The sequence below is a fragment of the Stenotrophomonas sp. CFBP 13724 genome (assembly GCF_014841975.1).
GTDB classification, from domain to species: Bacteria; Pseudomonadota; Gammaproteobacteria; order Xanthomonadales; family Xanthomonadaceae; genus Stenotrophomonas; species Stenotrophomonas lacuserhaii.
Genome location: NZ_JACYUW010000001.1, coordinates 1,488,389 through 1,544,440 on the forward strand (window position 1 = coordinate 1,488,389; position 56,052 = coordinate 1,544,440).

Here is a 56,052-nt window from a genome sequence, read left to right on the forward strand (position 1 = left end):
CCCCGAACGGCCGTTCTCGCAGCGGCAGCTGGTGCAGTGCCTGCGGGAGGGCGCGCAGCGCTTCGGCTGGGACAAGCGGTCCGCCGCGCCGGCCCAACGCCGCGACGGCCGTTGGCTGGTCGGCATGGGCGTGGCCGCCGGCTTCCGCAACAACCTGGTGATGAAGTCCGGGGCGCGGGTGCGGCTGGACGCCAAGGGCCATGTCACCGTGGAAACCGACATGACCGACATCGGTACCGGCAGCTACACCATCCTCGGCCAGACCGCTGCGGAAATGCTCGGCGTGAGCCTGGACCAGGTCACGGTAAAGCTGGGCGATTCCAGCTTCCCGGCCTCGGCCGGCTCCGGCGGCCAGTGGGGCGCCAACAGTGCCACCGCCGGCGTGTTCGCGGCCTGCACCAAGCTGCGCGCAGCCATTGCCGGCAAGCTCGGCTACGACGCGGACAGCGCCACCTTCGCCGACGGCAAGGTCGGCGATGGCAACCGCTCGGCGCCGCTGGGCAAGGCCGCCGCCGATGGTGAACTGGTGGTCGAAGACAGCATCGAGTTCGCCACGCTGGAAGAGAAGTACCAGCAGTCCACCTTCGCTGCACATTTCGTGGAAGTCGGCGTGGACGTGGCCACCGGCGAAAGCCGCATCCGCCGCATGCTCGCCGTCTGCGCCGCCGGCCGCATCCTCAATCCGAAGACCGCGCGCAGCCAGGTGATCGGTGCAATGACGATGGGCATCGGCGCGGCGCTGTCCGAAGAACTGGCCGTCGATACCCGACTGGGCTTCTTCGTCAACCACGACCTGGCCGGCTACGAAGTACCGGTGCATGCCGATGTCCCGCACCAGGAGGTCGTGTTCCTGGACGAAGCCGATGCGATCTCTTCGCCGATGAAGGCCAAGGGCGTGGGGGAGCTGGGCCTGTGCGGTGTCAGCGCGGCGGTCGCCAACGCGATCTACAACGCGACCGGCGTGCGCGTGCGCAGCTATCCGATCACACTGGACAAGCTGCTCGGTGGGCTGCCGGACATCGCATGACCCGGCTGCCTGCCATCCCGGTAGTGGACGTGCCCGATGCCGGGATGGCACGGGTGGTGGAGGCAGCGGCCGCTGCGTGCGCTGGCCAGCCGGTGACGCTGGCGGTGGTGCTGGAGACCGAAGGCTCCACCTACGCGCGGCCCGGTACCTTGGTGCTGTTCGGCGAACGCACGCACGTCGGTTGGCTCAGCGGCGGCTGCCTGGAGCCGGAGATCGAGCGCGTGGCACGGGAGTGCGCCACGAGCGCTCGCATCGGCTGGATGGAGATCGATACCCGCGACGATTCCGCGCTGTTCTCCGGTAATGCGGTCGGCTGCCGCGGCTGCCAGCGCGTGCTGCTGTTGCCGTTGTCCGCGCTGCCCGGGGTCGCCGCGGTGCTGCAGGGATGGTTGCGCGGCGAGGGTCCGTTGCGGCTGGACGTGGATGCCGGCGGCGGCGTGCGCATTGGCTGTGCAGGCTTCGCGGTGGATCAGCGCCTTCCCTTCGATTCCTGTGGTTTCCACGCCACGCAGAGGTTGTGGTCGCTGCGCTGGATGCCGCCGCCGCGCGCCCTCCTGCTCGGCGCCGGTCCCGAAGTAGCGGCGCTGTGGCCAACGCTGCGGGGGCTCGGCTGGCAGGTCCGGGTGGCGGACCCACGCGCGTCGTGGCGCGCGCGCAGCCAGGTCGAGGTGGAGCCGCTGGCTGCCACGACCGCGCTGGCCGATGCCTCCGTCGTGCCCGACGTCGTGCTGGTGATGCATCACAATTTCGAACTCGACCTGCAGGCACTGGAGGCGCTGGCGCCCTGCGCCGTGCCCTTCATCGGCCTGCTGGGCCCAACCCGGCGCCGCGATGACCTGTTCTCGTTGCTGCCCGACGCCGCCCGGTTCGCCTTGCAGCCACGCCTGCATTCGCCGGTCGGGCTGGACCTGGGGGGACGCGGCCCCGACGCGATCGCATTGAGTATTGCCGCCCAGCTGCAGTCGTGGCGCCACGCCGCCACGGCGTCCGTGTGAGCGAGCGCGCCGGGCATGCCGTGGTGCTGCTCGCCGCCGGCAGCAGCACCCGGCTGGGCCAGCCCAAACAGCTGCTGCGCCGCGATGGCGAAACCCTGTTGCGCCGTGCGGCACGTAGTGCGCTGGAGACCGGCCCGGAGGTCCTCCTCGTCGTCCTGGGCAGCAATCGGTCCGTGTACCAGGCCGCACTCCAGGACCTGCCGTACGAGACGGTCATCAATGAAAACGCCGCCAGCGGCATGGCCAGCAGCCTGCAGGCTGCTGCATCGCACGTGGTCGGCCATGCCCAGGTGCTGGTGCTGGTGTCGGACCAGCCGGCGCTTTCGACCGCGCACCTGCAGTGCCTACTGGAGGGTGCACGCCGGTCACGCTCCGGCTGCGCGGCTACCCGCCTGCAGGGGCTGGCCGGCGTGCCGGCGGTGGTGCCTGGTGACTGGTTCGACGCGTTGCCGCAACACGCAGCCAATGCCGGCTTCCGTGCCCGGCTGCGCGCGCTCGCCGATGACGCGCTGCTGCTGTTGCCGGCAGGCGGGCTGGAGCTTGATATCGACACCCCGCAGGACCTGGCGCATGCGCGCGCCTTGGGACTGCTGGACCCCTGATCCCGAAACCGTTCTGCGTCGGCGATGACGGGCGGGGCCGGACGCTGGGGCTGTGCGGGGGACGGCAAAAGCCGCTCCTGCGGGCCTCGTTTCGCGCCATCCATGGCGCTCAACGCCCCCGCCCAGCCCCACCGCCCGCCCCCTCTGACAGGGTCCGGGCGCCGCCACCCGCGTAATAAAAATAAAAAGCGGTAGGCCGACCCATGGTCGGCGAGCGCAGCGGGCCGTTGGAGGGGGCGTTCCGCCGACCAACAGCTCGGCGCTACCAGGACACAGTACGCCGGTTACTGCTGAAACGCGGGGGACATCGAATACGGCCGTTCGGCATCCTTTTCTGCGTCGGCGATGACGGGCGGGGCCGGACGCTGGGGCTGGGCGGGGGACGGCAAAAGCCGCTCCTGCGGGCCTCGTTTCGCGCCATCCATGGCGCTCAACGCCCCCGCCCAGCCCCACCGCCCGCCCCCTCTGACAGGGTCCGGGCGCCGCCACCCGCGTAATAAAAATAAAAAGCGGTAGCGCCGACCCATGGTCGGCGAGCGCAGCGGGCCGTTGGAGGGGGCGTTCCGCCGACCAACAGGTCGGCGCTACCCGGACACAGTACGCCGGTTACTGCTGCAACGCGGGGGACATCGAATACGGCCGTTCGGCGTCCTTTCCGGGCCATGCGGTGTTGGGTTCGGCCTGCATCACGAATCGCAGCTCGCCCCCGGCGATGATCTCGTCGTGGCGCAGGAACGCACGCTGCAGCGGCTTGCCGTTGAGCGTGGCCGAGGCGATGTAGCCATGTCCCGCCGTCAGGCCTTCGGCGACGATGGTGAAGACCTTGCCATTGGGCAGGTTCAAGGTCGCCTTGGGCAGGAACGGCCGGCCGATGATGTACTCGCCACTGCCCGGTGCCACCGGATAGAAACCCAGCGCGGTGAACAGATACCACGCCGACATCTGGCCGAGGTCGTCATTGCCTGCCAGGCCGTCGGGGCGATCGGCGTACTGGGTGTCCATGATCTGCTTCAGGCGGGCCTGGGTGCGCCACGGCTGGCCTGCATGGGCGTACAGGTAGGCTACGTGGTGGCTGGGCTCGTTGCCGTGCGCATACCAGCCGATCAGCCCGGTGATGTCTTCCATGTGCTCGAACACGGCCGGGTCGACCTTGGCCTCGAACACCTGGTCCAACCGCTTCAACAGCGCGTCGCTGCCGCCGTGTGCATCGGCCAGGCCCTGCACGTCCTGCGGCACGTACCAGGAATACTGCCAGGCGTTGCCTTCGGTGTAATCAGTGCCATAGCCGCTGGCCGACGGATCGAACGGGGTGCGGAAACTACCGTCGCGCTTGCGCGCGCGCATGAAGCCGGTCTCCTTGTCGAACGCATGACGCCAGTTGCCCGCGCGCTTGCCGAACTCGGCGGCGACTTCGGTGCGGCCCATCGCCTGAGCCATGCGCGCGATGGTCCAGTCGTCAAAGGCATACTCCAGCGTCTTGCTGGCCGCCTCGCCTTCCTCGTCGATCGGCACCCAGCCCAGCTCGCGATACTGCGCGATGCCGTCGTAAGGACCGTAATTGGCGGTGGCGACCATCGCCTCCAGCGCCTTGTCAGCATCGAAGCCGCGGATGCCCTTCAGGTAGGCATCGGCGATCACCGGCACGGCGTGGTAGCCGATCATGCACCAGGTTTCCTGGCCATGGAACGACCACACCGGCAGCATGCCGTAGGGGCTGTGCGCCTGGTGGGCGATCAGCGAATTGATGAAATCACTGTTGCGCTGCTCCGGCTGCACCAGGGTCAGCAGCGGATGCAGCGCGCGATAGGTATCCCACAGCGAGAACGTGGAATGGTGGCGGAACCCTTCGGCACGGTGCACCGCATTGTCCGGACCACGGTACTGCCCATCCACGTCCATCGACAGGGTCGGCCCGAGCAGCGAGTGGTACAGCGCGGTGTAAGCGCTGCGGCGGTCCGGCAACGGCGCTTCGATGTCCACCACCGCAAGCGCCTCCATCCACTTCTTTTTCGCATCGGCGCGTATGCGGTCGAAGTCGAACGCTGGCACCTCGGCATCCAGGTTGGCGATGGCACCTGCCTCGCTCACCGAGGAAATGGCCACCTTCGCCACCAGCGGACCGTCGAGCCTTCCGAAATCAAAGGTCGCCACCAGCTGGCGGCCTTCCACCTGTGCCCGCTGCAATGGTGAGCCGTGTCCCGGCGGCGGGAAGCCCTTGTAGGCGATGTCGGTTTCGGTGTTGTGCAGCGCATGCCCGGTGAGCGGGCGCGAGAAGCGCATCGCGAAGTACAACTGGCGCCCCGGTGCCCAGCCCCTGGTTTCGCGGAAGCCGGTGACCGTGCCGTCTTCATGCACGCGCAGGCGCGACCACAGGATCTTGCCGGGGTAGTCGTACAGGCTGGTGCGCAGGTCCAGCAGCACCTTGGCCTGCTCCCCTGCCGGGAAACGATAGCGGTGCACGCCGACGCGCTCGCTCGCGGTCAGCTCGGCGCGTACGCGGTAATCGTCCAGGGTCACTGCGTAATAGCCCGGCTCGGCGCGCTCGTCCTTGTGGCTGAAGCGCGACGCATAACCACTGCGCGGCTTGTCCGGATCACCGCGTTCCAGACCGGGCTCGCCGGTGTAGGGCATCAGCAGGACATCGCCGAGGTCGGAATGGCCAGAGCCTGAAAAATGAGTGTGCGAGAAGCCCACGATGCTGCTGTCGTCGTGGCGGTAACCGGCGGCCCAGTCATAGGCCTTTTCGCGTGGCTGGATGCGCGTGTCCGGACTGAGCTGCACCATGCCGAACGGGACGGTCGCACCGGGGTAGGTATGCCCCTCGCCCGCCGTGCCGATGAACGGATCGACGGCAGCGAAAGCGCGCTCACCCACGCTGGCAGCACCGGCCGCGGTTGCCGCCGAGCCCAGCAGCATTGCGGCAGCAAGAAGTATCCATCGACGCTTCGCACGGTTTGGCATGGGCGGAATTTAGATCGATTCAGGGAACCCGATCCTAGCATCGGCGCGCGCGCCGTTCATGCTGCATTGCGTTGTTGCTAGACCGCCATCGCATTCTGCAGCGGCGCGAGGTCGTGCTCGCGCAAAGGCCGGACCACCCGCGCCACCTCCTGCCCGTCACGCAGCAGGATCAGCGTGGGCCACAGCTTGACCGCAAACGAGCGCCCCAGCGGGCGCCCCTTGCCATCCTCCACCCACAGGTGGTCAAGCGCATGACCCTGCACGAACGCCTGCACCACCGGCCTGGCGGCCTGGCAGTGACCGCACCATGTCGCTCCGAACTCAAGCAGAAGCCAGCCCTCGCTGGCATCTACAGCCGATCGCAGTGGCTCCGGTCGCGGCGTTCCTGCAGGCATTGTCATGACTCAGCCCAGTGCGCGCTGGATGTCTTCCAGCGGTGCGTTGGTGAAATCCTTGGCCAGGTCACGCACCAGCCGCGATTGCACTTCTTTGTGCAACTGCGGACGGATCCGGCCAAGTGTCTGCGGATCGGCCACCAGCACCAGGTGGGTGTAGCGGTTGTTCAGGGCATCATCGTTCAACTGCTCGGCCAGCTGCTTGGCGAACGTCGCCTCGTTGAGCTGGGCGATGCTCATGTCCTTGGGCACCGCACCGGAAGGCCCCTGTCCGGAGACGCCGGCTTGGCTGACATCGCGCAGCACCAGTTCGTCCTGCTGCTTGAGCTTGAGCTCGGTCTTGCTGCCGACGTTGGTGAAAACGCGGGCCGAGCCGCCGTCGGCGACAACAATCAACGTGCCTTCGGGGATGGGAGCGTGCTCGGTCATGGTCTTTCCTCTGTGTGGTGCGCTACGGCGTGAAACCCCACCGTAGAGGCTGCCATGTAAGCGTCCTGCAATGCCGGCGTGTGCGTGCCGTGCATCCTTGCGCAGAAGCAGGCGCAGCGCCGCGCCCGGCCGAGGCGTTCAGCTCACCCCAAGCACGGCGGGCAGGTCACTGAGCTTTTCAACCTGCCAGGTCGGCACGGCCTCTCCGGTGAGCGCAACAGCGTCCGGATTGAACCAGCAGCTGTGGATCCCGAAGCGGTTGGCACCCAGGATGTCCGCTTCCAGCCGGTCACCGATGATGATCGTGCGCTGCGGTTGGAAAGCACGGGCCATGGCGGTGGCGTAGGCGAAGAAACGCACGTCCGGCTTGGCGTGGCCGCAGGCTTCGGACGTCGCCACGAAGCTGATCAGGTCGGCCAGCCCGGATACCGCGATGCGCCGGTTCTGCACCTGCTCGATGCCGTTGGTGATGATGCCGATCTCGCCGATCGCCGCCAACGCTTCGCAGGCGGCGCGTGCACCGTCCACCAGCACCACCGTCTGCGGCAACCACTCAAGGTAGACCTGGCCGGCGCGCGCCGGATCGGCGTCGATGGCACGCGCGGCGAACAGGCGCCGGAAGCGCTCGACCTTCAGAAAATCCTTGTCCACCCTTCCCTGCTCCAGCGCCTCCCACAGCGCACGGTTGCACTGCTGGTAGGTGGCATACAGCGGGTCCACCGCCGCTTCGACACCGAGGCTGGACAGCGTACGGGCGAAGGAGAGCCGTTCGGATGCGCGGAAATCCAGCAGGGTATCGTCCAGGTCGAACAGATAAAGCCGGTGATCCATGGGCGGGGAGCGTTGCGGGGGGAGTAAAGGCTAGCATTGCCCGGCCGAGCATCGCTGCCCGCTGGCCAACGAAAACACCCCGCCGTTGCCGGCAGGGTGTCGCGCGTTGGGTGACCACGTGCGCTTGCGTGGATCAGGCGGCTTTGAGCACCTGATGATAATCGTCGTTATTGGCGATTATGGTTGTTGCGCCGATGACGTCGGTCGCCTCCCGGGCTGTCCACGCCGAATGCTCGCCACGTCGAAACCAATACAGCCCCTTCAGCTGGGAATTGGCCCCCCAATACCCAGGTGGTGGAGCTGGCGGGACTCGAACCCGCGTCCGCAACGCCTCCTCTTTGCTTCATACAGCCATACCCCGTTGCCAACGACTGCGTTCCGGGAACGCCCCGTGGCGGCGGCGCAGGGGCATTTGAGCAAGACAGGCGATGCGGCGCTTCAAGATTTCGCGCATCAGGGAATCAGGCCGTCCCGGCATGCACCAGGCGCGCAAGCGCGCGGGCGATCCCTGCCGGCGTAGCCGGCTTCTGCAGGCGCACGAAGCGACCCGCGTCGAGCGAGGCAGCCCCTCCGTCATAACCGGTGACCACCACGAACGGCAGCCCTGCTCGTTGCAGGGCAGCGACGACTCCGGTCTCGGCACCCTGTCCGAGGTTGATATCGATCACCGCCGCATCCACCTCGCCGCCATCCAGCCGTTGCAGCGCGGCCTGCACGGTCGCACACGGCCCCTGCACCACGGCGCCGGCGCTGCGCAGCGCAGTGGCGGTGTCATGGGCGAGATAGAAATCATCCTCCACCACCAGGACGCGATGGCCGGCGAGCAGCCCGGCATCTCCCAGGTCGACCGAACCGCCGGCAATGGCGGTGCCCTGCGGCGCATCCGTCTGCAGGATGCTGTCACGATGCCGCAACGGGAAGGAAATGCGTGCCTGGGTCCCCTCGGCAGCCACCTGCAGATGGCCCTCGCCTTCCAGCTCATACGGAATCCGGTCTTCGATCAGCGAGGTGCCGAAGCCGCGGCGGGCCGGCGGTTCCCAACCAGCCCGTGCAGCATGGGTTTCAATCCAGTGCAGGTCGACCCAACGCTGCTGCTGCGGGTCCTCGCGCACCTGCCAGCTGACCTCCAGCCTCCCGTTCGGATCGCGCAGGGCGCCGTGCCGGAGCGCATTGGTAGCCAGTTCGTGGACGGCCAGCGACATCACCTCGGCAGCCTTGGGCGGCACCATCACGGTCGGTCCGTCCAGCACGAACCGCTGCGCGCCGTAGGACGACGAAGACAGCTCGTCGTTGAGCAGGCCACACAGATCGATGCCGACGTTGCCGGCGCGGGTCAGCAGGGCCTGCGTGCGTGCCAGTGACATCACCCGGCCGGACAGGCGTTGCGCATAGTCTTCCACGCTGGTTGCCGATTCGCGGGTGCGCAGGGTGATCGAGCCTATGGTGGCCATGATGTTGCGTACCCGGTGCTGCAGTTCTGCCACCAGCACGGACTGATGTTCGGCCCAGCGTCGTTCCTCGGTGACATCGCGGGCGATGCCGGCGATCCGGCTGACCCGTCCCTGCTGGTCGAACAGGGGAAAAACGGTGTCACGGACCCAGCGAAACCGGCTGTCGTCCTCGCGCTGCACGCGGAACTCGTGGACGCGCGGCAGGCCATCGCGCACTCCGGTTACCGCATCGATGGCGGCCTGGCGATCATCGGGCACCACCCGCGCCGCCCAGCAGCGCAGCGCGCCTGACGCCTGCCCGGGGGGCAGCCCGTACACCGCGTCGAAGGCAGTGCTCAGCAGCTCGGTGTCCAGACTGTCGGCATCTCGGATCCACAGCGCGTCGGAAGAGGCGGCGGCGAACTGGCGGAACCGTTCCTCGTTGGCCTGCAACGAAGCGTTCGTGCGGCGCAGCTCACGTTCGGTGCGCTCGCGCTCCACCCGCGCCACGCGCTCGGCGGTGGTGTCGAACATGGTCACCAGCACGCCACCGATCGAGCCATCGCAGTCGCGCACCGGGCTGTAGGTGATGGTGAACCACACGTCCTGCAACCGTCCGTGCCTGTGCAGGGGATAGCATTTGTCGGAAAATGTCAGGGTCTTGCCCTGCCACACCTGTTCGTAGAGCGGTTCATTGATGTACCAGACTTCCGGCCAGCACTCCGACGTCGGCTGGCCCAGCCCGGCCGGGTGCTTATCCGCCATGATTTCAGCATACCCATCATTGTAGATCTGCAGCAGCTCGGGGCCCCACAGCACGATCATCGGAAAGCCGTGGGCAGTCATCAGGTCCACGCAGGCGCGCAGGTGCGGAGGCCAGTCGTCCATGCTCCCCAACGGTGACGCCGCCCAGTCATGGCCCTGGATGCACTCGCGCATCCCGCCGCGGACGGCCGTGGCCATCACTCCTGCATGATCGACCGCACGGCCGGGCTGCGGCGCAAGGCGCGGATCCAGATGGCTGGCCATGGGCAAGTCAGCTGCTGCCGGGCACGTGGCGTGCCTGCAGCGCCTGTTCCAGTGCCTGGGTCAGTGCTTCCAGCCGATAGGGCTTGCCGCAGCGCGGGGCATAGGCAAAGCGCTCAGGTACGTTGTCGTCGTAACCCGACGTCAGCACGAACGGAATGTTGCCGTCGCGCAGGCGGTCCGCCAGCGGATATACCAGCTCCCCGCCGAGATTGATGTCCAGCAGCGCGCCGTCCACCGGCTGCGTGTCCAGCAGAGCATCGAGCGCCTTCAGGTTTCCGGCAGGACCGACCACGTCGACGTCCTTCATCTGCAGATATTCCACCAGGAACATGGCGATGTTGTATTCGTCTTCGGCGACCAGTATCCGCTTGCCCGCCAGCCCGCCATTGTCCACGTTCGTCACCGTCACACACTGCCTCCAGGAGTAGCCCCGCCACATCGCGGCGGCATGAATACAGCACGATGATGGACGCAGTGCACCGCAACGGAACGTGACGGGAGGGTTTGTTGCGCTTTGACACCGTTGACGGGCAGGTGGCGCGTCCGCCGGATGCGCCACCTGCCCGCGGCCGTCAACTACTGCTGGCTGCCAGCAGGCACAGGCTGTGGCCGGGCAGTTCCCATTGCCCCTCGTCATCCTGGTGCAGTGGCAGCTCCGGTGTCTGCAGCAGCACCTTGCGGAAATCCATGCCTTCCAGGGCGACCCGATACACCTGCGGCGAGCCGCCGGTGTTGATCAGCAGCGCCAGGCTGACGTTGCGGCCGGACGCGTGCGCCGAGGCCGGACTGCGGCCGTCCAGCACGATGGTCAACGCCCTGCGCTCGCCGTCGTGCCAGTCGGCCTCCTGCATGCGGCGGCCTTCCGGCGTCAGCCAATGGATGTCGCCGCTCTGCTGCCCGGCGTCGCGCAGGAACCGGTTGCGCCGGAGCAGTCCATAGCGGCGGCGCAGCAGCAACAGGCGCCGCACGAACGCGGCCTGCGCCTGCGCAGCCGGCTGCTCGGCGCGCTCCCAGTCGATCCAGGCCAGCTCGTTGTCCTGGCAGTACACGTTGTTGTTGCCGTGCTGGGTGTGGCCGAACTCATCGCCCGCCAACAGCATCGGGGTGCCCTGCGAGAGCAGCAGCGTGGCGAGCAGGTTGCGCATCTGCTGCGCGCGCAGGGCCAGGATCGAGGGGTCGTCGGTCTCGCCTTCCACGCCATGGTTGCTGGACAGGTTGTGGCCGTGCCCGTCGCGTCCGTCTTCTCCGTTGGCCAGGTTGTGCTTGTGCTGGTAGCTCACCAGGTCGTGCAACGTGAATCCATCATGGGCCGTGATGAAGTTGATGCTCGCCGAGGGGCGGCGCCCATGATGGTCGAACAGGTCGGCCGACCCGGTGAAGCGTGCGGCGAAACCGGGAAGCTGGCCGCCGTCACCCCGCCACAACGCGCGGCTGGTGTCGCGGAAACGATCGTTCCACTCGGCCCAGCCTGGCGCGAACGCACCCAGCTGGTAACCGCCCGGGCCGATGTCCCACGGCTCGGCGATCAGCTTGACCTGGCTCAGCACGGGATCCTGGCGCACCGCGTCGAGGAAACTGCAGGACGGATCAAAGCCATGCTTCTCGCGCCCGAGGATCGTGGCCAGGTCGAAGCGGAATCCGTCCACGCGCATTTCGGTCACCCAGTAGCGCAGCGAATCCATCACCATGCGCAGCGCACCGGCATTGGTGAGATCAAACGTATTGCCGGTGCCGGTATCGTTGATGTAATACCGCCGGTCATCACCCAGCCGGTAATAGCTGGTGTTGTCGATGCCCTTGAACGAGAGCGTCGGGCCCAGCTCGTTGCCTTCGGCGGTGTGGTTGTAGACCACGTCCAGGATCACCTCCAGCCCGGCATGGTGCATGCGTGCCACCATCTGCTTGAACTCCGCCACCGTGCCCTGCGACAGGTAACGCGGATGCGGTGCGAAGAAACCGATCGAGTTGTAGCCCCAGTAGTTGCGCAGGCCCTGCTCCAGCAGGTACTGGTCATCGATGAAGGCATGCACCGGCAGCAGTTCCACTGCAGTCACGCCCAGATGCGTGAGGTGATCGACCAGCGCATCGTGGCGCAGCGCCGAGAACGTGCCCCGCTCGTCCTGCGGCACCGACGGGTGGCGCATGGTGAGTCCGCGCACGTGTGCTTCGTAGATCACCGTGCGGTCCCAGGGGGTGGCGGGCGCGCGTTCATTGCCCCAGCTGAAAGCGGGGTCCACCACCGCGCAGCGCGGCATGTAGGCGGCGCTGTCACGCCGGTCGAAACTCAGGTCGCGGTCGCGGTGGCCGATGGTGTAACCGAACAGGTGGGGAGCCCACTTGAGCTCGCCGACGATCTGCTTGGCATACGGGTCGAGCAGCAGCTTGTTCGGGTTGAAACGATGGCCCGCGTCCGGCGCGTAGGGCCCGTGCACCCGGTAGCCATAGCGCTGGCCAGGACGGGCATCGGGCAGGTAGCCGTGCCAGATTTCGTCGGTGTACTCGGGCAACGCGATGCGTTCCTTCTCACGCCCGCGGGCATCGAACAGGCACAGTTCCACCTTGGTGGCATGCCGCGAGTACAGTGCGAAATTGACGCCCAGTCCGTCCCAGCTTGCACCCAACGGATACGGCAGGCCCTCGCGCACGCGCGAGGTCTGGGTCCATTTACGAAGCGCCAACGGCTGCCTCCTCCGGTCGCTTGCCATGGGCGGCTTCGATATCGGCCAGCACCAGGCGCTCGGCCATCTGCCAGTGGCGTAGCTGTTGCCCGTCCGGGCGCCCTTCGGCCTCCCATATCTGGTGGGCCAGCGCGGCCGTACGCCGTTTGCGTTCCTCAGCGTCCATCATCTTCTCCGTTGTCCAATACCCATATCGCCAGCGGCGCCCCGTCCAGCAGCGCATCTGCCTCGATGTCATCCCCGCCCTCGCAGCGGCGCGCGTCCAGCAGGCTGCGCCAGTGGCCCACTGGAAGGCCGACGCGACCGCGCTCGCTATCCTCCTGGCGCAGCAGCGTGCCCGGCGCCAGCGGCGTCTCCAGCCGGGCCGTCGTGTCGAGCACCAGCAGCAGCTGGTCGTCACCGAGCTGGCGCGACAGTACCCACGCGCCGGCGGTGGCAGACAGCAGCGTCAGCGAGCCATCGATGAACAAGGACGGCACCGCAGCGCGATGACGGAGCAGAGCCGCCAGCAGCAGCGCCTTGGCACTGCCTCCACTCCAGTGCTCCTGCAGCGCCTGCCGCCAGTCCGGCGGCGAGCCGAGCCATGCGCGCCGCTGCAGGTAGTCGACCTCTCGTCGGTTGTCCGGATCCACCAGGCTGGTATCCCAGCCTTCGTTGCCCTGGTACAGATCGGGCACCCCGGGGCAGCACAGCTGCAACGCCAGCTGGACCAGCCCCAGCCGCGCGGCGTGCGGTGTGATGGCGTGCACGAACGCGTCAAGTGCCGAGCGCAACGGCGCCGCCTGGGGGCTGCTGCCCAGCCATGCCAGCCAGTCCGATGCGCCCTGCTCGAGCGCGCGGTCCGGATCGCTCCAGCTGCTCACCTGCTTGCCTTCGCGCAGGGCCTTCTGCAACCAGCCGTCGACGCGGCCGATGAAGCCGGCATCCACCCGCTCGGCCTGCAGCGGCCAGCTTGCCAGCAGCGTCTGCCACAGCATCAGGGTCTCTGCGCCCGGCAGCGGACAGGGGCGACCGACCTGCATGGCGAGCTCGTTCCAGTGCGCCAACTGGGCTGACCAGTGCGCCAGGTTGCAACTCACCGTGGCCAGACGACAACGCGCGTCCGGACCGCGCTTGTGGTCGTGCGTGGCCACTGCCAGCAACGCGCGCGGCCACTGCTGCGCGCGTTGCCGTGCCCGCAGCAGGAACTCCTCCAGCGGCAGATGCAGCCTGCCTGGATCACTGCCGACCTCGTTGCGCGACAGCAGCCGCCCGTAGCGATAGAACGCGGTGTCTTCGACCGCCTTGGCATTCAGCGGTGCGGTCAGCTGTTCGAACCGGGTCAGCACGGCGGGAATCCCGTGCAACCAGACACACAGCTGCTCGAGCGCGGCGCGGTCACCTTCCCCCAGCTGGGCGGCGGCGGCGTCGGCGGCACGCGCCAGCCACGTCTGGTCGGCTGCCGAGCGCAGCCCATGCGTGCGGTAGACCGGAAAATGCTGCAACAGCGCCCGCAGGGCCCGTTCCAGCATGCCGCCGGTGATGTCGGCCGCTGCGGGATTGGCCAGCCGCTGGGCATCAAGCCGCCGCAGCAGCCGGTCGAAGTCGCAGCGCAGCGAACCCTGCAGCATCTGCAGGCGCGCCTGCTGCTGATGCTGGTCGAAGCTGCGGGCGTCGCCGCTGGCTGAGTGCCAGAGCGCGTGCAGGGCAGGTCCGGCTTCGCTGTCGTGCAGCAGCGCCCCGACCTGGTCCATGAAGTCGTAGCCGGTGGTTCCGTCGCAGGCCCAGTCGGCGGGTAGCGCCTCGTCATCGGCCAGGATCTTCTCCACGTGCAGGGTGATCGCCTCGGCGGGGCGACCTGAGGCGGTGGCAGCCTGATCCAGGCCGCTGCGCAGCCGACCCAGATACCCCTGCGGATCAGCCAACCCATCCACATGGTCCACACGCAGGCCATCGACATGGCCCTCGGCGACAAGACGCAGCGGCAATGCGTGGACGGCGTCGAAGACCTCCGGCAGCTCCATCCGCAGCGCGAACAGGCCGTCGATGTCGAAGAAACGCCGATAGTTGGTATGGTCGGCGCCGGTACGCCACCAGCCCAGGCGATACGCCTGCCGCTGCAGCACATCCTGCATGCGTTGCGGGCTGCGCCGGCAACGCGCGATCCACGCAGGCCAGCTGTCGGCCTGCGCCGGATAGCTCAGCGGCGACAGCGGCAGTTCCAGATCGTGGTGGCGCAGGCAGGGCCCTTCTCCCCCGATGTCCAGATGCAGCGCGCCGTCCGCCAGGGCGGCAGCCAACGGCCTGTCCAGCACGGCCAGCCACAGCCTGCCGTCGCATTCCGGGGCGTCCCAATCGATGTCGAACCAACCTGCGTGTGCGCTGCGCCGGCCATTGCGCAGCACATCGTTCCACCACGGATTGGCAGGATGCACCGCCATGTGGTTGGGCACGATGTCCAGCAGGATACCCATCCCATGCTGGCGGGCGGCATCGGACAGTCGGAGGAAGCCTTGCTCACCGCCCAGCTCCAGGCTGATGCGGGTGGGGTCGACGTTGTCATAGCCGTGCGTCGAACCCGGCACGGCGCTGGCAATCGGGGACAGGTAAAGGTGGCTGATGCCGAGCCGGGCGAAGTAGTCGACCTGGGCAGCCGCCGCATCGAAATCGAAGCCGGCGTGCAGTTGCAGGCGAACGGTGGCGCGCAGCGTCGTCATGCAGCGGCTCCCTGCCTGCGCTGCGCAGCGAAGGCCGCCAGCCGTCCTTCGATCGCCGCGGCATCACCGGGCGGCGCCATCCGACGGCACCAGTTGGGATGTGCTTGCACGGTGCCCGGCAGGTTCGGCTGTTCGATGCTTGCCGTGGCATCTTCCAGCGGCAGCAGGGCCAGTACGGACGGTGCGCGCGCGGTGAGTGCCAGCGCATCGCGCTGCAGGTCTCCGCTGTCCACGCCTTCGGCCTGCACCAGTGCAGCCAGCTGCTGGACCTCGGCCTGGCGTTGTAGCGCTTGCGCCTGGTCGGCGTCGTCGTCGTTCCAGCCCAGCTGTCTGCGCCACTGCAGGTCGCGGCCCTGCAGCCAGCCTGCCACCGGCGGCAGATCATGGGTGGAGGACATCGCCACGGCCGATTTCCGCCACTGCGCGGTGGGCAGGAAGCCCTGCTCATCGCGGTTGAAGGCGAGCACTTCCATGCCCAGCACGCCGCGCGCGGCGAGCGCATCACGGATGCCCGGTGGTACCACACCCAGGTCTTCGCCGATCACCACGCAGTGGTTGCGCCAGGACTCAAGCACCAGCAGGTTGAGCAGGTCATCGAAGGGGTAGCGCAGATAGATGCCCTGCCCGGCACCCGCGCCGCGCGGCAGCACCCACAACCGCAGCAGGCCCAGGATGTGGTCGATGCGGACGCCCCCGCGTTGGGCCATTACCGCACGCAGCAGGGTGATGAATGGCGCGTAGCCCTGGGCGCGCAGCGCGCCCGGTGCATAGCCGGTGATCCCCCAGGCCTGGCCATGCGGATTGAAGGCATCCGGTGGCGCGCCGAGTTCCAGGCCTTGCAGCACGGCATCTGCGTTGTCCTGCGCCTCGACACCGGCCGGATCGAATCCCACCGCAAGGTCGGCGATCAGGCCGATCGCCATGCCGTCCTGGCGCGCGTCGTGCTGCAACTGCCGCCAGCTGGCCTGCGCCAGCCACTGGCCAAACGCCTGCAGAGACGCCGGGCTGCGCGACAACGCCGCGGTCTGGGCAGCCCATGAGGCCAACGGCGCACCCCCAGCTGCCAGTTCGGATTCGATCTGGCGCCACCGTTCGGGACGATGGGTCTGCAGCCAGGCCGGCAACCTGCCGATCCACTGCCACTTGGCAGCGGCCGCGTCAGCCCAGCGGATTTGCCCATCGGCTTCGTGCGCGGCCAGCCGCGCATCCAGTTCCGCATCCGCTGCGCGTACCGCCGCGGCGGCTTCGGGAAGCTGTTGGAGAGGGGCGCCGTGCAGCGGTTCAAGCCAGCGCCGGTCGCTTGGCGAATACGGGCTGAAGCCGCTGCCGATCGGCATGCTGGCGTGGATCGGCGAAAGCGCGATCGCCGTGGCGCCGTGCGCGCGCAGTCGCGGAATCCATCCCGCGATGCCACCGCTGTCACCGATCCCGCCGTCCCCGGTTCCGGGCACGCTGTAGACCTGTGCGGCGACACCCCAGTGACGGCAACCGGTGCCTGGTGCGGGAAACCAGCTGCGCTGCGGTGCTACTGCCACAGCCTGCAGGCGCGTGCCCTGCGCCCAGTGCCAATAGCCAGGCGTCGGGGGCGCCTGCCACTGCCCTGCCCCTGTCTGCCGCGCCGGTTGCGCTGTGCCGTCTTCTGCAATCCAGTGGGCGTCGCCGCTGCCCGCCCCGGGCACCGACAGGGTCTGTCCGACCACGCAGGTCAGCAGGGGCGGGGCGGCGCCTGCGGCACGGGCACTGTCTGCCAGCGACCTCAGCACCGCGTCGACCACGTCCGGTGCGACCTCCCGCTCGACGCCCGCCACGTCGGTCCAACGGACCTGCAGGCCGGCCTCTGCCGCGCGTAGCAGCAGCGCGTCCTCGCTGCTCATCGCGGTACCCAATGCACGCACACGCTGCCTGCGGCGATCTGCCCGGGCGCTGCGTCCTGTTGTTGCCACACCAGCGTCCCGTCGGGAAGTTCGTGCCCCAGCGCCGCGTCGCCGACGTTCAGCGCGATCCACCATTGGCCATCGGGGAGCTGCCAGCCCGCCTGTACGGCAGCGGGTCCCAGCACGCGGGCGCCCAGCGGGCGCGCATGCGCAAGCCCGGGCTGCAGATAGCGGCGGCGCAATGACAGCAGCGTGGTGAACACGGCAAGATGAGCAGCGGCCTGCGCATCGTCGGCCGCCGGCAGCGCGACCCGCGACGCCTCGAAGGTGGAGCGTGCATTGGGGTCGGGAATCCGCTGCCGCTGGGCCGCGTCGGCGAATGCCGCGAACCCGGCGAACTCGCGCCGCCGGCCTTCGCGCACCGCTTCGTCCAGCGGCGGCAGGTAATCGGTGAAGAACAGGAACGGTTGCCTGGCCTGCCACGGTTCACCCATGAACAGCAGCGGCACCATCGGTACCAGCAGGACCAGCGCCAGCGCGGCACGTGCGTGATGGTCAGGCACCAGCGAAACCAGTCGCTCGCCCAGCGCCCGGTTACCTATCTGGTCATGATTCTGGGCGAATATCACAAAATGCTGGGGGGCCACGTCAGCGCTCGGCTCGCCGCGAAGCTCGCCCTTGTGGTTGCGCTCGCCCTGCCAGGCGAAGCCTTCCGAAAGCGCCCGCGCAAGCAACTGCGGGGCGCGCCCGGCATAGTCCGCGTAGTAGCCTTCCGACTCACCGGTGAGCATCACATGCAGTGCGTTGTGCAGGTCGTCATTCCACTGCCCCTGGTACCCCTGGCGCAGCCAGGAGGCCTGGTTGCGTTCGTTTTCAAGTACCAGGTGCACGTGCGGCCGGTCGGCGCAGCCGGCGCGGATGGCCTGCAGCAGCTCGCCGAGGAACGCGTTCGGGGTGATCGCCTGCACCGCATCCAGCCGCAGGCCGTCAAAGCGATATTCCTGCAGCCACATCAGCGCGTTGTCGACGAAAAAGCGCTTGACCTGGAGCTGGTTGAAGTCGATGGCTTCGCCCCAGGGCGTCGGCGCCTGGTCGTTGAAGAACGCCGATGCGTAGCTGGCCAGCAGGTTGCCCTGCGGACCGAAATGGTTGTAGACCACGTCCAGCAGCACCGCCATCCCGTGCGCGTGGGCGGCGTCGACCAACCCCTTCAGCTCATCCGGATGCCCATACGCTTCGGCCGGTGCGTAGGGGAACACACCGTCATAGCCCCAGTTGCGTCGGCCGGGGAACTGCGCCACCGGCATCAGCTCCAACGCGGTGATGCCCATCGCTGCCAGCGCAGGCAGCTGTGCCTTCACGCCGGCAATGCCCCCGCTGCACCCCAGGTGTACCTCATAGATGACCAGTTCCTGCCACGGCCGGCCTTCCCAGCGCGCCTGCCACACATGGCCATCATCGGGCAGCAGCGCGCTGGCGCCTTCCACGCCGTGCGGCTGCCAGCGCGAGGCAGGATCAGGCACCTGCGCCTGGCCGTCGATCAGGAACCGGTAGGGCGTCCCGCTGCTGCCGTTGGCCTCCACGCGGAAGCAACCGTCCTCGCCCGGCGACATCGCGCGTACTTCGCCATCCAGCACCAGCGCCACCTCACGTGCGTCGGGCGCCCACAGGCAGAAGCGGTAACGGCCGTCGCCAAGGGGCCAAGCACCCAGTCGCTCCCTTACCGCTGTCGTCATGCATCCACCTGCAGGTAGAGCGTGGCCAGCGGCGGCAGGGTCAGCTGCAGCGAATGCGGCTGACCGTGCATCGCCTGCGGCTCGGTTGCCAGCGCGCCGCCGTTGCCGACGTTGCTGCCGGCGTAGAACATGCTGTCGCTGTTGAGGATCTCCCGCCATCGCCCCGCGCGCGGAACGCCGACGCGGTAGCCATGGCGGGGCAGCGGAGTCAGGTTGCTGACCACCAGCAAAGGCGGTGTCAGGCCGTGGGGATCGTGGCGCACGAAGGCGAACACGCTGTTGGCATGGTCATCGCCGATGCTCCATTCAAAGGTGCGCTCATCCTGCTCGTCACGGTGCAGCGCCGGATGCCGGCGCAGCACCTGGTTCAGGTCACCCACCAACCGCGCAAGGCCCTGGTTGAGCGGGCGTGCGGCCTGCTCCCAGTCGAGCGCTTCGCCGTGGTTCCACTCGTGGCTCTGTCCGAACTCGCCGCCCATGAACAGCAGTTTGCTGCCCGGGTGCGCCCACATCAGCGCGTAATAGGCGCGCAGGTTGGCGAAGCGCTGCCAGTCATCGCCCGGCATCCGCGCCAGCAGCGCCCCTTTACCGTGCACCACCTCATCGTGGGACAGCGGCAGCACGTAGCGTTCAGAGAACGCATACACCAGGCCGAAGGTCATCTCGCTGTGGTGATGCTGGCGGTGCACGGGATCATGCTGCATGTAACGCAGCGAATCGTGCATCCAGCCCATGTTCCATTTATGGGTGAACCCCAGGCCGCCCTGCTCCACCGGGGCGGTGACGCCGGGCCAGGCGGTGGACTCTTCGGCGATCACCATCACCTGCGGGAAACGCTCGCGCAGCGTGGCGTTCATCTGTTTCAGGAAGGCCACCGCCTGCAGGTTCTCACGCCCGCCGTGCTCGTTGGGCACCCACTCGCCGTCGTTGCGGCTGTAATCGCGATACAGCATCGAAGCCACCGCATCCACGCGCAGGCCGTCGATGTGGAAACGCTCGATCCATTCAAGCGCGCTGCCGATCAGGTAGGCCGCTACTTCGTTGCGACCGTAGTTGTAGATCAGGGTGTGCCAGTCCTGGTGGAAGCCTTCCCGCGGGTCGGCGTGCTCATACAGCGCGGTGCCGTCGAAGCGTTCCAGGCCGTGCGCGTCGTTGGGGAAATGCGCGCTCACCCAATCTACGATGACGCCGATTCCTGCCAGGTGGCAGCGTTCCACGAAGCGCGCGAAATCATCCGGCGTGCCGTGGCGCGCGGTCGGCGCGTAGATGCCCAGCGGCTGGTAGCCCCACGAACCGCCGAAGGGATGTTCGCTCACGGGCAACAGTTCGATGTGGGTGAAGCCAAGTGCCTGGACGTGCGGAATCAGCCGGTCGCCCAGCGCGTTCCAGTCCAGCTCGTGACCTTCTCCGTCGCGCTGCCAGGAACCGGCGTGCACCTCATAGATCGACAACGGCGCGTCCGAACAAGCGCTGCGTTGCTGCATCCACTGGCTGTCCTGCCACTCGCGCTGTGCCGCGGGGGCAACCCGCGAGGCGGTGGCCGGGGGCAGCTCGGCCCAGCGCGCCATGGGGTCGGCCTTGTCGGCGAGCACCACGCCATCTGCCCCGGTAATGCGGAACTTGTAGCGCGCACCGGCGGCGATGGCGGGCAGGAACAGTTCCCAGACGCCCGCATCGTGACGCAGGCGCATGGGATGTCGACGGCCATCCCAGCTGTTGAACTCCCCCACCACGGCGACCCGCCGCGCGTTAGGCGCCCAGACCGCGAACCGCACCCCGTCGACGCCGTCGACCTGCATCGGAACCGCTCCCAGCGCGCGCATGGCTTCGCCATCCCCCGCGCGCACGCCATCCAGTACGTCATCGGGCAGCACGGGCCAGAAGCCGTAAGGATCGTCCAGCCGCTGCTCGCCGTCGGGCCAGGTGATGCGCAGGCTGGCCCGGCCAGGGCCGGCGACGGCAAGCTGGAACAGGCCATCGCACGTTGCGGCCGCCGCCATGGCCCGCTCTGTGGGCTCGCCGGGCAACCGGGCATGGACGGCCAGCGCACCGGGCAGCAGCGTCCTCAGCAGGTATCCGCCGTTGCCGTCGCCGTGCACGCCCAGCCAGGCGAAGGGATCGGCCGGTTCACCCCGCGACAGCGCCTGCAGCGCGGCCGGAAGCGTTTCTGTCACCGTCGCTTGGACAGGTTCCTGTGCGATGGCGGACTCCTGCACGCGCTCACCCTCCATCATGCAGCCACCCGCGCCTGCCGATACAGGTCAAGGTACTGCCGCCCGGCGATATCCCAGCCACTGGGCCGCAGCATCGCCGCACGCTGCATCGAACGCAGCAGGCTGGGCATGCGGAAGGTGCGCAATGCACGCTCAACGCAGCGGCGCATGACGTTGGCAGTGGGCTCGTGGAACAGGAACCCGGTCACCCCGTCGTCCACGGTGTCCACCAGTCCGCCGGTAGCGTGGGCGATGGGCAGGCAGCCAAAACGCTGCGCATACATCTGGCTGAGCCCACATGGCTCGAAGCGCGAGGGCATCAGCAGGAAATCCGCACCGGCGAACATCTGGCGCGCCAGCTGTTCGTCAAAACCGATCCAGGCGCCGACCTGCCCCGGGAAGCGCCGCGCAAGAGCGCGCACCTGCTCTTCAACCTGCGGCTCGCCGCCGCCGATGACCACCAGCTGGCCACCGGCGGCGATGATCTGCGGCGCGACGTCGCAGGTGATGTCCAGCCCCTTCTGGTGCACCAGCCGGCTGACCACCGCGAACAACGGACCGTCACTGTCGCGCAGGCCGAACGCCTGCCGCACGCTCGCCGCATTGGCGGCGCGACCGGCACACTGCTGCACGCTGAAGTGCGCGCTCAGGTGCGCATCCGAACGCGGATCCCAGCTTGCATCGATGCCGTTGACGATGCCGCTCAGGTGCCCGCGCGCGGCGCGCCGCGCCAAAAGCGCATCCAGCCCGCAGCCATCGGCCGGCGCGGTGATCTGCTCGGCGTAGTGCAGGCTCACCGTGTTCAAGCGCGTGGCATTGACGATGCCGGCCTGCAGGAAGGACATGTGTCCGAAGAAATGCATTTCCTCCAGGTGTTCGGCCGGGATGCCCAGCGCCTCTGCAAGCGCGTACGGGAACAGACCCTGGTAAGCCAGGTTGTGGATGGTCAACAACGTGGCCACCTCCGTGCCGTCCCAGCGCACGTAGGCAGCGGCCAGCGCGGTGGGCCAGTCGTTCAGGTGCAGCAGCCCCGGGGCCCAGTCCATGCCGGTGCGGCCAGCGGCGATTTCCGCCGCTGCATGTGAAAGCGTCGCGAAACGGATCGCGTTGTCTTTCCATTCCTTGCCTGCGGCGTCAACGTAGGGAGACCCTTCGCGGTCGAACAATGGGCCGTTCAACAGGACATAGATCGGCAGCCCGTCGGTCTGCAGTGCACGCCCGATGCGGCAGGCAGGCAGGTGACCCCGCGGCGCCACGCTGCCGACCACTTCGATCGAACGCAGGCGTGAAAGGACTTCCGGATAGCCGGGAATCAGCACCCTGACATCACAGGCGCTGCGCAATGCGCGCGGCAACGAGGCGGCGACATCACCCAGGCCGCCGGCCTTGATGAAGTCCGCCATCTCCGACACCACGAAAAGCACCGGCTCGCCGCGGTCTACCGAGGCCAGGGTGGGAACGAACCGACCGCGCACATCGCGCCGGCGCAGGCGCTGGCTCGCCTTGCGCGCGACAGGTGACGGCGACGGACGACTGAATGGGGCAATGGTGTTCATCAGGTAGCTCGAAGGGCGTGCAGAATGGCGTGCCCAGCCGCCAGGAGGCAGCGGGGCATAAAGGGAAAGTCGGCGCGGGCGTGGGGGACGCTGGCGAAGCTCTTGCAGTGAATCTAAACCTGCGATCAATCAAACCTTCGTGAAATCGCTGCGTTGTCTTTGTGACATCGCGTGATGTGTGACGAACATCGCCGCATGAGCTGAGCGTATGAACCGCTTCAGCGGCCAGTACCGCCACGTGCCGCGTGCCGACAGCGCCGCAGTGCGCAGCAATGCAGCCGCGCATGGATTGGCTGAAGATTTCAGATTCGCGCGTCGTGGGCACCGCGCTGCAGTCCATGTGCGCGCCGATTTCCGCGAACCGCGCGACCCCGCGCGCTACGAGGCTGGCGGCTCAGCGTGACGGCATTGAACGCGTTCGTCGGGTACTGCCGCACGGCCGTCAAGCAGATGCAGTACCTGCTCGCCGAACACGGCCACATCCTCTGGATCATGGCTTATCAGCAACAGCGGCATGCCGGCCTGGTCGAGCACGGCCTGCAGCTCGATACGCAGGTGCGCACGCAGATCGTGGTCCAATGCAGCGAAGGGTTCATCCAGCAACAGCGCACGCGGACGCGTCACCAACGCCCTGGCAAGTGCGACGCGCTGCCGCTGTCCGCCTGAAACCTGCGAGGGCAGCAGCTCACCCAAGCGGTCGATGCGCAGCACGCGCAGCCAGTGCTCGACCTCGGCGTGGCGACTGCCACGCCGTGCGTTCCACCATCCGCGCTGCACGCCGAAGGCCACGTTCTGCCGCACGGTGAGATGCGGGAACAGCGCGTAATCCTGGAACACGTAACCCAGCCGGCGAGCGCGTGCGGGCACGCAGATCCCGGCATCAGAATCGAACAGCACCTGGCCGTCGAGCACGATGCGACCGGCATCGGGGGTGAGCAACCCGGCGATTGCTTTCAGGGTAAGGCTCTTGCCTGCCCCGGAGGGACCGAACAGCACCACGCGACGCTGCGTGCACTGCAGGTGCACCTGCAGCCGGAAATGTTCACCCGAGGCATGCAGGTGGCGCTGGATATCCGCGTCAAGCCACATCGCGTACCTCCCTGCGCCGTCCGCCGACGAGCCGGGCCGCGACCAGCAGCACCACGATGCACACCGCCGAGGTCAGCAGCACCAGCGCATTGGCGCGTCCATCCTGGCCCGCCTGCACCGCTTCGTAGATGGCGATGGACAAGGTCTGGGTGCGCCCGGGAATGCTGCCCGCCACCATCAGCGTTGCACCGAATTCCCCCATCGCGCGGGCGAACGCCAGCAACAGGCCGGCCAGGATGCCGCGCCAGGCCAGCGGCAGCGTGATGCGGAAGAAAACCGCCGCTTCGCTGGCGCCCAGCGTGCGCCCCGCCTGCTCCAGTTGCCCGTCCACGCCTTCGAAGGCCGCACGGGCCGGCTTGAACACCAGCGGCAAGGAAGCCACCGCCGCCGCGATCACGGCCGCCTGCCAGGTGAATACCAGGTTGATGCCGAAGCTGGACTGCAGCCAGCCCCCGAGCGGACCATTGCGACCGATCAGCACCAGCAGGTAGTAGCCGAGCACGGTCGGCGGCAGCACCATCGGCAGGGTCAGCAGTGTGTCCAGCAGTTCGCGCCCGGGGATGCGGCGACGCGCCAGCAACCAGCCCAGCGCCACACCCAGCACGAGGTTGATCGCGGTGGCCCATCCGGCCACTTTCAGGGACAACCCGAGTGCGCTCCAGTCCAGGTCCATCGATCAGGGCGCGCTGAAGCCATGCCGGCGCAGGATCGCCTGGCCTGCCGCCGACTGCACGAAGGCGACGAAGCGCTGCGCTTCGCTCGCCCTGCCGCTGTGCGAGGCCACCGCCAGCGGATAGGTGATGCCGGCGCTGACCGGTACCTGGAACGCACGTTTGACACGGCCGGGCATCGCCTGCGCGTCGGTGGCATAGACGAAACCCGCGTCCACCTCGCCGCGCGCCACGTAATCCAAGGACTGGCGCACGTTCTGGGTGGTGATCGTCTTGCGCTGCACGGCCGTCCACAGTGCGGCGGACTGCAGCGCAGCGTGTGCATAACGGCCCACCGGCACGCTGTCCGGGTTCCCGATGGCTACCCGCGTGACCTCGGGTTGCGCAAGGGACTGCAACGAGGTCAGGGGCCGGCGGGTGTCCGGCGGCACGATCACCCACAGCGCGTTGCGCGCGAATACCCGGCGGGTGGCTGGGTCCACGTGGCCCCCCTTCACCGCCTGGTCCATGGTCGCTTCATCGGCCGAGGCCAGCACGTCCACCGGGGCACCGCGTGCGATCTGCTGCAGCAGCACGCCGGAGGCAGCGAAGTTCAGGTCGATCCGGGTGCCGGGATGGGCCTTCTGGTAGGCGGTTGCGATGTCGCGGAAGCTCTCGGTCAGGCTCGAGGCGGCTGACACGGTCAGTTCCGACGCACTTGCCACGGGCGCAGCGGCGAGCAGCAGGAAGGCGGCGATCCAGGATGTCATCTGGCAGGCCTCTTTCATGCTGCGGGGGGCGAGGAGGCGGGGCCGACATCATCGGCGGCGTGGCACAGCGAACAGCCTTCGCTCCAGACACTGTCGCCGTCCTGGTAGTGCTCCTGTTTCCAGATCGGACTGCGGTGCTTGACCGCTTCGATCAGCGCGCGGCAGGCCTTGAAGGCCTCGTCGCGGTGCGGTGTTCCGGCGGCCACCACCACGGCCGTATCGCCCACCGCCAGGCGGCCCTTGGCATGCGCCACGTAGAGTTTCACCCGCGGCCCGAACTGCCCGCGCACCTCGCCGACCAGCCTTTCGAACTCGGCCATCACCAGTGGATCGAACAGGTCATAGGTGATGCCCAGCACGGCGCGTCCCTGATTGAGGTCGCGCACCTTGCCGATGAACACATCGATGCCGCCGAAGCCGGGATCAGACACGAAGGCGATCGCCTCGGCCGCATCGATGGCCGCGCTGGCGCGGTCGACGATCAGCCACTGGTCCTGCTCTGCCATGCTCATCCTCCACTCACCGGCGGCAGGATCGCCACGCGCCCGTCATCAGGCAGCGCGTCATCATCGCGCAGCACACGCTGCTGGTCGGAGAACGCCGAGTACTCCAGCAATCCAGCGCGGAACGCGGGCCAGCGCACCGGCAGCAGCGCTTCCAACGCCGCGCGCAGATCCGCCACCCGGCCGCCGGCCACGTCCACCGCGATCTCGCGCGTGGGATCCAGTTCGGAAAACGCCCCGAACAACTGCACCGTCACCTGCCTCATGCCTGCTCCTGTCGATTCACCTGCAGGGGCGTTGCATGACCCCACCCCATCACCTGCACCCGGCTACCCGCCGGGGCCTGGTCACCTGCTTCATCCAGTACCGCCCACGCATTGGCCTGCAATGAAGACTTCAGGCGGAACGATTCCTGCCCGGCCAACACGCGCACGCCCAGCTGCCCACTGGCATCGATCTCAACCCGCGCACGCGCATGGAAGCGCAGGCCTTCGGGCTTGTCCGCAGCGGCCAGCAAGGGCAGGCGCAGCGCGACCTCCGCCGGCAGGCCGAGCATGCCGCGCAGCAGCGGCTCCACGAAGAAGCGCTGGCCGACCGCGGTCGATACCGGATTGCCCGGCAGGCCGAAATAGAGCGCGCCGCAGGGCAGTCGCGCGAACAGCACCGGCTTGCCCGGGCGGATCGCCACCTTGTGGAACAGGATATGCGCCCCGCGCGCCTGCAACGCGGCGGGAATGAAGTCGTAGCGGCCGGCAGACACCGCGCCGGTACTCACCAGCAGCTGTGCGCCGGCCGCGAGCGCCTGGTCCAGCGCTGCATCAAAGGCGGCCACCTCGTCACCCACCAGCGCATCGGCAACCACCTGCGCACCGGCCAACTGCAGCCGGGCGACCAGCGCCGGACGGCTGCTGTCACGGATCTGTCCGGACTGCAGCGCCTGGCCGGCCTGGCTGACCAGTTCTTTGCCGGTCGCGATGACTGCCGCGCGGGGACGCGCCCTGACCCTTACCTGCCCTGCGCCGATGGCATGCAGCAGGCTCAGTGCGTTGAGATCCAGGCACACACCTTCTGCCAGCACCTGTTCGCCGGACTGCACATCCTGGCCGCGCAGGCGCACGAACTGGAACGGCGCTACGTCGGCGCGCAGGCGTACCCGCAGGGGGCGTCCGCCTTCGCTGCGCAGGACCTCCACCTGCTCCACCGGCACCACGCTGTCCAGGCCATCCGGAAGACGGGCACCGGTCATGATCTCCCATGCCCCGTTGCCCGCGACGCTTGCCGCATCCCCTGCGGCCTGCCAACCGAACACATCGAATTCGCTGCCCGCCGTGGCCGTGGATCCGTCCAGGCGCAGCGCGAAGCCGTCCATCGCGGAATTGTCGAACGGAGGAACGCACTGCGGGCTGTAGATGGGCGCGGACAGTGTGCGACCGCACGCCTGGTCCAGCGCGACCGGCTCGTCCGGCAGCAACGGTGCCGCCTCCAGCACGATGCGCAGCGCCTCGGCATAGGTGATCACGCGTGCCCCCTGCCCGTCATCATCGCCAGGGCATGGCCCAGCAGTGGTGCCAGCATCTCCAGGCATTGCGCGGCGGCGCGTGGGCTGCCCGGCAGGGCAAACACCAGCATGCCGTCCAGCTGTACCACCTCGGCGCGACTGAGCCAGGCCATCGGCGTGTGCTGGGCACTGAGCGAGCGCAGCATCTGCGCCAGCCCATCCACGCGCCGGCCGCCCAGCGACTGCAGCGCTTCGGGGGTCAGGTCACGCGGCCCCAGGCCGGTACCGCCGGTGCACAGGCACAACTGCACGCCCTCGGCCGCCAGCGCGCGCAGGCGCGAGGCAAGCGGCTCGATCCCATCAGCCAGTACCTCCGCGGACGCGACCTCCGCGCCCAGCGCCTGCAGGCCCTGCACCAGCACTGGCCCGGACCGATCCTCGTAGCGGCCATCGCTGGCACGATCACTCAGGGTCAACACCGCACTACGCGCGCCCTGCAGCTGCAACGGCGCACGCGGGGCGAAGCGTTCGGTTTCCTGCGCATCCATGCCCTGCGGATGGATCCATACCCCGCGCTTGCCCCCCTCCTTGAACAGCAGCCGCACGCCACTGATCTCCAGCGCCGGTTCGACCGGTTTGGTCAGGTCGTACAGCGTCAGCAGCGCGGCATTGACTCCCGCCAACGCTTCCATCTCCACACCGGTACGGGCCTCGCTGGCGCACTCGCACCACACCCGGATGGCGTGTCGTCCGGGCACCGGCGCACAGTGCACGCGCACCAGTTCCAGCTGCAGCGGGTGGCACAGCGGCATCAGCGCAGAGGCCATCTTGGCGCCCTGCAGCCCGGCGATTTCGGCCATTACCAGCGCATCGCCCTTGGGCAGGCGGCGCTCGACGATCATCGGGTAGGCCAGCGGGCCGGCGAGCAGCTCGCCCACCGCCACCGCGCGGCGTCGGGTTATCCGTTTGTCACGCACATCGGCCATGTGGAAGGCCGCGCTCATCTCACCACTCATGCTGTGTTTCATCCTCCAATGGAGGCCAGGTGCGGGATCAGCCCGGTCTGGCCCTGGTGCAAGCCGTGGCCGGCCGCCTTCAACCCGAGCTGGGTCGTGATGCGGGCCAGCAGGGCGTCGAAGTCGTCGTCGGACTGCAGCAGCGGGCGCAGCGGCACGCCGAACTCACCGAACAGGCACAGCCGCAGGTCACCGCGCGCGGTCACCCGCAGGCGATTGCAGCTGCTGCAGAAATCACGGGCGTACGGGGCGATGATGCCGACCGTCCCCCGGTGGCCGGGATGGCCGAACTCGCGCGCCGGCCCGGCATCGGGATACCGCGGACGCTCGCTCCAGCCGGCCTCCAGCAACTGGGTGATGACCTCGTCCGCGCGCCGGTGGTGCTGCAGGAAGTAGGCCTCGTTGTCGCCGGTGCGCATCAGTTCGATGAAGCGCACGCTGACCGGTCGCTCGCGAAGGAATTCCATCCACTGCGGCAGTTCGTCATCGTTGACGCCGCGCAGCAGCACCGCATTGAGTTTCACCGATTGAATATTCAGTGCCTGCGCCATCTGCAGGCCCTGCAGAATATCCGGTTGCCGGTCGTGGCCGGTCAGAGCATGGAAACGATCGCGCTGCAGGCTGTCCATGCTGACGTTGAGCCCGGTCAGTCCGGCACGATGCCAGCCGGGCAACCGACGTGGCAGCAGCGTGCCATTGGTGGTGATGGCCACCTTGCGGATACCCGGCACGGCGGCAACCACTTCGATGATCTGCTCCAGGTCCTTGCGCAGGCTGGGCTCGCCACCGGTCAGGCGGATCTTGTGCATGCCCAGTGCCGCAAAGCCACGCACCAACCGCTGGATTTCCGCCACGCCGAGAAAGCGCGGACCGGCCTGGCCCTGGTAGCCATCAGGCAGGCAGTAACTGCAGCGGAAGTTGCAGGCTTCGGTGAGCGACAGGCGCAGATAAGGGAAACGACGGCCGAAGCTGTCGCCGAGCGCAGGCGCGCCCCCATCGACCATCGCGCCGCCACGTACTACCGCCATGCGTTGACCATCCTTCCGGTTCCCTTCGCCATCATGGCCGTCAGCGTACCGGCCGCGCCGTCGTGATGGCATGACTTTCGCGCGTGTCACGTTGCGGCGCCGCCGCGTTGCGGGGCGCCGTTGATCGCGGCACGGCCAGCGGACACGCCGCAGGTCAGTGAATACGTATGCACGACGATGCACGATCTTGCACGAACGCGCACGGGCTCGATAGCATGGCGATCCGCCCGGACCGCCTGCCCGCCCATGCCCTCCCCCCTTGCGTACGGCATCGCTCCATTGAACAGTGCCGACACCCTGCCCGGCGAGCGCCAGCAGGCCATCCTGCAGTTGCTGCGTGAACAGGGCCGCGTGCTCGCTTCGCCGTTGGCGCTGCGGTTCGGCGTATCGGAGGACTCCATCCGCCGCGACCTGCGCGAGCTGGCGCAACGCGGTCTTTGCCGGCGCGTGCACGGCGGCGCGTTGCCACTCACCCCGACCTTCCCGCCGCTGGCCGAGCGCCAGCAGCAGGACCTGCCGCGCAAGCAGGCGCTCGCCCTGCGGGCAGCAGGCCTGGTCCGCCACGCTGACGTCATCGCACTGGATGCCGGATCGACCAACAGCGCCATCGCCGCGATGCTGCCGCGTGACCTGCAACTGCGGGTGGTTACCAACGCACCGGACATCGCCCTGCTGTTGATGGCGCGCGAGGGCATCGAGGTCAGCCTGATCGGCGGCCGCCTGGATCGACGCTCCGGTGCGGTGCTCGGCAGCCAGGCGATGGAATGCCTCGCCGAGCTGCACGTGGATGTCTGCTTCGCCGGCACCTGCGCGATCGACCGCGAGGGCACGGCCTGGGCGGTGGACGGCGAGGAAGCCGCTTTCAAGCGTGCACTGGTCCGCTGCGCCGACCGCATGGTGGTGGTCGTCAGCAATGAAAAACTCGGCGCGATCGCCAGCCATCGGATCGCCTCGCGCGAGCAGGTCGACGTGCTGCTTGTCGAAGCCGATGCGCCCACCGCGCTGGTCGATGCGCTGCGCCTGCAGGGGCTGGACGTGATCGTCAGCGGTGCCCCGTCTTCCTGATTCCCTCACCGAGCCTACCGATGTCTGCAGCTATCCCGTCCGTCGCCCTGCGGCAGCAGCATGCCACGCGCGCCGTGTTCTTCCTGCCCGGCTTCGCCATCGCGGCCTGGGCCCCGCTGGTTCCCTTCGCCAAGGCACGCACCGGCCTGGACGAAGGCGGCCTCGGCCTGACCCTGCTGTGCCTCGGCGCCGGCTCGCTGCTGGCGATGCCGGTGGCCGGCGCATTGGCCGCGCGCCACGGCTGCCGCGCGTTGATGCTGGTGACCCTGCTGATGGCCGGCCTGACCCTGCCGCTGCTGTCCCTCGCCCCATCGGCGATCAGCCTGGCGCTGGCCCTGTTCGTGTTCGGGGCAGGCATCGGCGCCTGCGACTGCGTCATGAACCTGCAGGCGGTGATGGTCGAGCGCGATGCCCGGCGCCCGATGATGTCCGGATTCCATGCTTTCTACAGCATCGGCGGGGCGGTCGGCGCGGCGGCGATGACCGGCCTGCTCGCACTCGGCGTGGCGCCGTGGGTCGGCGCCTGCCTGCTGGTGGCGGCGATGGGGCTGATAGTGGCCTTGGCCGCGCCGTACTGGCGCAGCGAGCGCGCGCCCGGCGATGCCCCCATGTTCGCCATCCCGCGCGGCATCGTATTGCTGATCGGTGTGTTGTGCTTCGTTGCCTTCCTCGGCGAAGGGGTGATGCTGGACTGGAGCGCGGTGTTCCTCAACCAGGTGCAGGGTGTGCCAGCGGGCCGTGCGGGCCTGGGCTTCCTGGTCTTTTCGGTCGCGATGACCGTCACCCGTCTGTTCGGTGATCGCGCTGTGGCGTGGCTGGGCCAGCAGCGTGCGGTGCTGATCGGCGGTGCGGTGGCAGCCGCTGGCCTGCTGTTGGCCACCTTCGCCAGCGCGCTGCCGGTGGCACTGGTCGGCTATGCGCTGGTCGGCCTGGGCTGCGCGAACATCGTGCCGGTGCTGTTCACCCTGGCCGGCAACCAGAAGGCCATGCCGGAAAGCCTGGCGATCCCCGCGGTCACCACGCTGGGCTATGCCGGCGTGCTGGCCGGTCCGGCACTGGTCGGGCTGGTGGCCCAGCTGAGCAGCCTGGTGACGGCCTTCGTGCTGGTGGCCATCGCCCTGCTGCTGGTCGGCATCGCGGCGCGCGCGGTGCGCTGAGCGGCTGCGCCTCAGCGCTGGGCCGACAACAATCCGCGGCGGCGGAACCACCATTCCAGCGGCAGGGTAACCAGCGGCGGCACGGCCGCCAGCAGCGCCAGCAGGGTCGCCCACCACGGCCAACGCAGGCGAAGTGCAGCCAGCACGGTCACCGCCACGTAGGCCATGAACACCACCCCATGCAGGCGGCCGAACAGCCAGACCACCGACTCGGTGGTCTGCGGGCCGTATTTCAGCCACATGCCCAGCAGCAGGCCCCCCCAGGTCAGGGCTTCGAAGAAGGCGGTCCACGCGAACACGCGGCCCATCGGACTGATCGGGCGAAGAGAGGTCAAGCAGGACTCCGGTGGCGGGCCAAAGATACGGATGATACGCATCCGCACTGATTCGCGTGCGCTGATGTTTCTGCTGCACTCACGCTTGCAGGGTCAGGGATCCGGTGATAGCGTCGTAATTACTCCGTAATTACAAGGTCAGTGGCATGACCCGTGTCTGGAATACCCTTGAGCAACAGCGCCAACAGCGGCTGCAGCGGGCCGCCGAGGCCGGACTGCAGCGCGAGGTGCCGCACGCCCGCGTGACCGACCTCTTCGAAGCCGTCATCGAACCGGGCGACCGGGTCTGCCTGGAAGGCAATAACCAGAAGCAGGCTGACTTCCTCGCCGAGTCGCTGGCCCAGGTCGACCCGGCACGGGTGCGCGACCTGCACATGGTGCAGTCGGTGCTGTCGCTGCCTTCGCACCTGGATGTATTCGAGCGCGGCATCGCCAAGCGGCTGGACTTCTCCTTCTCAGGACCCCAGGGCGCGCGGCTGGCCGGGCTGGTGGCCGAAGGCCGCATCGACATCGGCGCCATCCACACCTACCTGGAGCTGTTCGGCCGCTACTTCATCGACCTCACCCCGAAGATCGCACTGGTGGCCGCGCAGGCCGCCGACCGCCACGGCAACCTCTACACCGGCCCCAATACCGAAGACACCCCGGTGATCGTGGAGGCCACCGCGTTCCGTGGCGGCATCGTCATCGCCCAGGTCAACGAGATCGTCGACACGCTTCCCCGCGTCGACATCCCGGCCGACTGGGTCGACTTCGTGACCCTGGCGCCGCGTCCCAACTACATCGAACCGCTGTTCACCCGTGATCCGGCGCAGATCTCCGGAATCCAGGTGTTGATGGCGATGATGGCGATCAAGGGCATCTACGCCGAATACGGCGTGCAGCGGCTCAACCACGGCATCGGCTTCGATACCGCGGCCATCGAGCTGCTGCTGCCCACCTATGCCGAATCGCTGGGCCTGAAGGGAAAGATCGGCAGCCATTGGGCGCTCAATCCGCACCCGGCGCTGATCCCGGCGATCGAATCGGGCTTCGTCAAATCCGTTCACTCCTTCGGCTCTGAACTGGGCATGGAGAAATACATCCAGGCCCGCCCGGACGTGTTCTTCACCGGCGCCGACGGCAGCATGCGATCCAACCGCGCGTTCTCGCAGACCGCCGGGTTGTATGCCTGCGACATGTTCATCGGCTCCACGCTGCAGATCGACCTGCAGGGCAACAGTTCCACCGCGACCCGCGACCGCATCGCCGGTTTTGGCGGCGCGCCGAACATGGGCTCCGATGCCCGCGGCCGCCGTCACGCCAGTCCGGCCTGGCTGAAGGCCGGCCAGCAGGCCGCCCTGCCCGGCCAGATGCCGCGCGGACGCAAGCTGGTCGTGCAGATGGTGGAAACCTTCCGCGAACACATGGCGCCGGCCTTCGTCGACCGTCTCGATGCCTGGGAACTGGCCGAGCGGGCCAACATGCCACTGCCACCGGTGATGATCTATGGCGACGATGTCACCCACATCCTCACCGAAGAAGGCATCGCCAACCTGCTGCTGTGCCGTACGCCGGAAGAGCGCGAACAGGCGATCCGCGGGGTCGCCGGCTACACCGCCGTGGGCATGGCACGCGACAAGGCGATGGTGGAAAACCTGCGCGACCGCGGGGTGATCCGCCGCGCCGAAGACCTTGGCGTGCGCAGCCGCGATGCCAGCCGCGACCTGTTGGCTGCGCGCTCGGTGAAGGACCTGGTGCACTGGTCCGGCGGCCTGTACGAACCGCCCAAACGTTTCCGCAACTGGTAAGGGACACTCTCCATGGAAACCCTTCGTTATCGTTTTCCCGGCACCCAGGTACTTGGCAGCGCCGAGCTGCATGCGCTGGTCGGCGTGGTCGCCTCCGGCAACCTTGAAGTGCTGGTCGAGCCGGCCCCACTGGATGGCGCGATGGAGATCGAGGTGATCACCTCCGCGCGCGGGTTCGGCGACGTCTGGCAGGCGGTGCTGGCTGATTTCGCCGCTCGCCACCCGCTGCGCGATGTCCGCCTGTCACTGAATGATGCCGGCGCCACCCCGGCGGTGGTCAGCCTGCGCCTGCAGCAGGCGCTGGAAACCCTTGCCGAACGCGGGAGTGATGCATGAACCAGCGCAGCTACTACGAAGCCGATGCGCGCGAGCGCATCGAGGGCCTGCTGGATGCTGGCAGCTTCAGCGAATTCTTCGGTCCGCGCCGCCGCACCATCAGCCCGCACCTGGCACAGCTGGACGTGCCCGGCGCGTTCGACGATGGCATCGTGGTCGGTGCCGGGCGCCTGCAGGGGCGCGAGGTGCTGGTCGCTGCACAGCAAGGCGCCTTCATGGGCGGCGGCGTGGGCGAGGTGCATGGCGCCAAGCTGACCGGCCTGCTGGAACGCGCCCGCGAGCTGCGCCCGGAAGCGGTGTTGTTGCTGCTGGACAGCGGCGGGGTGCGCCTGCACGAGGCCAATGCCGGGCTGATCGCCATCTCCGAAATCATGCGCGCGGTACTTGCCGCACGTGCCGAGGGTGTTCCGGTCATCGCGCTGGTGGGCAGCGGCAACGGTGCGTTCGGCGGCATGGGCATCGTCGCCCGCTGCTGCTCGGCCGTGCTGATGTCCGAAGAAGGCCGCCTGTCGCTGTCAGGCCCGGAAGTGATTGAAACCGTCCGCGGCGTGGAAGAGTTCGACTCACGCGATCGCGCGCTGGTGTGGCGGGTGACCGGTGGCAAGCACCGTTACCTGACAGGCGAGGCATCCGCCCTGGTGGCCGACCACATGCAGGCGTTCGCCGATGCCGCGGTCGCCGCGATCGCCGCGTGCGACCCGGACCAGGATCCGCTGGCGGCGCTCGAGCAGGCCCAGCAGCAGCTGGAAGCGCGCATCGCGGCCTACGGTGATTGCCGCGACGGGCTGGAGATCTGGGCCCGCCAGGGCATCGCCGATCCCGAGCGGTTGCCGCTGCTGGATACGGCCGCCTTCCTCGACGCGGTTGCCGCGCGGAGCGTCCCATGAACCTTGATCAGTTGCTGCCGGCGCTATTCCCCGCCGGCCATCGCGTCGAACGCAACGACGACGTGCTCACCGGGACGGCAAGCACCGCCGGCGGCGAGGTGACGGTGATCGGCACCGCCAACAAGCTGGAGGTCGGCGTGGACCATGCGCTGGCACTGTCGGCCTGCGTGCTGGCCAGCACCCGCGGCCATCCCAAACGACCGATCGTGATGCTGGTCGATACCGCTGGCCAGCGGCTGGCGCGGCGCGATGAACTGCTGGGCATCAACGGTTGCTTCGCCCACCTGGCGCGCAGCCTGGAGCTGGCGCGTCGGCGCGGCGCCGCACTGGTCAGCCTGGTCTACGGTGAGTCGGTCAGCGGCGGTTTCCTGTCCTTCGGCCTGATGGCCGACCGCATCTTCGCCCTGCCCGAGGCGCAGGTACGGGTGATGGACCTGCGCGCGATGGCGCGCGTCACCAAGCAACCGCTGGAGAAGCTGCAGGCACTGAGCCTGAGCTCGCCGGTGTTCGCACCCGGCGTGGACAACTACGTGCGCATGGGCGCGGTGGAGGCGGTATGGGAGGGCGACCTTGCCGCCGCGCTGGCCGCCGCGCTGAGCGGACCGCAGCGGCTCGACCTGCGCCGCGAGCGCGGGCTGGAACGTGGCGGTCGCTTGCTGGCGCACGACGTCGCCCGTGCCGTGGCCGCAGGCGAGGCCTGAGACATGCATCGCCACGACCTGGTCTGGATCGACCCGCAGGCGACGTGGACTACGCTGAGTCCGCAGGCAGAACCTCGCCTGCGAGCATGGATGCAGGCGCGCCTGCCGCTGGTGGTGGCGCGGCGTGACCCGGCCGTCGATGGCGCACAGCTGCGGCTCGGCGTGCCGTTGCCGCTGGATGAGGGCCGGCAACGGTTGTCACTGCGGATCGAGCGCGAGGCGGTCATCCGTCACGCGCCCCCGCCGCGGTTGACCGAGGTGATCGAAGCATTGTCCGCGCCGTGGCGCCCTGCCCTGCAAGCGCTGCAGCACCGCTGCGCGGCCCAGGCACTGTCTCCACGCGTGTTTGGCAGCCACGCCTGGCAGGCGATCACCGGACGGGATTACCTGCATGCAGGCTCCGACCTGGACCTGCTCTGGCAGGTCGACGGACCCCGCCAGGCATCGCAGGTCTGCCGCCTGCTGCAGGACTGGGAGGCGCTGCACGGCCTGCGTGCCGATGGCGAACTGGTGTTCGATGCGGCGCAGGCCGTGAACTGGCGGGAGTACGCCGGCGAAGCCGCGCAGGTGCTGGTCAAGGGCGATGCCGCCTGCTGGCTGGCAGCGCGTTCACGCCTTGCCGGCATGGAGCTGCCCGCATGAGTGCGCTGGCCCGCCCGCTTTCCGCGGCGACGGCCGTGCCGCGTGCGCGTCCGCTCGGTCGCCTTGCTATCGTCGCGCTGCACGCCGAACTGGCCTGCAGCCCGAAGCCCGGACTGGTCACTCCCTTCAGCCGTGGCAGCCACCAGGACATGGATGCCGGCACCTTCCTGCGCAGCCTGTTCGCGCTGCGCGGTTACTTCACCGCGATCGCCGCGCAGGCCACCGCCAGCGCCGATTTCGCGCCGCTGCGCGAGCTCGGCATCCAGGCCGAGCGCGGCATGCTGGCCGCCACCGGCAACGTCAATACGCATCGCGGCGCGATCTTCAGCCTCGGCCTGCTGGTGGCTTCGTCGGCGCGGCTGCACGCTGAAGGCTGCCCTGCCCCCTCCGCCGGCGCGGTGTGCGACGGCGTGCGCCAGTGGCGCCACGCCCTGCTGCAGGCGCCGCTGGATGTCGGCAGCCCCGGGCAGCGTGCGCGTGTCCGCCATGCCGTCCCGGGGGTGCGCGAACAGGCGGCCGCGGGCTTCCCGCTGCTGCACGGGGTGGCGGTACCGGTGCTGCGCGCCGCGCTGGCCGACGGGCTGGCGCGCGATGCCGCCCTGCTGCAGACCCTGATGCAGCTGGTCGCGGTCACCGATGATCTCAACCTGCTGCATCGTGGCGGCGCCGAAGGCCTGGCGTTCGCACAGGCGCAGGCACGCGGCTTCCTTGACGCCGGCGGCGTGCGCGCAACCGACGCCCCCGCGCACATGGCACGGATCTGCCACGCTTTCGAACAGCGGCGACTCAGCCCGGGCGGCAGCGCCGACCTGCTGGCCTGCGCACTGTTCCTGTTGCAGCAGGAAGCCGCATGAGCCTGGCCATCCTGTGCCCCGGACAGGGCGGCCAGCACCCGGACATGTTCTGCCGCGTGCAGGCTGATCCTGATGCCACCGCCCTGCTGGCTGCGGCGGCTGTGCTGCTCGGCGAAGCGCCCACCGAGGCTGCCAACCGCCCCTCGCGTTTCGACAACGCCATCGCCCAACCGCTGGTCTGCGCCGGCGCACTCACCCATTGGCTGGCGCTGAAAGCATGCCTGCCGGTGCCCACCGTCGTTGCCGGCTACAGCGCCGGCGAACTGGCCGCGCACGCGGTGGCCGGCAGCTACGATGCGGCGACCTGCCTGCAGCTGGCCGTGCGCCGCGCCGCCTGCATGGATGCAGCCAGTCCCGCCGACGCCGGCCTGCTGGCGGTGCTGGGGCTGGAACGCGGCAGCATCGAGGCGCTGTGCGCCGCGCGCGGCGTGTCCGTCGCCATCGTCAACGGTGACGACCACGTGGTGCTGGGCGGCCTGCGCGCCGATCTGCTGGCCGTGCAGGCGAACGCCGAACAACGGGGCGCGCGCTGCGTGGCGCTGCCGGTCAGCGTGCCGGCGCATACCGCGCTGCTGGCCGCCGCCGCCACCGCGTTCGCCCAGGTGCTGGATGACACGCCACTGCACGTCCCACGGCTGCCGCTGCTGGCCGGCCTCGATGGCCGCCGCGTGGCCACGCCGGAACAGGTCCGCAACACCCTGGCCGGCCAGATCGCCTGCACCGTGCAGTGGCAGGGCGTAATGCAGCAGGCCGTGGAACGCGGCGCACGGGTGTTCCTGGAACTGGGCCCCGGCAATGCATTGAGCCGTCTCGCCCGCGAGCTGCATCCGCAGCTGCAGGCGCGCTCGGTCGAGGATTTCCACACGCTGGAGGGCGTCGTGGAATGGGTGGAAACGGCCTGCGCGCGCGCATGAGTGGGCGCATCGGCCACGCAGTCCAAGCATTACCCCTGGATGGCGGGTCGCCATCGGAAGCAACGAACCAGGTGTCTCGGGAGGGCGCATGAGTCCGGAAATTGCAACGATCATCGGTCTGGTGATCATGTTCATCGTGGCCACGGCCCTGCCCATCAACATGGGTGCCGTCGGCTTTGCATTGGCGTTCATCGTCGGCGGCATCTGGGTCGGCATGGACGGCAAGGAGGTCCTTGCCGGATTCCCGGGCGATCTGTTCCTGACCCTGGTCGGCATCACGTATCTGTTCGCCATCGCGCAGAAAAACGGCACCATCGACCTGCTGGTGCACTGGGCGGTGAAAGCAGTAAGAGGCCACATCGTGGCCATCCCGTGGGTGATGTTCATCGTGACTGCGGTGCTGACCGCATTCGGTGCGCTGGGTCCGGCGGCGGTGGCGATCATCGGCCCGGTCGCACTGCGCTTTGCCAAGCAGTACAGGATCAACCCCTTGATGATGGGCCTGCTGGTGATCCACGGCGCGCAGGCCGGCGGCTTCTCGCCGATCAGCGTGTACGGCGGCATCACCAACCAGGTGGTGCAGAAGGCAGGACTGGATGTCACGGAAATGGCGGTGTTCCTGACCAGCCTCGGCTTCAACCTGCTGATGGCTTTCATCTGCTTCTTCGCCTTCGGTGGCATCGCGCTGCTGCGTCGTGGGCGTGCGGTCGCCGAGGAACCGCTGGTCGCCGGCGTGCAGGCCTCCTCGCGCCAGTTCGCCATCGAAGGCCATGGCGCGGTGGTCAGTGCCGGTGGCGGCACCCTGTCCAACGATCCGCAGGCACTGGACGAAGTCCGCATCAACCGCGACCGCCTGATCACCCTGGTGGGCCTGCTGGGCCTGGGCGTGGCGGCACTGGTGTATGACCTCAACGTTGGCCTGGTGGCAATCACCGTCGCGGTCGCCATCGCGCTGGCCTCGCCTTCCGCGCAGAAGGGCGCGGTGGATGGCATCAGCTGGTCCACCGTGCTGCTGATCAGCGGCGTGGTGACCTATGTCGCGGTGCTGCAGAAGGCCGGCGCGGTCGACTTCGTCGGCCACGGCGTCGGGGCCATCGGCATCCCGCTGCTGGGTGCGCTGCTGGTCTGCTACGTGGGCGGCATCGTCTCGGCGTTCGCCTCCTCGGCGGCCGTGCTGGGCGCCACGATCCCGCTGGCGGTTCCGTTCCTGATGCAGGGCCACCTCAGCGCCGCCGGCGTCATCTGCGCCCTGGCGGTGTCGTCCACGGTGGTGGACGTCAGCCCGTTCTCCACCAATGGCGCGCTGGTGGTGGCGTCGGCGGCGAAGGAAGAGCGTGAGGCACTGTTCCGTCGCTTCCTGGTCTACAGCGGACTGGTGGTGGCCTTCGGCCCGCTGCTGGCGTGGCTGCTGTTCGTGGTACCGGGCTGGATGTAATCCCTCCGGGAGGTGGCGACGGTTGGTCGTCACCTCCCGGTGCAGCGGCTAGACTGATGCATCACCTGGACCGTAAAACCACCATGCCCCTGGCCCCCGGCCCCCGTAAAAGCACCCGCCGCGTGCCACTCTATGAAGAGGTGGCCGAACAACTGCGGCAGAAGATCTACGATTACCTTCTGCCACCGGGCGAATGGATCGACGAACCGGCACTGGCCGAGGAACTCGGCATCAGCCGTACGCCGCTGCGCGAAAGCCTGAAACTGCTGGCCGCCGAAGGCCTGGTGCAGATCGATGCCGGGCGTGGCAGCCGGGTCACCCGCCTCACCCTGGAAGACCTCAACCAGCTGTTCCCGGTGATGGCGATGCTGGAAGGCCGCTGCGCGCACGATGCGGTGCGCCGCATCGATGACGCCGGCATCGCCCAGCTGCAGGCCCTGCACGATGCCATGGAAGCGGCGGCCGCGGCCGGCGACCTGGCCGAGTACTACCGCAACAACTACTTCATTCACGAATCCCTGCAGACCCACGCCGGCAATCCGTGGCTGATCCGGGTGACCCATGACCTGCACCGGATCCTCAAGATGCACCGTGGCCGCCAGCTGCTGACGCCGGGCCGGATGGCCCAGTCATTGGCCGAACACCGCGAGCTGATGGACTGCATCCGCCGTCGGGATGCAGCTGCGGCCGAAGCGACGATGAACCGCCACCTGCTCAGCCAGGGTGAAGCGCTGGCCGCCTACGTCGCGGCCGGCGGGCAGCTGAATGTTCCCGCGCCACTGCCGCGCGAAGGCGGCATCTAGACGCACGGACGTCCGGCTCAACGCAGGGCGAAACTCACCGCGCGCAGCAGTTCGGACAGGTTGAACGGCTTGGGCAGCAGGCCCATTCCCGGCCCGAGGAACTCATTGCGCACCGCTGCGCGTTCGGTGTAGCCGGTGATGAACAGCACCGGCAGGCGCGGACGCAGCTCGCGAGCGGCATCGGCCAGCTCACGCCCGTTCATGCCCGGCAGGCCGACATCGGACAGCAGCAGCGCGATGCCCTCGTCGTCGCGCAGCTCGCGCAGCGCCTGCCGCGCATCGGCCACCGCGATGACCTCGTATCCTGCCTCACGCAGCATGTCCTGCACCATCTGGCGCACCGAGTCGGTGTCGTCCACCACCAGGATCCGCTCGAAGCGGCCGACCGGTGTTTCACCGCGCTCCCCGGCCACCTCGATCTTGGCCGCATCGCCCAGTGGCAACAGCAGTTCCACTTCGGTCCCTACCCCGGGTTCGCTGCTGATGCGCGCCACGCCGCCGCTCTGGCGGGCAAAGCCATAGGTCATCGACAGACCCAGCCCGGTGCCCTCGCCCTGTGGCTTGGTGGTGAAGAACGGTTCGAAGACCTTCTTCAGCAGGTGCGCTTCGATGCCACTGCCGTTGTCCATCACCTTCACGCTGATGTAGTCGCCGGCGGCCAGGCTGTAGTCGCCTTCCACCGTGGTGCGCTCACCGCGGATGCGGATCAGGCCGTTGCCGCCCAGCGCATCGCGCGCATTGATCACCAGGTTCAGCACCACGCTTTCGAACTGGTTGGGATCGGCCAGTGCCACCAGCGGTTCGTCGCCGAGTTCGAACTCCAGCTCGATGTTCTCACCGATGGTCCGCCGCAGCAGGTCTTCCAGCGAATGCACGCGCTGGGCCACGTCGAACGGCTGCGGATCCAGCGGCTGCTTGCGCGCGAAGGCCAGCATGCGCTGGGTCAACGCCGCGGCACGCGTGGCCGAACTGGACGCGGCATCGATGTAGCGGCCCAGCCGCTCCAGCTTGCCGGTGTCGGCCGCCAGTTCGATCATGTCCAGGCCGGAGATGATGGTGGTCAGCAGATTGTTGAAGTCGTGCGCGATGCCGCCGGTCAACTGGCCCAGCGCGTCCATCTTCTGCGCCTGCAGCAGCTCGGCTTCGGTGCGCTCGCGCTCGGAAATCTGGTACGCCAGTTCGCGTCGCTGCTCGCGGTCGCGCTCGTGGTGGGCGGTGATGTCTTCCACCACCACCAGCCCTTGGTCGGGCTGCTGGTACGGGGTCAGGCGCCACTGGGTCATGCGCGGGGTCCCGCCCGGATTGGGCAGGGCGACGGTGCCCTGCCAGCGCTCGCGCCGCTGCAGCGCCCCCCGCAGCCCATCGATGAAATCGCCTGCCCCGCCGAGCCGGTCCAGGGGCGAGCCGCCACTGATGCCGGTGCCCAGCAACCGGGCGAAGGCATCATTGGCGTCGCGCACGCTCAGGTCGGCGTTCAATACCGCGATGGGCGCGTTGATCTGGCGGAAGATCTCGCCGAAGCGGGCCTCGGCCTCGCGCAGCGCATCTTCGGCGCGGCGGGCCCGCAGCAGGCTGCGCAAGGTGGCCAGCAGCACTTCCGGATCGACCGGGTGGGTGAGGTAGCCATCGGCGCCGGCGTCCAGCCCGGTGATCATGTCCCCGGTGCTGATCGAAGCCGCCGACACGTGCACCACCGGCAGCAACGCAGTACGCGGTTGCGATCGCAGTTCGCGGACGACGTCGAAGCCGCTCATGTCGGGCAGGTTCACGTCCAGAACCAGCGCGGCGAAGTCATTGACCGCCACCGCATCCAGCCCATCCTGTCCCATCCCGGCTTCATCCACGCGGAAACCGTGATGCTCCAGCACCCGCCGCACTGCATAGCGCGTGGCCACGTTGTCATCCACGATCAGGATGCGGTCACGGTGCGGCATCGACGGCCTCTGCTGCGGTTTCAAGGTTCACCGGTACCACCACGAAGAACTCCGAGCCTTCGCCCTGCACGCTGTTGACCCCGACATGGCCACCCAGCAGTCCGGCGAAGCGCTTGCACAGCGACAGCCCCAGCCCGGTACCCCGCAGGCGCTTCTGCAGCGGCGAATCGACCTGCATGAAATCCTCGAACAACGCCGCCTGCATCTCCTGCGGGATGCCGATGCCGGTGTCGCGCACACTGAAGCGCACCGCCGCATCGCCTTCCAGCTCGGCGGAGACCACGATCCGGCCGCGCGGGGTGAACTTCAACGCGTTGGACACGTAATTGCGCAGGATCTGCGCCAGCTTCTTGTCATCGGTGTACAGCATCGGCAACTGCGGCGGCGCGATGAACTCCAGTTCGATGTCATTGCCTTCGACCAACGGGCGGAACATGCCGCGCAGGGCCGAGAACAGATCCATGAGGTCGAACCAGCCCGGTGAAATGGTGATCCGGCCGGCCTCGATCTTGGCCAGGTCGAGCAGGTCGTCGACCATCTCGCGCAGCTCGCTGGCCGCGCTGCTGATGAACAGCACCTGCTGCCGCTGCCCGCTGCTCAGCTCACCGTCCATGCCGTCGTCAAGCAGCCGCGTCATGCTCAGGATGGAGCCGAGCGGCGTGCGGAACTCGTGGCTCATGTAGGACAGGAACCGGCTCTTGAGTTCGGACACCTGGCGCAGCTGTTCGGCCTGCTGGTCCAGTTCGCCATACAACGCCAGCACGCCCTGGTTGGTCTCGTCCAGTTCCATGCGCAGGCCCTCGTTCTCCACCCGGAGGCGCTCCAGTTCCTGCTGCAGGGACAGATCGGTGACGCTCATCGGAAGGCTCCCACGCGCAGCGCGACGACGCAGACATCATCGCGACCACGATCAAAATCACGTTGCAGCACGGCAACCACCAACGCCGGATGGCGATGCTGCAGCCCAGGGTAATCGCGCAGGCTCCACCGCGCCTGCAGTCCATCACTATGCATCACCAGCAGCGTGCCAGCCGGGGCGTGAAGGCTGAATGCCTGCGCCTTGCGGTACTGCACGCCGACGATGCCGGGCATCGAAGCCATGCCACGCGAGGTATCGCCGATCAGCAGGCTGCCGGCGATGTTGCCCACGCCGGCGTAATCAATGTCGCCACTTTCCGGCGAAACGCAGGCGACCGCCGCCGCACCGCCGCGCGAGCCCGACAATGCGGCATGCAGGTCGTTGATGGCGTCCACGGCCGAATCGGCGGTTGGCAGCGCGGCCAGCACGCGCACTCCGCCTTCGGAGGCCTCCGCCGCCAGCGCGCCGTGGCCCAGGCCGTCGATCACCGTCAACGCCAGTTTCTGGTCCTGCACGCGCAGGTGCCAGGCATCGCCGCAGGCGAGCTCATGCTTCATCGGCAGCCGCACCGCGCCATAGGCAAGGTCCGCATCGCGCGGCGCCCGCTCTGGATGGATCCGCACCACCACAATCGAGCCGCGCGCATCGGACCAGGCCTCCATCACCCGCGCCTGGCGTGCGATGGCGGCCATGCCAAGGCCCTGGCTGCCGCCGGTGGAGTACCCATCCTGCAGGCACTGGGCAAGCACGAAGCCCGGGCCGCGGTCGAAGGTGCACAGCTCCACCCCTTGGCCGCAGGCACCGGCGATGACCGACAGGGTCATGCGACCGCCGCCACCGTGGCGCCACAGGTTGGTCGCCATTTCCGTGGCGGCCAGCGCGACCCGGCCGGCATCGATCTCGTTGAAGCCGGCTTCGGCGGCCACGCGCAACGCTTCGCGCCGTGCCTGCCCGACCTGGGTGGTTTCCTCGACGACCACGACACGGGTAAGCGGACCGGAAAAATTCAGATCCATTTGGTGATGGTTACCCGCGTGCCCTGCCCTGCGGCAGTGTCCAGATCGAAATCATCGACCAGCCGACGCGAGCCGGACAGGCCCAGGCCCATCCCCGACCCCGACGACCAGCCATCGGTGAGCGCCTTCACCTGGTCCGGAATACCCGGCCCCTGGTCGGCGAACTGCAACTGGATGCCGCGGCGGACACCGCGTTCGACGATGCGCCAGTGCATGTCACCGCCACCACCATAGATCACCGCGTTGCGTGCCAGTTCGCTGGCGGCGGTGACCAGCTTGGTCTGGTCCACCAGCCGCAGCCCGAAGCGGACCGCCAGCTGCCGCACGGTCTGCCGCGCCAGCACCACGTCCTGCTCGATGCGAATCGGAAGGGATCCGTTCTCGGCGATCATGGGTCGCCTGCGGGCAGCTGCAGCAGCTTCATGCCGCGCTCCACGTTCAGCGCGGTACGCACGCCGCGCAGGTCCAGGCCCAGCTCCACCAGGGTGATCGCCACCGCCGGCTGCATGCCCACCACCACAGTGGTGGCATCCATGATCCGCGCCAGCGCGGAGATGGTCGAGATCATGCGGCCGATGAAGGAATCCACGATATCCAGTGCCGAGATGTCGATCAGTACGCCGCGTGCGGAAGTACGCTGGATCTTCTCGGTCAGGTCATCCTGCAGCGTCAATGCCAGCTGGTCGTGCATGTCCACCTGGATGGTCACCAACAGCAGATCGCCCATCTGCAGGATCGGGATGCGATCCATCTCAGCCTGCCACCTTGGTCACGGTCTGGCCGGTCCGCTTGAGCGCCAGTGCGAGGGCGTCGGCCAGGTTGGCCTTGGTCACGATGCCCTGCAGGTCCAGGCCCAGGTGCACGATGGTCTGTGCGATCTGCGGGCGCACGCCACTGATGATCGCGTCGGCGCCCATCAGGCGGATCGCGGTGACGGTCTTGAGCAGGTGCTGGGCCACCAGCGTATCCACCGTGGGTACGCCGGTGATGTCGATGATGGCGATTTCCGATCCGGTTTCTACGATCCGCTGCAGCAGCGACTCCATCACCACCTGGGTGCGCTGCGAATCCAGCGTGCCGATCATCGGCAGCGCCAGCACGCCTTCCCACAGCTTCACCACCGGGGTGGACAGCTCGAGCATTTCTTCCTGCTGGCGCTGGATGACCTCTTCGCGGCTCTTCTGGAATGCCTTCACGGTCTGCAGGCCGAGCAGGTCCAGCAGTTCGGAGATGGCCCACAGCTGGTCTCCCAGCTGCGCCGGATCAGCTGCCAGGGCCGCCTGGACCTGGGCGAACAACGGGCGCTTCAGCGAGAAGATGAAGCTCGCCGTCTCCGACGAATTGAAGCCCCTGCGCGCGCGATCGGCGGACAGGTCTTCCAGGAAGCGGCGCAGGCCCTGCCATTCCGGGCCCTGCAGGCTGCCGACATCGGCGGCCGGGATGGACTGCAGGAACAGCCGCCAGAACTCACGAAGCTGCGAATCCACTTCGTGGCTGGAAATGCGGTTGTCCTGTCCCTGGCCTGCGGCGGCAAGGGTCTGCTGCCACTGCGTGAGGACCTGTTCCTCGTTGCTGCGGATGAGATCGAGAGTGCGCTGCTGCAATGCCGCCATGGGAGTTTCCTGCTGGGTGGGGCCAGCAGTGCATGCCATTGCATGACCACCTGGCCGGAAGGATTCCAGCCGTGTAAGACGTAACGCAGTACGGTGCGTTCCCCTCCCCCGACCGGACAACCTTCACATTACGCAATCAGCAATGTGTTCAACGCGTGAAGACATTCCGGGCGACTCGCGACGCGGTGTGTCGCGTACTCCGTATCGCCAAGGCCGGCGTCAGCTGACTTGTTCAGAAATGCGCTGCAAGGCCACCCGTCCCACCCTGCGCTTCTCCATCGACAGCACCCGCAGCCGGAAGCCTGCGTGCTCGATCACATCGCCGGCCAGCGGCATCCTGTCCAGCGCATGCAGGACCAGCCCGGACAACGTCTGGTAGTCGCCGCTGCGCTCGAAGCGGATGCCGGCCATGCGCTGCAGGTCGTCCAGGGTCAGCGCGCCGTCGGCCTCCCACTGCTGGTCGGCGATCCCGGTGATGCCATAACGCTCATCCTGGGTGTCGGCGAGGTCGCCGGCGATGGCGGCCAGCAGATCGTTGGCGGTCACCAGCCCTTCCACGCTGCCGTACTCATCCACGGCCACCGCCAGCGGCACCGGATGCTGTCGGATCAGCTCCAGCACCTGCAGCGCGCTGGCGTTGGAGGAAACAAACTGGGCCTCGCGCAGGCTGGCCTCCAGCTGCAGCGGTTTGCCCTGCAGCAGGTTGGCCAGCAGGTCACGGCTCTGCACCACGCCACGCAGGCGGTCCAGGTCGCCGTCGGCGACCAGCAGGCGGGTGTGGGGGCTGGCGATCAACCGTGCAATGACATCTTCGGTGCCACGGCTGATATCGATCCACTGCACATCGGTGCGCACGGTCATCACGCTGGACACCGGCCGTTCGGCCAGGGTCAGCACACTGCGGATCATGTCCTGCTCCACTGGTTGCAGACGCTCCCCGCCGACGCCAGCTGCCGGATCCCCATCGTCCTCGTACGCGCCGACATCGCGTACCCCGAACATGCGCATCACCGCATCGGCGGTGCGCTGGCGGAACGGCAGCTGAGCCTGGTCGCGCTCGCGGTTGAAGCCCACCCACTGGTTGAAGCCTTCCACCAGGATCGAGAACGCGATCGCCGCGTACAGATAGCCCTTCGGGATCCTGAAGCCCAGGCCCTCGGCCACCAGGCTGAAGCCGATCATCAGCAGGAAGCCCAGGCACAGCACCACCACGGTGGGATGGCGGTTGACGAAGCGCGTCAGCGGCTTGCTGGCGAGCAGCATCAGCGCCATCGCGATGGTCACTGCTGCATACATGACGCCCAGGTTGTCGACCATGCCGACCGCAGTGATCACCGAGTCCAGCGAGAACACCGCATCGAGCACCACGATCTGCGCCACCACCGTGCCGAAGCTGGCGTATACCCGGTTGCCGCCGCCTTCGTGCGTACGGCCTTCCAGCCGCTCGTGCAGTTCCATGGTGCCCTTGAACAGCAGGAACAGGCCGCCCACCAGCAGGATCAGGTCGCGCCCGGAGAACGCGTGCTCCATCACCGAGAACAGCGGCTCGGTGAGTTTCATGATCCACGACAGCGCGGCCAGCAGCACCAGCCGCATCAGCAGCGCCAGGGTCAGGCCGATCACCCGCGCGCGGTCGCGCTGGTGCGGAGGCAGCTTGTCGGCCAGGATCGCGATGAACACCAGGTTGTCGATGCCCAGCACGATCTCAAGCACTACCAGGGTTGCAAGCCCCATCCATATCGAGGGGTCAGCCAGCCATTCCATGCGTGGGTTCTTTTCTGTGGTTGAAGGGGAAGAAGTGCGGTTGCTGCAGGATCAGGCGCCGTCGTCCTGCGTCGCGGCCGGATCGTGCCCGAGCAGGTCACCGGGCGTGCAGCGCAGTTCGCGGCAGATCGCATCGAGCGTGGAAAAGCGGATCGCACGCGCCTTGCCGGTCTTCAGGATGGACAGGTTGGCCAGGGTGATGTCGATGCGCCCGGCCAGCTCGGACAGGGTCATGCCGCGTTGCTGCAGCATGCGGTCCAGGGTGATGACGATCGCCATCAGACCACCCCCTCCAGGTCCTCACGCATCGCAGTGCCCACGGCAAACACATGGGCGATGACGAACAGCATCAGCACCGCCACCAGTCCGGTGATCGACATGCCGCCGCCTACTTCCATCCAGGCGAACTGCGGTCCCATCCAGCTGGCATAGACGCCGATGAGGATCGACAGCAGCTCCATCGCCAGCATCAGCCAGGCCATCCGGCGCAGGCGGGTGACATTGCCCCGGGTGAACGGTTGCCGGTCGCCCACCGAGCGCACCAGGCGCTGCAGGTGGCGCAGGAACACCAGGCCCAGCGCCAGCAGCGCCACGATGGCCAGCAGGCCGGCACTGAAGTGCAGCAGCAGGTGCGGCGCATCGCCATGGTCGGCCACCACCGACGCGTCGACCGCATCGAGCAGCCGCGCCGGACGCTGCAACACCAGCGGCACCGCGCACAGCGCGGCCAGGATGCCGAGCCAGCACATCGCCACGACGGCGTGGATGGCGGCATGGGTCAGCTTGAAGATGCCACGCGGATCAGGCGCGCGGCGGGTACGGCTTGGCACGGAGCCTCCAGCAGACAGGCGCCGGAAGAGCGCCCTGCGTTTATTGATAAACGATAAACAGCGTCGTGTCCAGCCCGTGATGCGGTCGTCAGCGCGGGTCCGGCAGCGCGTCCAGCGCGGCACGCAACGCGGCAACCTGCGTGGCGTCGCTCTGCTGATGGTCCAGCACCAGGCCGGACAGGGCGCGGTTGTGGTGCTGCATCGCACTGCGCTTGAGCGCCTTCGCCGAGGCATGCAGTTCGGTGCAGCCACTGCGCTGGGCGACTTCGGCGATGTTGGACGCGGCAAGGCCCGCCCCGGCGATGATCCCGATGCGTCCCGCAGACCGCTGGACCATGCCCGCCAGCACGTCCGCGCCTTCCACCGCCGAGCCGTGGCCACCGGAGCTCAGCACCCGCGCGCAGCCCAGCCCGATCACCGCCTCCAGCGCCTCGGGCAGCTCGCGCGCCGCATCGAAGGCGCGATGGAAAGTGACCGGCAGGCCGCCTGCCGCCGCCACCAGCTCGCGGCACAGCGCGGCATCGACGTCGCCCTCGGCCGTCAACGCGCCGAGCACCACGCCGTCCATGCCCAGTGCGCGGCAATGCTGGATGTCGCGCAGCATGACGTCCGCTTCCCAACCGCCATACAGGAAGTCCCCGGCGCGCGGCCGGATCAGCACGAACAGCGGCAGGCGCACCCGGTCGCGGCTGACCGCCAGCGTTGCATGCGAGGGCGTGAGGCCACCGGAGGCGAGGTCGGCGAACAGTTCCACCCGGTCCGCTCCGCCGGCCTGCGCGGCCAGCGCAGATCCAACCCCATCAGCGGCGATCTCCAGCAGCCGGCGCATGCTCAGGTCTGCTCCGTGCGGTACACCGAGTCGGCATCGTGCAGCCCGTCCTGGCGTTGCGCATCGCACACGGCGTAGACGAACCCACGATGCAAGGCGTAGGCGCCGACCTCGCCGTCACGATTCATCGCCAGGAAACAGACCTGCAGTGTGCGGCTGGCTTCGGGGCGCTTGCGCACCACCCGTGCGATCGCCTCGCGGCAGGCCTCGGCCGGACTGCGGCCCTGGCGCATCAGTTCCACCACCAGGAACGAGGCCGCGTTGCGGATCATCTCCTCGCCGACACCCGATGCGGTCGCCGCGCCGACGTCGTTGTCCACGTACAGGCCAGCGCCGATGATCGGGCTGTCACCCACCCGGCCCTGCATCTTCCACGCCATGCCGCTGGTGGTGCAGGCCCCGGCCAGCCGACCCTGTGCGTCGCGGGCCAGGATGCCCAGCGTGTCATGGTTGCTGCTGTCGCCAGGAAGGCCGCGGCGTTCGGCATTGATCTGCGGTGCGTACTCGGCGGTCTGCAGCCACGCCTTCCAGGCCTTTTCGGCGGCGGGGGTGAGCAGCTTGCCGCGCGGGAAACCCTGCTCAACCGCGAAAGCCTGTGCGCCCTGCCCGACCAGCATCACGTGCGGGGTCTGTTCCATCACCCGGCGCGCAACCGATACCGGATGCAGGATGTCGATCAGCGCCGCGACCGAGCCACAGCGACCGTCGCCGTCCATGATGCTGGCATCCAGGCTGAGGTTGCCGTCGCGGTCGGGGTTGCCGCAGCGTCCCACGGTCGGATTGCACAGTTCGCTCTCCGCCCAGCGTGCGCCCTGTTCCACCGCGTCCAGCGCGCTGCCGCCCGCAGCCAGGGTCTTCCAGGCCACGTGGTTGGCACCCACTCCGAAGTCCCAGGTCGACACCACCCGGGGCCCCGGATCGGCCGCGGCAGCGCGTGCGCTGCGTGGCAGTCCGAGAGCGCCGACTGCCAACGCACCGGCCTGCAGGAAGCTTCTACGATCGGTCATGCGCATCCCTCTATTGGTTGTGCCACCGGGCGCGGCGGCCTCGTTTTACCGGGCCAGCGACGCGTTCCACGCCGCTGCACCGAGTACGCCCAGTTCGCCATGTTCAACCCGCCACACCGGCACCTGCTGCAGCACGCTGGCCAGTACGCCCTTGTTGAGGAAGCGTGCCACGAACGGGCTGTCCGGCAGGAACGGCGCGATATGCGCCGAGACCCCGCCGGCGAGGTAGACCGCGCGTGCACCGAACGCAATCGCCAGGTCACCGACGAAGCTGCCCAGCCAGCCGCAGAACATGTGGACGGTTTCAAGCGCCAGCGGATCATCGCCCCGGTGCGCGGCAGCGAGCAGCGCTTCGGTGTCGTCCCAGTGCGCGCTCGCGCCACGCAGTTGGCACAGACACTGGTAAAGATTGAGCATGCCGGTGCCGGACAAAACGCGTTCGTTGTCGACGTGGTCCCAGCGCTGCAGCAGCAGGCGCAGCACGTCCAGCTCCAGCGCGGTACCTGCCGACAGCGCCGAATGACCGACTTCACTGGCCAGCACCGGACGCGCGCCATCGGCAAAGCGCAGCGCAGCACCCAGTCCGGTACCAGGCCCGAGCACCAGCGCCGGCCACGCCGTGGTTGGATCGCCGCTGCCATGCAGCGCGACCAGTGCATCGGCGCGCACGTGCGGGATCGCCAGCGCGACCGCTTCGAAATCGTTGATCAGCTGCAGCGAATGCAATCCTGCCTGCTGGCGCGTGGATTCGACGGCCACCGGCCAGGGCAGGTTCGCGTTCACCAGCACATCGCCGCGCAGCAGCCCGGCGATGGCCACTACCGCGCCACAACCAGGCCCTGCACGTTCGCCGGCGAAGTCGGCCAGGATGGAGGACAGGCTCGGATGGTCGGCACAGCGGTAGCGCCGGAAACCCTCGATGCGTGGCGTGCGCCCAGCGCCGCACGACCAGGCCAGGCGGGCGAAGGTCCCGCCGACGTCCGCGACGATCTGTGCGACATGGGACTCGGGCAAGGGCTGCGGCGAGGGGGATGGGCTCTCGATGGAGACCGGGGACGATACCGCAACGTTCACTCGCACGCCTTTACGGAAAACAACGCAATGCGTGCAATTCTCAGCGATTGCCCGCGCTTTGCATAGCGCGGGCCCTGGCCGTTCAGGCTGTGCCCGCCACCGGCTCGCGGGAGCTCATGCGCGCCGGACGGCTGGGGAACGCATGCCGCAGGATGCGCCAGACGACCTGGCCGAACTGGCTCGGCAGTGAGCCGGTGTTGTAGTGCTGGCCATAGCGGCGGCAGATGTCCTTCACTTCCACGGCGATGCGTGAATAGCGGTTGGCCGGCAGGTCCGGGTAGAAGTGGTGCTCGATCTGATGGCTCAGGTTGCCCGACAGCACGTTGATCACCCAGCCGCCCTTGAGGTTGGACGAGCCGCGCAGCTGGCGCAGGTACCAGTGACCGCGCGATTCGTTGCGCAGGCAGTCCTTTGGGAAGGTTTCCGCATCGGCGGTGAAATGACCGCAGAAGATGATCACGTAGGTCCAGATGTTGCGCATGCCGTTGGCCACCAGGTTGCCCAGCATCACCGGCAGGAAGAACGGGCCGGCCAGCGCCGGGAACAGCAGGTAGTCCTTGCCCAGCTGGCGGGCCATCTTGGCACCCACCGGACGGGTCTCCTTCCACAGCTGGCGGGCGGTCATGCGGCCCTTCAGCCAGCGCCCGATGCGCAGGTCCTGGATCGCCACGCCCCACTGGAACAGCAGCGCGAAGACCGGCGCGATGATCGGCTGCAGCAGGTAGAACGGACGCCAGCGCTGCTCGGGGAAGATGCGCAGCAGGCCGTAGCCGATGTCATCGTCCATGCCGCGCACGTTGGTATAGGTGTGGTGCTTGAAGTTGTGGGTCTTGCGCCAGTTGTCACTGGTGGCCACGATGTCCCACTCGTAGCTGTTGCCGTCCAGCTTCGGGTCGCCGGTCCAGTCGTACTGCCCGTGCATCACGTTGTGGCCCAGCTCCATGTTTTCCAGGATCTTGGACAGCGCCAGCAGCAGCGTACCGGCGATGCACGCCGGCCACAGCAGCGGCGACCAGAACAGCGGCGAGAACGCGCCAACGAACAGCAGCAGGCGGCCGAGCACGCCGGACCAGCGCACGGCGGCGGCGACGCGACGAATGTAGCGGGTGTCCTTGGCGCCCAGTTCGCCGATGACCCGGTCGCGGATCGCGTCCAGTTCGGCGCCGAAGGCGTTCAGCTCAGCAGGGGTCAGGGCACGATCAGGGCGGCTCATCAGCAAAGGCTTCCTTTAAAGATCCAGAACCAGGTCGGTGGTCGGGGCACTCACGCAGATACGTACCGGCATCGCCGGTTCATCCTGGTCCTGGCCAGTACGCAGGTGCCGGGTGGCGCCACTGGCGCGCACGCAGGTGCAGGTATTGCAGATGCCCATGCGGCAGCCATGCTTCGGATTGAGCCCTTGGGCTTCCAGGCTGTCCAGCAGTGCCCTGCCGCGTGGCACGGTCAGCGTGCGGCCACTGCGTGCCAGGGTCAGCTGGACCTCGCCCTGGTCATCGGCAGCCACCGCAGGCGCCGTGAAGGCTTCGGCCTGGAAACCTGCCACGTGATGCAGCAGGCGGTTGCGCGCTGCAGCCACGAAGCCGTCCGGACCACAGGCCAGCACGTGGCGCTGCGCCAGCGGCACATCCCCCAGGCTGTCGAAGGCCACGCGGTCGATGCGTGCCGCTGGCGCCTGCGCATCGCGCGTGGCCAGCAGGCGCACCTGCAGTTGCGGGTCGGCTGCCGCCATCGCCAGCAGCTCCTCGCGGAAGTTGAAGCCGGCGGGGCCGCGCTCCCAGTAATACAGGTCCACCGGTGCACCGAGCGGGCGCATGGACAGCGCGCGCAGCAGGCTGCGCATCGGCGTGATGCCACTGCCAGCGGCCAGCAGCAGCAGCGGGGCCGCGGTGGGCACCGAGAACTCACCGAACGCCTCACCGATGTGGAAAACACTGCCGCGGCGAGCCTGTGACACCAGGTACTGGCTGACCCGGCCGCCATCCACGGCCTTGACGGTGATCGCCAGCACGTTGCGGCCGAGCAGCGTCGGGCTGTAGCTGCGATGCAGCAGACGGCCGTTGATTTCAATACCCAGGGTCACGTGCTGGCCCGGCTGCATGCCGCGCCAGTGGCGGTTGGTGCGCAGTATCAGGGTGCAGGCGCCCTCGCCGGCCGGCTCACGCCGCAGCAGGCGTGCCAGCGGCTGGCGCAGCGTCCACAGGCGGTTGACCTGCCCCGCCCAGTAATCAAAAAGCGCGGGCGACAGCCAGCGATGCGGCGAGAGCAGCGACGGACGATCAACCATGGCAGGGCGGACGGCAGTGTTCATGGATCCAACTATACGTGCGCGCACACAGCTGTGTATACAGGTGTATATCCAGCCGGATCAGGTATGATTCACGCTTGGTCCACCCGGTTGCCCCATGCCCCCCATTCTCACGCCTCCGCCCGAAGACGCCACGCCGGTCCGCCGTACGGTGACCCGCGAGGATCTGATCATCGCGGCGCTGGCGCTGATCGGGCCGCACCGCAGCCTGTCCACCCTGAGCCTGCGTGAAGTCGCGCGCGAGGCGGGCATCGCACCGAACAGTTTCTACCGCCAGTTCCGTGACATGGACGAACTGTCCATCGCGCTGATCGACCTGGCCGGGCGCTCGCTGCGCACCATCATCGGCCAGGCCCGCCGCCGTGCCACGGTGTCGGCCACCAGCGTGGTCTGGGTGTCGGTGGAGACCTTCATGGAACAGCTGCGCGCCGACGACAAGCTGCTGCACGTGCTGCTGCGCGAGGGCGCGGTCGGTTCGGATGACTTCAAGCATGCGGTGGAACGCGAGCTGCAGTACTTCGAAGACGAGCTGCAGGTCGATCTGGTCAGGCTGGCCGCGATGGACGGGGTACGCCTGCATGCCCCGCAGCTGGCTGCCAAGGCGATCACCCGGCTGGTGTTCGCGATGGGCGCCAGCGCGATGGACCAGCCGCCGGAAAAGGATGCCGAGCTGATCGAAGAGATTTCCACGATGGTGCGCATGATCATCGTCGGCGCCCGCACCCCGGCCGCCTTCCGCCGCAAGCGCTGACCCCGGTACTGACGGCCGCTGGCCGTCCTCCACCGGCTGCCACTGCCCCATCGCCGTTGCCGTTGACCTGCCGTTACCGCGCGCGGTGGCACCCTGTGGGCCTCCCCCCCCACCAGGATTCCGCATGCGCGCCGCCCTCCACGCCAGCTTTGGCGACCCCACCTCTGTTCTCTCCGAAGGCCAGACGGACCTGCCCGAGCCCGGTCCGGGTGAAGTGCGCATCCGCACCGTGCTCGCTCCGATCCACAACCACGACCTGTGGACGGTGCGCGGGCAGTACGGTTACAAGCCGACCCTTCCGGCCGTCGGTGGCAGCGAGGGCCTGGGCATCATCGATGCCCTCGGCGAAGGCGTGGAAGCACTCGCGCCAGGCCAGCGGGTGGCCGCCGCTTCGGTGCATGGCACCTGGGCCGAAGCCTTCATCGCACCGGTGAGGATGGTGATCCCGATGCCGGATGTGATCGCCGATGAAACCGCAGCGCAGCTGATCGCGATGCCACTCAGCGCGCTGATGCTGCTGGAATTCCTGCACGTGGAAAAGGGCGACTGGATCGTGCAGAACACCGCGAACGGTGCGGTCGGCAAGACGCTGGCGATGCTGGCCAGCGCACGCGGAGTCAATGTCGCCAATCTGGTCCGCCGCGACGACGGCGTCGCCGAACTGGAAGCACTGGGCATCACCCACGTGTTCTCCACCGCCTCCGACAACTGGCAGCAGGCGGTGCGCACAGCGCTCGGCGACCGGCTGGCGAGCGCCGCAGTGGACTCGATCGGCGGCACCGCCAGCGGCGATCTGCTGGGGTTGCTTGGCGAGGGCGGCACGTTGGTGTCGTTCGGTTCGATGACCGGCGAACCGATGCAGATTCCTTCCGGTGAGGTGATCTTCAAGCAGGCCACGGTGAAGGGCTTCTGGGGCAGCAAGGTCAGCCAGGCGATGGCCGTGGAGGACAAGCGCCGACTGGTAGGCGAGCTGTTGGAGCGTGCCGCTGCCGGTGGCCTGCAGCTGCCGGTGCAGGCGGTCTATCCGCTCGCGCAGATCGCCGACGCGGCCGCAGCCAGCCTGGCAGGGGGACGCACCGGCAAGGTGCTGCTGCGTCCGTAAACGCGGCATCTCGGAGCAGGGGCCGGGCCGCGCTCGGCGGCGCTTTTCCACGACACCCGACGGATTCCGCCGAGCATGGCTCGGCGCTACCGTGGTGGATGACCGGCGGTAGGGACGGCCGCTGGCCGTCCGCTTCTGGCTCTGGTGGGTGACGACCGCTGGTCGTCACGCATTTGCCTTTGCCGCTGCGCTCGCCGAGCATGGCTCGGCGCTACCGTCGGGACCTCATGCAGGCTCGGCGGTGAGCGCGGCGCGGTGCGTACGGGTGGAGGTCTCGCGCAGGCGGAAGATCGCCACCGCCTGCTGCAGTTCGTGCGACTGCTCTTCCAGTGAACGCGCCGCGGCATTGGCTTCTTCCACCAGCGCGGCATTCTGCTGGGTCGCCTCGTCCATCTGCACCACGGTCTGGCTGACCTGCTCGAAGCCCGCGCTCTGCTCCTGCGAGGCAGCGGAGATCTCGGCCATGATGTCCGTCACCCGGTGCACCGACGTGACGATGTCCTGCATGGTGCTGCCGGCCTGGCGCACCAGCTGGGCGCCCTGCTCCACCTGTCCGACCGAATCATCGATCAGGCCCTTGATCTCGCGCGCGGCAGTGGCCGAACGCTGTGCCAGCGCGCGTACTTCGGTGGCGACCACGGCAAAGCCGCGACCCTGTTCACCGGCACGCGCGGCTTCCACCGCGGCATTCAGCGCCAGGATGTTGGTCTGGAACGCGATGCCGTCGATCACCGTGATGATCTCGGCGATGCGCCGCGAGGATCCTTCGATACCGGTCATGGTCTGCACCACCTGCGCGACCACCTCCCCTCCTTGTGACGCCACCGCGGCGGTACCCTGCACCAGCTGGTTGGCCTGGCGTGCGTGGTCGGCATTCTGGCGCACGGTGGAGGTCAGTTCCTCCATAGACGCCGCGGTTTCTTCCAGGCTGGCCGCCTGTTGTTCGGTACGCTGCGACAGGTCCTCGTTGCCTGCGGCGATCTCGCCTGCCGCACTGTTGATCATCGCGCTGGCCTGCTGGATGCCCCCGACGATGCGCGTCA

The 56,052-nt window shown here is 68.1% G+C and carries 54 protein-coding genes (2 of these 54 only partly in view); 17 read left to right on the top strand and 37 right to left on the bottom strand.

The window, feature by feature from the left end; all coding sequences use genetic code 11:
• The 3 genes in view from paoC to IFT63_RS06465 are tightly spaced (each overlapping or abutting the next) and all read left to right on the top strand, a layout consistent with a single transcriptional unit that may run on beyond the window.
• Positions 1-1,027, top strand: the end of a protein-coding gene (paoC, locus tag IFT63_RS06455) for an aldehyde oxidoreductase molybdenum-binding subunit PaoC (RefSeq protein WP_192083585.1). It extends 1,172 nt beyond the left edge of the window; 1,027 of the gene's 2,199 nt are visible here — the last part of the coding sequence; its start codon lies beyond the left edge, outside the window; its stop codon occupies positions 1,025-1,027.
• Entirely contained in the window at positions 1,024-2,022 is a 999-nt protein-coding gene (locus IFT63_RS06460) for an XdhC/CoxI family protein (RefSeq protein WP_152620627.1), read from the top strand. The genes paoC and IFT63_RS06460 overlap by 4 nt, the downstream gene beginning before the upstream one ends.
• A complete protein-coding gene (locus IFT63_RS06465; RefSeq protein WP_042613564.1) occupies positions 2,019-2,624 on the top strand; it encodes a nucleotidyltransferase family protein in 606 nt (201 codons plus the stop codon). The genes IFT63_RS06460 and IFT63_RS06465 overlap by 4 nt, the downstream gene beginning before the upstream one ends.
• Before the next feature lie 606 nt (positions 2,625-3,230).
• On the opposite strand, the gene IFT63_RS06470 is transcribed toward IFT63_RS06465, so the two are convergent.
• From IFT63_RS06470 to glgA, 13 genes are all read right to left on the bottom strand, one after another.
• A complete protein-coding gene (locus tag IFT63_RS06470; protein ID WP_192083586.1) occupies positions 3,231-5,585 on the bottom strand; it encodes a GH92 family glycosyl hydrolase in 2,355 nt (784 codons plus the stop codon).
• 77 nt (positions 5,586-5,662) lie between these two features.
• The gene (locus tag IFT63_RS06475; protein ID WP_249404351.1) at positions 5,663-5,980 is read right to left on the bottom strand and encodes a thioredoxin family protein; all 318 of its coding nucleotides are present in this window, start codon (positions 5,978-5,980) and stop codon (positions 5,663-5,665) included.
• Between the two features lie 9 nt (positions 5,981-5,989).
• Positions 5,990-6,409: a host attachment family protein gene (locus IFT63_RS06480; RefSeq protein WP_042613567.1), complete on the bottom strand. Its 420-nt coding sequence runs from the start codon at positions 6,407-6,409 to the stop codon at positions 5,990-5,992.
• 138 nt (positions 6,410-6,547) lie between these two features.
• Positions 6,548-7,240, bottom strand: coding sequence for a YjjG family noncanonical pyrimidine nucleotidase (locus tag IFT63_RS06485; protein ID WP_192083588.1), 693 nt, complete (start codon positions 7,238-7,240; stop codon positions 6,548-6,550).
• A 461-nt stretch (positions 7,241-7,701) separates the two neighbouring features.
• Complete coding sequence (locus IFT63_RS06490; RefSeq protein ID WP_249404352.1) at positions 7,702-9,699, bottom strand: HWE histidine kinase domain-containing protein; 1,998 nt, start codon at positions 9,697-9,699, stop codon at positions 7,702-7,704.
• A 7-nt stretch (positions 9,700-9,706) separates the two neighbouring features.
• A complete protein-coding gene (locus IFT63_RS06495; RefSeq protein ID WP_235306046.1) occupies positions 9,707-10,108 on the bottom strand; it encodes a response regulator in 402 nt (133 codons plus the stop codon).
• A gap of 163 nt (positions 10,109-10,271) precedes the next feature.
• The gene (gene glgX, locus IFT63_RS06500) at positions 10,272-12,377 is read right to left on the bottom strand and encodes a glycogen debranching protein GlgX (protein ID WP_192083589.1); all 2,106 of its coding nucleotides are present in this window, start codon (positions 12,375-12,377) and stop codon (positions 10,272-10,274) included.
• Complete coding sequence (locus IFT63_RS06505; RefSeq protein ID WP_192083590.1) at positions 12,364-12,543, bottom strand: DUF2934 domain-containing protein; 180 nt, start codon at positions 12,541-12,543, stop codon at positions 12,364-12,366. Before IFT63_RS06505 ends, glgX begins: the two co-directional genes overlap by 14 nt.
• The gene (gene treY / locus IFT63_RS06510) at positions 12,533-15,073 is read right to left on the bottom strand and encodes a malto-oligosyltrehalose synthase (RefSeq protein ID WP_192083591.1); all 2,541 of its coding nucleotides are present in this window, start codon (positions 15,071-15,073) and stop codon (positions 12,533-12,535) included. The genes IFT63_RS06505 and treY overlap by 11 nt, the downstream gene beginning before the upstream one ends.
• A complete protein-coding gene (malQ, locus tag IFT63_RS06515) occupies positions 15,070-16,947 on the bottom strand; it encodes a 4-alpha-glucanotransferase (RefSeq protein WP_192083592.1) in 1,878 nt (625 codons plus the stop codon). The genes treY and malQ overlap by 4 nt, the downstream gene beginning before the upstream one ends.
• Positions 16,944-18,683: a malto-oligosyltrehalose trehalohydrolase gene (gene treZ / locus IFT63_RS06520; RefSeq protein WP_042613573.1), complete on the bottom strand. Its 1,740-nt coding sequence runs from the start codon at positions 18,681-18,683 to the stop codon at positions 16,944-16,946. The genes malQ and treZ overlap by 4 nt, the downstream gene beginning before the upstream one ends.
• Entirely contained in the window at positions 18,680-20,917 is a 2,238-nt protein-coding gene (gene glgB, locus IFT63_RS06525) for a 1,4-alpha-glucan branching protein GlgB (protein ID WP_042613574.1), read from the bottom strand. Before glgB ends, treZ begins: the two co-directional genes overlap by 4 nt.
• Positions 20,914-22,452, bottom strand: coding sequence for a glycogen synthase GlgA (gene glgA / locus IFT63_RS06530; protein ID WP_080335122.1), 1,539 nt, complete (start codon positions 22,450-22,452; stop codon positions 20,914-20,916). The genes glgB and glgA overlap by 4 nt, the downstream gene beginning before the upstream one ends.
• Before the next feature lie 208 nt (positions 22,453-22,660).
• Here glgA and IFT63_RS06535 point away from each other — a divergent pair, with 208 nt between their 5' ends.
• Positions 22,661-22,855 (top strand): hypothetical protein, encoded by a 195-nt coding sequence (locus IFT63_RS06535; RefSeq protein ID WP_192083593.1) that lies wholly within the window; start codon positions 22,661-22,663, stop codon positions 22,853-22,855.
• Here IFT63_RS06535 and IFT63_RS06540 read toward each other — a convergent pair.
• Genes IFT63_RS06540 through moaA form a run of 8 tightly spaced genes read right to left on the bottom strand, consistent with a single transcriptional unit; the run spans position 22,831 to position 28,982 of the window.
• Positions 22,831-23,541, bottom strand: coding sequence for an ATP-binding cassette domain-containing protein (locus tag IFT63_RS06540; protein WP_192083594.1), 711 nt, complete (start codon positions 23,539-23,541; stop codon positions 22,831-22,833). The two genes, IFT63_RS06535 and IFT63_RS06540, sit on opposite strands and share 25 nt — an antisense overlap.
• Positions 23,531-24,214, bottom strand: a complete 684-nt coding sequence (modB, locus tag IFT63_RS06545) for a molybdate ABC transporter permease subunit (protein WP_042613576.1) — start codon at positions 24,212-24,214, stop codon at positions 23,531-23,533. The genes IFT63_RS06540 and modB overlap by 11 nt, the downstream gene beginning before the upstream one ends.
• A 3-nt stretch (positions 24,215-24,217) precedes the next feature.
• On the bottom strand, positions 24,218-24,961 hold the full coding sequence (gene modA, locus IFT63_RS06550) for a molybdate ABC transporter substrate-binding protein (protein WP_042613577.1): 744 nt from the start codon (positions 24,959-24,961) through the stop codon (positions 24,218-24,220).
• A 14-nt stretch (positions 24,962-24,975) separates the two neighbouring features.
• The gene (locus tag IFT63_RS06555) at positions 24,976-25,467 is read right to left on the bottom strand and encodes a molybdenum cofactor biosynthesis protein MoaE (RefSeq protein WP_042613578.1); all 492 of its coding nucleotides are present in this window, start codon (positions 25,465-25,467) and stop codon (positions 24,976-24,978) included.
• A 2-nt stretch (positions 25,468-25,469) separates the two neighbouring features.
• Positions 25,470-25,730 carry a MoaD/ThiS family protein gene (locus IFT63_RS06560; protein ID WP_042613579.1) on the bottom strand — a complete coding sequence of 87 codons (261 nt, stop codon included), beginning with the start codon at positions 25,728-25,730 and terminating at the stop codon, positions 25,470-25,472.
• Positions 25,727-26,983: a molybdopterin-binding protein gene (locus IFT63_RS06565; protein ID WP_192083595.1), complete on the bottom strand. Its 1,257-nt coding sequence runs from the start codon at positions 26,981-26,983 to the stop codon at positions 25,727-25,729. The genes IFT63_RS06560 and IFT63_RS06565 overlap by 4 nt, the downstream gene beginning before the upstream one ends.
• A complete protein-coding gene (gene moaCB / locus IFT63_RS06570) occupies positions 26,980-27,978 on the bottom strand; it encodes a bifunctional molybdenum cofactor biosynthesis protein MoaC/MoaB (RefSeq protein ID WP_192083596.1) in 999 nt (332 codons plus the stop codon). Before moaCB ends, IFT63_RS06565 begins: the two co-directional genes overlap by 4 nt.
• A gap of 8 nt (positions 27,979-27,986) precedes the next feature.
• Complete coding sequence (gene moaA / locus IFT63_RS06575; protein ID WP_192084173.1) at positions 27,987-28,982, bottom strand: GTP 3',8-cyclase MoaA; 996 nt, start codon at positions 28,980-28,982, stop codon at positions 27,987-27,989.
• Between the two features lie 270 nt (positions 28,983-29,252).
• Here moaA and IFT63_RS06580 point away from each other — a divergent pair, with 270 nt between their 5' ends.
• Both IFT63_RS06580 and IFT63_RS06585 read left to right on the top strand, forming a co-directional pair.
• Complete coding sequence (locus tag IFT63_RS06580; protein WP_192083597.1) at positions 29,253-30,071, top strand: DeoR/GlpR family DNA-binding transcription regulator; 819 nt, start codon at positions 29,253-29,255, stop codon at positions 30,069-30,071.
• 20 nt (positions 30,072-30,091) lie between these two features.
• Positions 30,092-31,228, top strand: coding sequence for an MFS transporter (locus IFT63_RS06585; RefSeq protein WP_192083598.1), 1,137 nt, complete (start codon positions 30,092-30,094; stop codon positions 31,226-31,228).
• A gap of 11 nt (positions 31,229-31,239) precedes the next feature.
• Here the strand turns inward: IFT63_RS06585 and IFT63_RS06590 are convergent, their stop codons facing one another.
• Positions 31,240-31,536: a DUF3817 domain-containing protein gene (locus IFT63_RS06590; protein WP_249404416.1), complete on the bottom strand. Its 297-nt coding sequence runs from the start codon at positions 31,534-31,536 to the stop codon at positions 31,240-31,242.
• Between the two features lie 173 nt (positions 31,537-31,709).
• Here IFT63_RS06590 and mdcA point away from each other — a divergent pair, with 173 nt between their 5' ends.
• From mdcA to IFT63_RS06635, 9 genes are all read left to right on the top strand, one after another.
• Positions 31,710-33,353 (top strand): malonate decarboxylase subunit alpha, encoded by a 1,644-nt coding sequence (mdcA, locus tag IFT63_RS06595; protein WP_192083600.1) that lies wholly within the window; start codon positions 31,710-31,712, stop codon positions 33,351-33,353.
• 12 nt (positions 33,354-33,365) lie between these two features.
• On the top strand, positions 33,366-33,689 hold the full coding sequence (gene mdcC / locus IFT63_RS06600) for a malonate decarboxylase acyl carrier protein (protein WP_192083601.1): 324 nt from the start codon (positions 33,366-33,368) through the stop codon (positions 33,687-33,689).
• Entirely contained in the window at positions 33,686-34,576 is an 891-nt protein-coding gene (locus IFT63_RS06605) for a biotin-independent malonate decarboxylase subunit beta (RefSeq protein WP_192083602.1), read from the top strand. The genes mdcC and IFT63_RS06605 overlap by 4 nt, the downstream gene beginning before the upstream one ends.
• Complete coding sequence (gene mdcE, locus IFT63_RS06610; protein WP_192083603.1) at positions 34,573-35,277, top strand: biotin-independent malonate decarboxylase subunit gamma; 705 nt, start codon at positions 34,573-34,575, stop codon at positions 35,275-35,277. The genes IFT63_RS06605 and mdcE overlap by 4 nt, the downstream gene beginning before the upstream one ends.
• 3 nt (positions 35,278-35,280) lie before the next feature.
• A complete protein-coding gene (gene mdcG, locus IFT63_RS06615; protein ID WP_192083604.1) occupies positions 35,281-35,919 on the top strand; it encodes a malonate decarboxylase holo-[acyl-carrier-protein] synthase in 639 nt (212 codons plus the stop codon).
• Entirely contained in the window at positions 35,916-36,773 is an 858-nt protein-coding gene (gene mdcB / locus IFT63_RS06620; RefSeq protein WP_192083605.1) for a triphosphoribosyl-dephospho-CoA synthase MdcB, read from the top strand. The genes mdcG and mdcB overlap by 4 nt, the downstream gene beginning before the upstream one ends.
• Positions 36,770-37,687: a malonate decarboxylase subunit epsilon gene (gene mdcH, locus IFT63_RS06625; RefSeq protein ID WP_192083606.1), complete on the top strand. Its 918-nt coding sequence runs from the start codon at positions 36,770-36,772 to the stop codon at positions 37,685-37,687. Before mdcB ends, mdcH begins: the two co-directional genes overlap by 4 nt.
• 88 nt (positions 37,688-37,775) lie before the next feature.
• The gene (locus tag IFT63_RS06630) at positions 37,776-39,122 is read left to right on the top strand and encodes an SLC13 family permease (RefSeq protein WP_192083607.1); all 1,347 of its coding nucleotides are present in this window, start codon (positions 37,776-37,778) and stop codon (positions 39,120-39,122) included.
• 83 nt (positions 39,123-39,205) lie between these two features.
• The gene (locus IFT63_RS06635; protein WP_192083608.1) at positions 39,206-39,925 is read left to right on the top strand and encodes a GntR family transcriptional regulator; all 720 of its coding nucleotides are present in this window, start codon (positions 39,206-39,208) and stop codon (positions 39,923-39,925) included.
• Between the two features lie 17 nt (positions 39,926-39,942).
• Here IFT63_RS06635 and IFT63_RS06640 read toward each other — a convergent pair whose 3' ends face one another.
• The 14 genes from IFT63_RS06640 to IFT63_RS06705 form a co-directional block, all read right to left on the bottom strand.
• Positions 39,943-41,859, bottom strand: a complete 1,917-nt coding sequence (locus IFT63_RS06640; protein WP_042613593.1) for a response regulator — start codon at positions 41,857-41,859, stop codon at positions 39,943-39,945.
• Positions 41,846-42,718 carry a HAMP domain-containing sensor histidine kinase gene (locus tag IFT63_RS06645; RefSeq protein ID WP_042613594.1) on the bottom strand — a complete coding sequence of 291 codons (873 nt, stop codon included), beginning with the start codon at positions 42,716-42,718 and terminating at the stop codon, positions 41,846-41,848. The genes IFT63_RS06640 and IFT63_RS06645 overlap by 14 nt, the downstream gene beginning before the upstream one ends.
• Entirely contained in the window at positions 42,715-43,734 is a 1,020-nt protein-coding gene (locus IFT63_RS06650; protein ID WP_042613595.1) for an ATP-binding protein, read from the bottom strand. The genes IFT63_RS06645 and IFT63_RS06650 overlap by 4 nt, the downstream gene beginning before the upstream one ends.
• A complete protein-coding gene (locus IFT63_RS06655) occupies positions 43,725-44,126 on the bottom strand; it encodes an ATP-binding protein (protein ID WP_042613596.1) in 402 nt (133 codons plus the stop codon). Before IFT63_RS06655 ends, IFT63_RS06650 begins: the two co-directional genes overlap by 10 nt.
• Positions 44,123-44,485: an STAS domain-containing protein gene (locus tag IFT63_RS06660; protein ID WP_123699094.1), complete on the bottom strand. Its 363-nt coding sequence runs from the start codon at positions 44,483-44,485 to the stop codon at positions 44,123-44,125. Before IFT63_RS06660 ends, IFT63_RS06655 begins: the two co-directional genes overlap by 4 nt.
• Position 44,486: 1 nt before the next feature.
• The gene (locus tag IFT63_RS06665) at positions 44,487-45,347 is read right to left on the bottom strand and encodes an STAS domain-containing protein (protein ID WP_192083609.1); all 861 of its coding nucleotides are present in this window, start codon (positions 45,345-45,347) and stop codon (positions 44,487-44,489) included.
• 219 nt (positions 45,348-45,566) lie between these two features.
• Positions 45,567-47,111 carry a TerC family protein gene (locus IFT63_RS06670; RefSeq protein WP_192083610.1) on the bottom strand — a complete coding sequence of 515 codons (1,545 nt, stop codon included), beginning with the start codon at positions 47,109-47,111 and terminating at the stop codon, positions 45,567-45,569.
• A 51-nt stretch (positions 47,112-47,162) separates the two neighbouring features.
• Positions 47,163-47,390: a helix-turn-helix transcriptional regulator gene (locus IFT63_RS06675; protein ID WP_042613600.1), complete on the bottom strand. Its 228-nt coding sequence runs from the start codon at positions 47,388-47,390 to the stop codon at positions 47,163-47,165.
• The gene (locus IFT63_RS06680) at positions 47,390-47,860 is read right to left on the bottom strand and encodes a DUF2975 domain-containing protein (RefSeq protein WP_042613615.1); all 471 of its coding nucleotides are present in this window, start codon (positions 47,858-47,860) and stop codon (positions 47,390-47,392) included. The genes IFT63_RS06675 and IFT63_RS06680 overlap by 1 nt, the downstream gene beginning before the upstream one ends.
• A 169-nt stretch (positions 47,861-48,029) precedes the next feature.
• The gene (locus tag IFT63_RS06685; RefSeq protein ID WP_192084174.1) at positions 48,030-48,776 is read right to left on the bottom strand and encodes a copper homeostasis protein CutC; all 747 of its coding nucleotides are present in this window, start codon (positions 48,774-48,776) and stop codon (positions 48,030-48,032) included.
• Positions 48,773-49,777 carry a N(4)-(beta-N-acetylglucosaminyl)-L-asparaginase gene (locus tag IFT63_RS06690; RefSeq protein WP_192083611.1) on the bottom strand — a complete coding sequence of 335 codons (1,005 nt, stop codon included), beginning with the start codon at positions 49,775-49,777 and terminating at the stop codon, positions 48,773-48,775. Before IFT63_RS06690 ends, IFT63_RS06685 begins: the two co-directional genes overlap by 4 nt.
• Positions 49,778-49,822: 45 nt before the next feature.
• Positions 49,823-50,791: a glucokinase gene (locus tag IFT63_RS06695; protein ID WP_197974227.1), complete on the bottom strand. Its 969-nt coding sequence runs from the start codon at positions 50,789-50,791 to the stop codon at positions 49,823-49,825.
• Between the two features lie 142 nt (positions 50,792-50,933).
• A complete protein-coding gene (locus IFT63_RS06700) occupies positions 50,934-52,064 on the bottom strand; it encodes an acyl-CoA desaturase (RefSeq protein WP_042613601.1) in 1,131 nt (376 codons plus the stop codon).
• 15 nt (positions 52,065-52,079) lie between these two features.
• A complete protein-coding gene (locus tag IFT63_RS06705; RefSeq protein ID WP_192083612.1) occupies positions 52,080-53,159 on the bottom strand; it encodes an iron-sulfur cluster-binding domain-containing protein in 1,080 nt (359 codons plus the stop codon).
• A gap of 94 nt (positions 53,160-53,253) precedes the next feature.
• Between IFT63_RS06705 and fabR the strand changes: the two genes are divergently transcribed.
• A complete protein-coding gene (gene fabR, locus IFT63_RS06710; RefSeq protein WP_042613603.1) occupies positions 53,254-53,907 on the top strand; it encodes an HTH-type transcriptional repressor FabR in 654 nt (217 codons plus the stop codon).
• Between the two features lie 124 nt (positions 53,908-54,031).
• Positions 54,032-55,009 (top strand): zinc-binding dehydrogenase, encoded by a 978-nt coding sequence (locus IFT63_RS06715; RefSeq protein ID WP_192083613.1) that lies wholly within the window; start codon positions 54,032-54,034, stop codon positions 55,007-55,009.
• Positions 55,010-55,234: 225 nt separating this feature from the next.
• Here the strand turns inward: IFT63_RS06715 and IFT63_RS17665 are convergent, their stop codons facing one another.
• Positions 55,235-56,052: the 3' end of a methyl-accepting chemotaxis protein gene (locus tag IFT63_RS17665; RefSeq protein WP_274602574.1), read on the bottom strand. It continues 1,726 nt past the right edge of the window; the window shows 818 of its 2,544 coding nt (coding positions 1,727-2,544); the start codon falls outside the window, past its right edge; the stop codon is at positions 55,235-55,237.

What these genes read in the sequence shown, in the direction of transcription:
- IFT63_RS06485 (WP_192083588.1), bottom strand. Translation starts at nt 7,240, where the DNA reads ATGGATCACCGGCTTTATCTGTTCGACCTGGACGATACCCTGCTGGAT.
- IFT63_RS06655 (WP_042613596.1), bottom strand. Translation starts at nt 44,126, where the DNA reads ATGATCGCCGAGAACGGATCCCTTCCGATTCGCATCGAGCAGGACGTG.
- IFT63_RS06645 (WP_042613594.1), bottom strand. Translation starts at nt 42,718, where the DNA reads ATGAGCGTCACCGATCTGTCCCTGCAGCAGGAACTGGAGCGCCTCCGG.
- IFT63_RS06660 (WP_123699094.1), bottom strand. Translation starts at nt 44,485, where the DNA reads ATGGATCGCATCCCGATCCTGCAGATGGGCGATCTGCTGTTGGTGACC.
- IFT63_RS06480 (WP_042613567.1), bottom strand. Translation starts at nt 6,409, where the DNA reads ATGACCGAGCACGCTCCCATCCCCGAAGGCACGTTGATTGTTGTCGCC.
- moaCB (WP_192083596.1), bottom strand. Translation starts at nt 27,978, where the DNA reads ATGAGTGGTGAGATGAGCGCGGCCTTCCACATGGCCGATGTGCGTGAC.
- IFT63_RS06705 (WP_192083612.1), bottom strand. Translation starts at nt 53,159, where the DNA reads ATGAACACTGCCGTCCGCCCTGCCATGGTTGATCGTCCGTCGCTGCTC.
- mdcA (WP_192083600.1), top strand. Translation starts at nt 31,710, where the DNA reads ATGACCCGTGTCTGGAATACCCTTGAGCAACAGCGCCAACAGCGGCTG.
- IFT63_RS06680 (WP_042613615.1), bottom strand. Translation starts at nt 47,860, where the DNA reads ATGTGCTGGCTCGGCATCCTGGCCGCGCTGTGCGCGGTGCCGCTGGTG.
- IFT63_RS06635 (WP_192083608.1), top strand. Translation starts at nt 39,206, where the DNA reads ATGCCCCTGGCCCCCGGCCCCCGTAAAAGCACCCGCCGCGTGCCACTC.
- mdcH (WP_192083606.1), top strand. Translation starts at nt 36,770, where the DNA reads ATGAGCCTGGCCATCCTGTGCCCCGGACAGGGCGGCCAGCACCCGGAC.
- IFT63_RS06460 (WP_152620627.1), top strand. Translation starts at nt 1,024, where the DNA reads ATGACCCGGCTGCCTGCCATCCCGGTAGTGGACGTGCCCGATGCCGGG.
- glgA (WP_080335122.1), bottom strand. Translation starts at nt 22,452, where the DNA reads ATGAACACCATTGCCCCATTCAGTCGTCCGTCGCCGTCACCTGTCGCG.
- IFT63_RS06650 (WP_042613595.1), bottom strand. Translation starts at nt 43,734, where the DNA reads ATGGATCTGAATTTTTCCGGTCCGCTTACCCGTGTCGTGGTCGTCGAG.
- mdcE (WP_192083603.1), top strand. Translation starts at nt 34,573, where the DNA reads ATGAACCTTGATCAGTTGCTGCCGGCGCTATTCCCCGCCGGCCATCGC.
- IFT63_RS06555 (WP_042613578.1), bottom strand. Translation starts at nt 25,467, where the DNA reads ATGGCAGAGCAGGACCAGTGGCTGATCGTCGACCGCGCCAGCGCGGCC.
- IFT63_RS06475 (WP_249404351.1), bottom strand. Translation starts at nt 5,980, where the DNA reads ATGCCTGCAGGAACGCCGCGACCGGAGCCACTGCGATCGGCTGTAGAT.
- IFT63_RS06590 (WP_249404416.1), bottom strand. Translation starts at nt 31,536, where the DNA reads ATGGGCCGCGTGTTCGCGTGGACCGCCTTCTTCGAAGCCCTGACCTGG.
- IFT63_RS06585 (WP_192083598.1), top strand. Translation starts at nt 30,092, where the DNA reads ATGTCTGCAGCTATCCCGTCCGTCGCCCTGCGGCAGCAGCATGCCACG.
- IFT63_RS06540 (WP_192083594.1), bottom strand. Translation starts at nt 23,541, where the DNA reads ATGTGGCTTGACGCGGATATCCAGCGCCACCTGCATGCCTCGGGTGAA.
- IFT63_RS06605 (WP_192083602.1), top strand. Translation starts at nt 33,686, where the DNA reads ATGAACCAGCGCAGCTACTACGAAGCCGATGCGCGCGAGCGCATCGAG.
- IFT63_RS06630 (WP_192083607.1), top strand. Translation starts at nt 37,776, where the DNA reads ATGAGTCCGGAAATTGCAACGATCATCGGTCTGGTGATCATGTTCATC.
- IFT63_RS06490 (WP_249404352.1), bottom strand. Translation starts at nt 9,699, where the DNA reads ATGGCCAGCCATCTGGATCCGCGCCTTGCGCCGCAGCCCGGCCGTGCG.
- IFT63_RS06535 (WP_192083593.1), top strand. Translation starts at nt 22,661, where the DNA reads ATGAACCGCTTCAGCGGCCAGTACCGCCACGTGCCGCGTGCCGACAGC.
- IFT63_RS06580 (WP_192083597.1), top strand. Translation starts at nt 29,253, where the DNA reads ATGCCCTCCCCCCTTGCGTACGGCATCGCTCCATTGAACAGTGCCGAC.
- malQ (WP_192083592.1), bottom strand. Translation starts at nt 16,947, where the DNA reads ATGAGCAGCGAGGACGCGCTGCTGCTACGCGCGGCAGAGGCCGGCCTG.
- mdcB (WP_192083605.1), top strand. Translation starts at nt 35,916, where the DNA reads ATGAGTGCGCTGGCCCGCCCGCTTTCCGCGGCGACGGCCGTGCCGCGT.
- IFT63_RS06505 (WP_192083590.1), bottom strand. Translation starts at nt 12,543, where the DNA reads ATGGACGCTGAGGAACGCAAACGGCGTACGGCCGCGCTGGCCCACCAG.
- mdcG (WP_192083604.1), top strand. Translation starts at nt 35,281, where the DNA reads ATGCATCGCCACGACCTGGTCTGGATCGACCCGCAGGCGACGTGGACT.
- IFT63_RS06690 (WP_192083611.1), bottom strand. Translation starts at nt 49,777, where the DNA reads ATGACCGATCGTAGAAGCTTCCTGCAGGCCGGTGCGTTGGCAGTCGGC.
- IFT63_RS06675 (WP_042613600.1), bottom strand. Translation starts at nt 47,390, where the DNA reads ATGGCGATCGTCATCACCCTGGACCGCATGCTGCAGCAACGCGGCATG.
- fabR (WP_042613603.1), top strand. Translation starts at nt 53,254, where the DNA reads ATGCCCCCCATTCTCACGCCTCCGCCCGAAGACGCCACGCCGGTCCGC.
- moaA (WP_192084173.1), bottom strand. Translation starts at nt 28,982, where the DNA reads ATGGTCGATGGGGGCGCGCCTGCGCTCGGCGACAGCTTCGGCCGTCGT.
- modB (WP_042613576.1), bottom strand. Translation starts at nt 24,214, where the DNA reads ATGGACCTGGACTGGAGCGCACTCGGGTTGTCCCTGAAAGTGGCCGGA.
- IFT63_RS06670 (WP_192083610.1), bottom strand. Translation starts at nt 47,111, where the DNA reads ATGGAATGGCTGGCTGACCCCTCGATATGGATGGGGCTTGCAACCCTG.
- modA (WP_042613577.1), bottom strand. Translation starts at nt 24,961, where the DNA reads ATGACATCCTGGATCGCCGCCTTCCTGCTGCTCGCCGCTGCGCCCGTG.
- IFT63_RS06560 (WP_042613579.1), bottom strand. Translation starts at nt 25,730, where the DNA reads ATGAGGCAGGTGACGGTGCAGTTGTTCGGGGCGTTTTCCGAACTGGAT.
- IFT63_RS06715 (WP_192083613.1), top strand. Translation starts at nt 54,032, where the DNA reads ATGCGCGCCGCCCTCCACGCCAGCTTTGGCGACCCCACCTCTGTTCTC.
- glgB (WP_042613574.1), bottom strand. Translation starts at nt 20,917, where the DNA reads ATGATGGAGGGTGAGCGCGTGCAGGAGTCCGCCATCGCACAGGAACCT.
- mdcC (WP_192083601.1), top strand. Translation starts at nt 33,366, where the DNA reads ATGGAAACCCTTCGTTATCGTTTTCCCGGCACCCAGGTACTTGGCAGC.
- IFT63_RS06640 (WP_042613593.1), bottom strand. Translation starts at nt 41,859, where the DNA reads ATGCCGCACCGTGACCGCATCCTGATCGTGGATGACAACGTGGCCACG.
- IFT63_RS06700 (WP_042613601.1), bottom strand. Translation starts at nt 52,064, where the DNA reads ATGAGCCGCCCTGATCGTGCCCTGACCCCTGCTGAGCTGAACGCCTTC.
- IFT63_RS06665 (WP_192083609.1), bottom strand. Translation starts at nt 45,347, where the DNA reads ATGGCGGCATTGCAGCAGCGCACTCTCGATCTCATCCGCAGCAACGAG.
- treY (WP_192083591.1), bottom strand. Translation starts at nt 15,073, where the DNA reads ATGACGACGCTGCGCGCCACCGTTCGCCTGCAACTGCACGCCGGCTTC.
- treZ (WP_042613573.1), bottom strand. Translation starts at nt 18,683, where the DNA reads ATGACGACAGCGGTAAGGGAGCGACTGGGTGCTTGGCCCCTTGGCGAC.
- IFT63_RS06470 (WP_192083586.1), bottom strand. Translation starts at nt 5,585, where the DNA reads ATGCCAAACCGTGCGAAGCGTCGATGGATACTTCTTGCTGCCGCAATG.